This window comes from Achromobacter sp. UBA4530 (genome assembly GCF_002388205.1).
Classification (GTDB): domain Bacteria; phylum Pseudomonadota; class Gammaproteobacteria; order Burkholderiales; family Burkholderiaceae_B; genus Achromobacter; species Achromobacter animicus.
The window spans coordinates 1-57,331 of sequence record NZ_DGMA01000009.1; the positions used below are offsets into that span (position 1 = coordinate 1).

The window sequence follows — 57,331 nt, forward strand, 5'->3', positions numbered from 1 at the left end:
GCCCCAGGCCGACGCCGCACCCGGCTGCGATGAAATCAGCTTGGCGGTCCGTGGGGCGGGTTGGGTTCTTGAGGTTTTTGTCCGCGTCGGCGCGGGTTTGAAGCGGCTTGCGGTGCCCGCCCCACAGCGGCCGCGCGGGCGGCCTGGTGGGGCTTACGCGGCGTCTTGCGTCGTCGTGATGACGCTTCGCGTGTGGCTGCGATTACTCAGGTGTCTGCTCATCTAGGTGGCTGCTTTCGTAGGCGTCTGCCGACGTAGGTGTCTGACACCCCAGCATTGACCTGCCGCACAGAGCCGATGCTTCCCAGGTGTCTGACACCGGCCTACGAAGCGCCGGCGTCACAAGGCATGATGCCGCGTCGTTTTCAAGCACCCGCCAAGGGTGCGTCCGTCGTCGTCAGCCGCTGGGCCGTAATCTGCTTCAAATAATCCACCAACCGCTGACAAGCCGGCGTCAACGGCCGATCGGCTCTGATCGAATACCCGACGTCGCCAAACGCGCCAAACACGTTGGTAGGCAGCCGGGCCAGGATGCCCATCGAAAGAAACTGCGCCGCAGCGTCATAAGGAATGAGCGCCAGCGCGTCGCTATGCATCAGCACGCCGATATTGGTCAAGAGAGACAGCGACTCAACATGCCGCGCAGGCAAACGCAATCCGGCGTCAAAGAACGTGCGCTCTATCGACGCACGCAGCGGCGACGTCGGTGCGGGCAGGATCCAGATGTGATCCATCAAATCCGCCAAGGCCACATCCGGGGCGCCAGCCATCGGATGACGGGCGCCGACGACCAGGCACAGGTCTTCGTGGTAGAGCTTGTGATGATCGACAGCAACGCCGGAGATCGAAGCCATATCCGCGCCAGGCAGGCGACCGACGACGATGTCCACGTCGCCGGTGGCAAGCGCGGGCAGCAATTGCGCGGAGGGGCCTTCGCGGACGGTGACCTGGATGCCGGGGTGGTCGGTCATGAGGCGGGCGATGGCTTCGGGTAGGAGCTTGGCGGAGGCGGCAATCAAAGTGCCGACGACGACGTGGCCGCTGGCGCCGCCAAGAACAGCGTCGATGTCGTCGGCCATGTAGCGCACTTCGGCCATCATGGCGTGCACGCGGCGGCCCAGCACGAGGGCGAGTTCGGTGGGGGTGACGCCGCGGTTGGAGCGTTCGAACAAGGTCGAGCCGAAGAACGCTTCGAGGTCGTGGATGGCCTTGGTGACGGTGGGTTGCGTCAGGTGCAGTTCGCTGGCGGCGCGCGATAGGGAGCGGCGCGCCAGGACGCGTTCGAAGATCTGAAGCTGGTGCAGCTTGAGCTTGTGGCTCAGCGCGTTGGGCGTTATGCGGAAGTTCGACATCCGTGCGGCCGCCCCGGCGCGTGGCCGCGGACGATGGTCCTGTTCCCTGGGTGAGTCCGACATGCCGCCGCCCATGGTGCGTTGTCCGGATCGCCGGGGATCGGCTAGCGGGCGGCGGGCTTGTAGGCGACGGCCTTTATTTCGATCAGCAAATGCGGGTGCGGCAACTGGTGCACCGCAACCGTGGTGCGCGCCGGACCGTCGGCGTCGAAGAACTCGCCGTAGGTCTGATTGTATCCACCGAAGTCGTTCATGTTGACCAGGAAAGTGCTGATCTCGACGACGTCGGCAAGCGTGGCGCCAGCAGTGGCGAGGATGTCGCGGATGTTCTCGATGACGGCGCGGGTCTGCTCGCGGATGTCTAGCGTGGTGGTGCCCATGGCGTCGACCTCGGCGCCGGCGATGCGGTTGTCGGGCAGGCGCGAGCTGGTGCCGGAGACGTACAGGAAGTCGCCGGCGCGTTTGATGTGGGGATACTTGCCGCGGGGCGTGGCCTTGCCGGGGACGACGGTGGCGGTGGGGGTAGGCTGGTTCATCTTGCGGTCCTTTGTGTCGAGGTGGCAGCGCTTGATGCTGGCGTTGCCGGTGCGGGGTAGTGCTGTCGGAGCTTGATGCAGAGGTTTGAGGGGCGTTCTCGCGATATCAGAGCTTGATGCAGACGTTGGTCGGTTCGGTGTAGAAGTGCAGCGAGTGGCGTCCGCCTTCGCGGCCGATGCCGGAAAGGCCGCTGCCGCCGAATGGCGTACGCAAGTCGCGGAGGAACCAGCAATTGACCCACGCAAGGCCGACCCGCATGGCCTGGGCGACACGGTGGCCGCGCGTGAGGTTCTGGGTCCAGACGGCGGCGGCCAAGCCGTAGCGGGTGTCGTTGGCCAGGCGGATGGCTTCGTCCTCGGTGTCGAAGGGGGCGATGTGGCAGACGGGGCCGAAGACTTCTTCCTTGATGCAGCGGGCGTCTTCGGACAGGCCGGTCCAGATGGTGGGTTGTACGTAGGCGCCTTCATCGCGGGCGTCGCCGAAGGCGGGCACGCCGCCGCCGGTGACGACAGTTGCGCCTTCTTCACGGGCGAGGGCGAAGTAGGACAGCACTTTTTCGCGATGCTCGCGCGAGACGAGCGGTCCCATTTCGGTGTCTGGGTCCAGCGGCCAGCCTATGCGCATGGCGCGCGCGCGGTCCGCGAGCGCGGCGACGAAGCGGTCGTAGATCGGGCGCTCGACGTAGACACGCTCGGTGCACAGGCAGACCTGGCCGCAGTTGGCAAAGACCGAGCGCGTGACGCCGTCGACGGCCGCGTCGAAGTCGGCGTCGGCGAAGACCAGTGCGGCGTTCTTGCCGCCGAGCTCAAACGACACGGGTTTCACGCCGGGCGCCACGGCGCGCATGATGGCGGCGCCGGTGGAGGATTCGCCGGTGAAGGTGATGCCGTCGATGTCGGGATGCGTGGTCATGAACTCGCCGGCCGAGTTCGGGCCAAAGCCATGCGTCAGGTTCAGGACGCCGGGCGGCAGGCCGGCGTCGTGCGCGACTTCGGCGAGCAGGGTGGCGGTGGACGGCGTGACTTCGGACGGCTTCATGATGACGGTGTTGCCGAACGCCAGCGCGGGCGCGACTTTCCACGTCAGCAACAAGAGGGGCAGGTTCCAGGGCGAAATCACGCCGACCACGCCGAGCGGCTTGCGGTAGGCGTAGTTCAACGCCTGGCGGCCGTCGGGCGTGTCGGTCATGTAGCTTTCCATGTCCAGCGTGCGGGCCAGTTCCGCAAAGGTGCGGAAATTGGCCGCGCCGCGCGGGATGTCGATCTTGCCGGCCCAGCCGATGGGCTTGCCGGTGTCGCCGATCTCGGCTTGCAGGAAGTCGTCGAACCGGCGCTCGATGCCGTCGGCCAGCGCCAATAGGTAGTCGGTGCGCGCCGCCACGGGTAGCGCGGCCCACGCGGGCAAGGCGCGCCGCGCCGCGATGACGGCGCGGTCGACCTGTTCGCGGCTGGCTTCATGCACCTGCGCGATCAGTTGCCCGTTTACCGGACTGTGTTTGTCGAAGGTGGACGCGCCGTTTTCGAAGCGGCCGTCCAGGAAGTTGCGCAGTTGGCGAGTCGGCATCGGCGTGTTCCCAAGAAGTCTGATAGGGCGGTTCAGATAAATACGTATACGTACTATATTGGCGGATATTAGGCAGTGGTCGAATCCAAGTCAATGCGCATTTGCGAGGACGGCTGCGCCTACAATCGCCAGGCACATTCCATGGATGCCAGATGACCGCCGCTTCCCGATCCGCCCGACCGGCTTCCGCCCGGACCCTGAAGGAATTCGACCTGACGCATGTGGCGTCGCACTTGCTGCGCCGTGCGCATTTCCGGGCCGAGGCGCTTTTCACGCAGGCGTTTCCGGACGAGGACCTGACCCCGCGCCAGAAGGCGTTGCTGGTCACGGTCTATCAAAATCCCGGCGCGACGCAGAATCGCATCGCCGAGCTGATCGCGCTGGATCGGAATTCCTTTGCGGAAATGATCGCGCGGATGACGAAGAAGGGGTACGTGCGCCGGACGCGGTCGGCGGAAGACGGACGCGCTTATGCGCTGGAGATTACGCCGGAAGGGGCGGCGCTGCTCGCGCGTGTCCTGCCCCGAGACGCGGAGGTGGAGGCGCAGGTGCTGGCGCCAATCCCAGAGGAATTGCGGCCGGTGTTCCTGCAGTGTTTGCGTCTGATGGCAGGTTTGGAAACCGCGCCCGCGCCTTGATGCGGACGCCGCAGGTATCGCGGCGAGTCAGCTCTCGCTTTTGGGAACTGGCGCAGGCGGGGGCGTTTGAGAAGACGCTTGCGAGGGCGCTTGTGGATAGGTCGGCGCAGGCGCTTGAGGATGCGCCTGCGGAGTCATGTGCGAAGACGCTGGAGGGACCGGGTGTGCGCTTGCCGGTGCAGGCGTCGGCGACGACGTGCGCGGCGGCATCTGCGCGGCCGCCTGCCGCGGCCGTTCCACTTTCCCAAACCGCAACGCAAACTGGCGCGTGAACACGGCGCCAAAGAAGAAGATTTGCGCGGAATACCAGATCCACAGCAGCAGCGCGATCAGCGAACCCGCCGCGCCGTACGCGGAAACGGCGGCGCCGCGGCTCAAGTACAGCCCGATACCCCACTTGCCCAGCAGGAACAGGGCGGCCGTCACGACGGCGCCCGGGATGACGTCCGGCCACGAAATCCTGGCGCTGGGCAGCAGCTTGAAGATCACGGCAAACAGCGCCGCCACGACCGAAAACGAAAACAGGTTTGACGCCCACTCCGCCACGATCGAGAAGGTCGAATTGGCCCAGAGCGAGCCATAGATGCCGCGCGCAGCAGCAAGCGCGGCGTTCACGGTCAACGACACCAGCAAGAACAGCGCCAGCACCAGCACCAGACCGAACGACAGCAGGCGGCTTCGCACCAGCCCTTTAATGCCGCTCTTCTGGTTGGCCTGCACTTCCCACAACTCATCCAGGCTGGCCTGCAATTCCGCAAAGGCGGTGGTGGCGCTGAAGATCAGCACGCCGATCGACACCATGGCCGCAATCCAGCCGCTGCCGGATTCGTGCGCACTGGCAAGTACCGTCTGGATCACCTCGGCGCCGCGCTCGCCGATGAGGTCGCGCAACTGCGCAAACAGTTCGGAACGCACGGCTTCTTCGCCAAAGAAAGCGCCCGCCACCGCAATCACCAGCAGCAGCATCGGGGCCAGCGAAAACACCATGTACAGCGCCAGCGCGGCGCCCTTGCTGGACGCGCGATGGCTGGACCATTGCCTGGCTGAGTCCATCAGCAAACCGCCGATCTGTGAGGGTCGCAGTACTTGCAGAACGGTTCTGGGCAGTCGCATGGCGCAATGTCTCGGTAGGGCGAGCCTTCATTGTAGGGACGCGTACAAGCCCCAGATACGGTCAGATTGTTGGCAAACGTTTTCAAACGCCGGGATATTTGCCGCTACTGAAACAACACGCAAAGTATCGGGCGCCATTTCGGTGCGCAAAAAAGAAAAACCCCCGGGGCGAAGGACCGGGGGTTTTTCGGATACTGCATTCCCCGGCCGAAGCCGGGGAGGCCTTGCAAGAACAGCGGGACTTAGAAGTCCATGCCGCCCATGCCGCCCATGCCACCGGGCATGGCCGGAGCAGCGGGCTTGTCTTCAGCCAGTTCAACAACGGCGGCTTCGGCCGTCAGCAGCAGGCTGGCGACGGAGGCAGCGTTTTGCAGGGCGGTGCGGGTCACCTTGGTGGGATCCAGCACGCCTTGCTCGACCAGGTCGGTGTACTCGCCGGTCGCGGCGTTGTAGCCGTAGTTGCCCTTGCCACCCAGCACGTTGCTGACCACGACGCTGGCTTCTTCGCCGGCGTTCGTGACGATGGTGCGCAGGGGCTCTTCCACAGCGCGCAGGATCAGCTTGATGCCGGCGTTCTGGTCAGGCGTGTCGCCCTTCAGGTCAGCGATGGCTTGCTTGGCGCGCAGCAGCGCAACGCCGCCACCAGCCACAACGCCTTCTTCCACTGCAGCGCGGGTGGCGTGCAGGGCGTCTTCGACGCGAGCCTTCTTTTCCTTCATTTCGACTTCGGTGGCAGCGCCAACGCGAATCACGGCAACGCCGCCGGCCAGCTTGGCCACGCGTTCTTGCAGCTTTTCACGGTCGTAGTCGGACGTGGCTTCTTCGATCTGCACGCGCACTTGCTTGACGCGGGCTTCGATGGACTTGCTGTCGCCAGCGCCGTCGATGATCGTGGTGTTTTCCTTGCCCACTTCGATGCGCTTGGCTTGGCCCAGTTCAGCCAGACCGGCCTTTTCCAGCGACATGCCGGTTTCTTCGGAGATCACCGTGCCGCCCGTCAGGATGGCGATGTCTTCCAGCATGGCCTTGCGGCGGTCGCCGAAGCCCGGGGCCTTGACGGCGGTGGTCTTCAGGATGCCACGGATGTTGTTCACAACCAGGGTGGCCAGCGCTTCGCCTTCGACGTCTTCCGCGATGATCAGCAGGGGACGGCTCGACTTGGCAACTTGTTCCAGCACGGGCAGCAGGTCGCGGATGTTGCTGATCTTCTTGTCGAAGATCAGGACGAACGGGTCGTCCAGGACGGCAACTTGCTTGTCCGGGTTGTTGATGAAGTAGGGCGACAGGTAGCCGCGGTCGAATTGCATGCCTTCGACGACGTCCAGCTCGTTTTCCAGCGACTTGCCGTCTTCGACGGTGATGACGCCTTCCTTGCCGACCTTGTCCATCGCGTCAGCGATGATCTGGCCGATGGAGGTGTCGCTGTTGGCCGAGATGGAACCGACTTGGGCGATTTCCTTGCTGGTCGTGACCGGCTTGGATTGCTTTTGCAGTTCGGCGACGGCGGCGGCGACAGCCTTGTCGATGCCGCGCTTCAGGTCGATGGGGTTGAAACCGGCGGCAACGTACTTCAGGCCTTCCTGAACGATGGCCTGGGCCAGCACGGTGGCGGTCGTGGTGCCGTCACCGGCGTTGTCGGAGGTCTTGGACGCGACGTCCTTAACGAGTTGGGCGCCGATGTTTTCGAACTTGTCCTTCAGTTCGATTTCCTTGGCGACGGACACGCCGTCCTTGGTCACGGTCGGGGCGCCGAACGAGCGCTCCAGCACGACGTTGCGACCCTTGGGGCCCAGGGTGGTCTTGACAGCGTTGGCGAGAACGTTCACGCCACGGACGATGCGCACGCGAGCGTCATCACCGAACAATACTTGCTTGGCAGCCATTTCTTAGCTTCCTTCGAAAATTCGTTTGAGGCGGGAGATTTACTGAACCACGGCGAGGATTTCGTCCTCGCGGATGACGAGCAGTTCTTCGCCATCAACCTTCACGGACTGGCCGGCGTACTTGCCGAACAGAACCTTGTCACCAGCCTTCAGGTCGACCGGCAGGATCTTGCCGTCTTCGGTCTTCTTGCCGGGGCCGACGGCCACGACTTCACCCTGGTCGGGCTTTTCAGCGGCGCTGTCGGGGATGACGATGCCCGAGGCAGTCTTGCGCTCGTTTTCGAGGCGTTTGACGATCACGCGATCGCCCAGGGGACGCAAGGCCATGAGGAACTCCTGTTAACTAAATGAAAGAGGTGGTCGGTTGCCCGGGAGGCGTTAGCACTCACCGGAGTCGAGTGCTAATTATAGGGATGATGTTCTGAGGTTCAAGGGGGGGCGGGGCGCTGTTACATATTTGGAGGCCCGGGCAGGGATCACGGTGTCTTGATCAACGGACTCGAGGTCAGTTGTTCTTCTCTGCCACCTGCCTCCCGCCTGATGACAAGTTTCGAACCTGTCTGATTCGAATGCGCAATCGATCTCTATATCGTATCGCCGCATCGCGGATGTGGCAGGCGAGTGGGCTTTCTCGGGTGAGTTGGCGGTCTCCGATATTTGCCAAGGCGAATACTGCAACTGACGCTCAAACCCGGAGGCTAATCTATCGTGTTGTTTGCACCCAGTATTAAAACCGTGAGGTTGACGAGTCGCGTTGCTGTCGCCGGAGCTATGCTGACCGTCGTCGCCAACCTGGCGGGATTTTATAACGTCACATACCGGCCTTGGAGCGATAACGAGATTCCGCCATGGCTGAACTGGTTTGGAATCCAGCTGGCATTCGGAGGCTGGCTCATCATGTTGCTTGGTGGCAAAAGGTGGCTCGGTTGGGGCGCGGTGGTGCTCTCTGTCGTACTGCTAAATGTATTTTGGCCCTCGCGAATGCACATTTACCTATTCGATGCGAGCAATGAATCCGTATACGGGCCACCTTATCGCATCAGCTACGAGCCTTTTCGCAACTGGAGATGGCGAGTCACTCAAGACGAGGGACTGACGCCCGGAAGTAGTACGTTTTCCGGCCAGAGATTCACGTACAAGAAAGTGACTGCCGCGGTGGCTGATGACGCTGGTGATATCTCGATTCAAGATTTCAGATGCGAGGCCCGCAGGGAGGTCTATTGGGGGCCCATATCGGTTACGTATGCGCGAGCTTTTCCCGACAATCCTCTGAGCCCCTATTTCAACTTGCCTGAAGACCCTGCAAGTCTCAATCTCAAGGGATGTTCCATCGTCGAGGAGAAAGGTAGGTAGTGCTGTGACGCGGCCACGAGGACCGTACATTCGGTATTCTGGACCTTCAAAAGTCGTAAAGCCGCGCCGCGTTATCGACCAGGATCGCCTGCCTCTCCGCTTCGCTCACCCACGCGCAGAAGGCCGACAGCTGTTCACCATCGTCAATCGGATGAAGCGGTTCACTGCGATCGCGCGTGCGGGCCACGCCCGGCCAAGCCCCCGAATGCGGCCAGTCGGTGCCCCACAGCATGCGATCAAGCCGGGTATTGATGAGGGCGCGTGCGATCTCTCGCGCCTCGATGGGCGGGCGGCCATCCTGCCAGACCGTCAGGCGGTACGGCGCTGAGAGCTTCACGTACACATTGCCTGATGCCACGATCTCCAGCAGCGCATCGAAGCCGGGCTGGCCCGTGCCGGCCACGGCGCTTGCCAGTGCGAAATGATCGATCACGACGGGCACGGGGCAGTCGCGCAGTGCGGGTGCGAGCGCGCTCACGACCGGCAGCGTGGTGTAGATCTGCACGTGCCAACCGAGATCGGCAACCTGTTCGGCGGTGCGCGCCAGCGCATCGCGCGCGATGGCCGGATCCTGCTGGCCGAATGATTGCAGGTTGACGCGTGCGCCCCTCACGCCCGCCGCATGCAGCGCGCGCAGGCCGTCGCGCGAGATATCGGGCGCCAGGACCGCGACGCCGCGCGATGCATGGCCTGCCGCATTCAGGGTGGCAAGAGCATCGGTCATGCACCGATTGTCGGTGCCTTGCGGGCTGGCCTGCACGACGACAGCGCGGTCGATCCCAAGCGCCGCGTGCAGCGCAAGCAGATCATCGGTCGACGCAAGCCCCGGCATGAACACGCGGCTTTCGGCCAGCTGATAGCGGTCGAACGGGCCGAAGATGTGCACATGGCAATCGCAGGCGCCAGGCGGAATTGTGCCGGTGACCGGGCTGTGACGGACGCCCAGCACGGTACGCGGGTCGTCGGGAGTAGCGGCAAGCTGGGTACGGCTCATGGGATGCTCGGGAAGATGATGGGGAAAGGGCGTACACGCGGCCGCGCTCAAGGGTTCTGCTTGATGCCGGCGGTCTGGATCAGCCGCACCCATTTGTCGCGATCGGCCTGGTAATAGCGGGTGAAGGCCGCCGGGCTGTCATCGGACAGTGCGTAACCCTGCGCCTCCAGCTTCTCGCGCACATCCGGCAGGCGAAGCACGCGGCGCACCTCCGCGTTCAGCGCGTTGACCACGTCGGGCGGCGTGGCGGCGGGTGCAAGCAGGCCAAGCCAGGTCGCGACCTCGTAGTCCTTCAGGCCCGCCTCTGCCGTGGTCGGCAACTGCGGCGCGAAGTTGACGCGCGCTTTGCTGGTCACGGCCAGCGCGCGCAGGCGCTGATCCTTCATGTAGGGCAGGGCCGTCGAGGCGTTCGCGAACATGAACGGCAACCGGCCCGCCAGCATTTCGGTGATGCAGGCTTGTTCGCCCGCAAACGGGATGCTGTGCAATTCGATGCCCGCCGTCTGGGCGAACAAGACGGCCGCCATATAGGGCGAGGTGCCGATGCCTCCCGAGCAGAAATCGATCTCGCCCGGCGCGGTCTTGGCCTGGGCAATGAGCTCCTGGACGGAGGTGGCGCGCAGCTTCGGCCCGGCCAGCAGCACTTGCGGCGCACTGCCCACCAGCGCCACGCCAGTGAAGTCCTTCATGGGATCGAACGTTGTCACGTTCTGCAGCGTGGGCGCGACGGCGACGGTCGTCTGGCTGGCGAGCAGCAGGGTGTTGCCATCGGGCCTCGCGCGAGCCACGTAGGCCGCCGCGATCATGGAGGCGGCGCCGTTCTTGTTCTCCACCATCACGGCGCGGCCGCCCACCTGCATGTGCTGCGCCACGATGCGGGCCACGGTGTCGGGCGCGCCTCCCGGCGGCGCACCGACCACGATCCGGATCGTGCCGCCCGCCGGGGTCTCGGACAGCGCGGGCGCGCCCGAAGCCAGCAATACGGTGCCGAGCAGCGGAGTAAGCAGTCTGGCCAGCAGCCTGCGTGGGTATACGCCAGGGGTCGTGCGCATCGGTGTCTCCTCGCGATGTCGCCGTGCGCCGCATGCAAGCCGCGCCGGCTGTTGTGATGTGGAGTCAGTGTCCGGCAGGCAGATTGATATAGTCAAATATATAAATTGAGTCATTTCATACATAGATATGTATGAACAACGAGGTTCACATGAATAAACGCGAGATGGCGCTGTTCGAAGCCGTGGGGCGCACCGGCTCCGTCACCTTGGCGGCTGCATCCACCGGGATGTCGCAGCCCGCGGCAAGCGCGATGCTGAAGTCGTTGGAAGACAAGCTGGGCTTCGCGCTGTTCAGCCGCGAAAAGCGCCGGCTGGCGCTGACCGCCGAGGCTCGCTTGCTGCTGCCGGAGATCGTCCATGCCTTGGCGGCGATGGACAACGCCGAACGTATGGCGGCCAGCATGCGGGGCGGGGCGCAGGCGCGACTGGACGTGGGGGCCGTTGCGGCCGTGGGCGCGAGCATCCTGCCCGGCGCGATGGCCTGGTTGCAGGCCCGGGAGCCCGGTGTGCGGGTCAGCGTGCGCACGGACATGACGCTAGGGGTGACGGGGCTGGCGGCCGATCAACGCATCGATATCGGCGTGGTGATCGGCTCGGCCGCGCTGCCAAACGTAGGCCAGCGCACGCTGGCGCGGCTGAGCCTGCAGGCCGTGATGCCGGCGGGCCACGCGCTGGCGAATCGACACCGTCTGGCATTGGCCGACCTGGCGGACACCCCCTACATCTCGCTCAGTCGTCACTTGCAGGTGGGGGCACTGACGGCGCGGCGGTTCGAGCAGGAGCGCTTGCCGTTTCTACCGGTGATCGAGGTGAATCAGTATTCGGCCGCCTGCGCCTTTGCGGAACGCGGCCTGGGCGTGGCCATCCTTGACAGCATGAGCGGCCTGTATGCGCGCCGTCACGGGCTCAGCGTCGTGCCCGTCGATGTGGAAGGCGGTCTCGATCTGGCCATCGTGTGGCCGTTGAATCGGGGGCTGGGACGCGTGGCGCGGCAGCTCGAGGCTGGGCTGGTGCATGAGATGTCGCACGCCACAGAGTAGGCGGGCGCCAGCCTTTTGAGCCTGAACTTGCCGGGAACCATGTCGAGCGCGCCCGGTGCAGGCGAGGTGCGCATCGCGGTCCCGCCTGGTACTGACCGCGGCTGCGGACAGTTGAATCGAATCGCCTGGTCGCTACGTCATTTGAAGAACGGACATCGACGAGACGCTCATGATGATTCCAGTTGCGGCAAGCAGTGTGCGCACAAGCAACCGCAGCACTACTGGCGAGAACGGAGGCGGCCTGCGTGCGGTCAGTATCGTGACCAAGAGCACGATCGGCACGGCCATTATCGTCAATTCGAATGACAGCCCGGTGAAGCCGATCGTCGGCATCATGACGGCGAATCGAATCAGTCCGGCGGCGCCGTTGAGGAACATCAGGGATTCCCGTGTTCTAGCCAGATCCCAAGGCTGCCGGTACAACAGGAATACAAGCGGCGGCCCGCCTGCGGCGAATAGACCGTTCATCAGACCGGAAAGGAATCCCACCGCAAGAAAAGCGCCTGGCGCAGACTCAGCGGCCCGCGGTTGGTTGCTCCGTCCCAACATCCAGGCGCAATAAATGATGCTCAGGCCGAGCAGAAGACGCAGTAGCTCATAAGCGTTACCCATGATCCACGCCAGGGCCGCTATCCCCAACATCGTGCCTAGCATGCTGGCAATCAGGAGCGGCCACAATTTCCGGTCCAGCCGTAATGCTCGCCGCCTGTAAAGAAACACGGCCGCGTTGACCACTGCAATGATCGAAACGGCATTGACGACATCCGGCAGCGGCAAGATTCCGGCGGCGCCGGTGAGGCCGAGCAGGACCAGAGCGAGCGCGAAGCCCGTCAGGTTCTGCGCGTACACCGCTACCGCAACGAAGACGAGGAACAGCATGCTGTTCAGCATGGCTCAAGCTCCTCGTCGCGACGGATTGACGTCATGTCGGCGCGCGCCGGTCAAGCGTGAATCTTTTGTGGATGCGCGGCTTCATCGGCTCTGTGCGACGGCCTTTCTACGCATGGCAACGCCAAGGGCGGCGACGGACAGCGCCAGCGGAATGAAGGACACCCACAGCACGGTGTTCCAGCCGAAAGCCGACAGCAGGCCCCCGGATGAAAAGGAGCCGATTGCCATCAGGCCGAAGACGATGAAGTCGTTCAGGGACTGGACGCGTGTCTTCTCCTCGGGCCGATGGCATTCCAGCACCAGCGCGGATGCGCCCAGAAACCCGAAGTTCCACCCCACGCCGAGCAGGACCAGTGACCACCAGAAGTGCATGACGTCGATACCTCCCAGGCCCACCGCAGCCGCCACGCCAATCAACACGAGGCCCATGGTGGCGACCCGTCCTGCACCGAAGCGGGAGATCAGTCTGCCGGTGAAGAAACTTGGCGCGTACATGGCAATGACGTGCCACTGCAGTCCCAGGTTGGCGGACTCCTGGGAGTGGCCGCAGATGTGCATTGCCAGCGGTGCGGCCGTCATGAGGAAGTTCATGAGCATGTATGAGACCGCGCCGGCGATCACTGCGGCGATGAACCGCGGTTGCAGCGCAATCTCGGAAAGCGGGCGTCCGCCCGCGACCTCAGCGGCAGTGGGGGCGGGCAATCTGACGCCGAGAAGAATGAACGCGGAAATCGCTGCAACCGCCGCTTGCGCCAGAAACGTGGCGGCAAACATGTGCGGCGGCCACAGATTCATCGTCCAGGTGACGAGTTGTGGCCCGACGACCCCGGCGGCGACGCCACCCGCCATGACCAGGGATAGCGCGCGCGCCCGTCGCTTGGGCTCCACGCCGTCCGCGGCGGCGAAGCGGAAGGACAGGACCACTGCCGCATAGACACCGCCGAAGAACGTGGCCAGGCTGAACAGCCAGAAACTTCCGATCATGACCGCCAGCATCGCCAGCAGGCCGGTGAGCACCCCAGCGCCGGTGCCCAGCAGAAATGCCGCACGCCGCCCGTGGCGCCTGGCGACGGCGCCCATCGGCAGCGTGCATGTCGCCATGCCGACGACAAAAATGGAAATCGGCAGGGTCGCGAGCATGGGCGTCGGGGCAAGCATGTTGCCAACGATGGAGCCGGTTGCATAAACGACCACCGAATTCGCGCCCGCCAGGGCCTGGGCGGTGGTCAGTCGCCAGATATTGCCTTGTTGAACGCCCTCGGGCAGAACGGCGGGGCGATCGTGCCCTGGGGAGGCGCTACGTTGTGTCATTGCGGTGAAAGGCGTGGGACGGGATAGGTGAGCTGGCATTACAACGCAAAGTTACGTAGGCGATCTATCGACAGATTGCCAAGTTATATAGAATCGGCGACATATGAATGCGCTCATGCAGTGGAAAGCCATTACGGCCCCCGCGGACGTCCGGCCGCCGGCGCCTATGACCATGCGGGTGCAGTCCATTGGCGCGCGGGATTACTTCGCCGCGCATACGCATGAATGGCACCAGGTCGTATATGCCGTCTCTGGCGTCCTCATGGTCACGGCAGACGACCGTTCTTTCGCCATCTCCCCAAACCAGGCCGCCTGGATTCCGTCTGGGACAGTTCATAGCGTCGGTTCTTTTCTCGGCGCCGAGTACCGCAGCCTGTGGCTTGCCGACCATCCCGGGGGCACGCTTTCCGAGGGCGGGGTGGCGGTCTTTGGCGTGTCTGCGTTGTTGAAAGCGTTGATCGTTGAGGCGGCGGCAATTCAAGGGCGCTCGGACGAAGACGAATACTTCGGTCGGGTGTATCGGTTGGTGCTTGACCAACTGTGCCGTGCCATCCCGATTTCATTGGTGCTGGCGTGGCCGACGAGCGGCCCGCTATTGACCATTTGCGAAGCCTTGTACAACCGGCCGGCCGATCAAAGGAGCCCGGACGATTGGGGCAGGGAGTTGGGGATGTCCGGGCGGACGCTGGCCAGAAAATTCCTTGCGGAAACCGGGTTGACGCTGCGCGACTGGCGGCGCCGGCTGAAGTTGTTCAGAGCCATCGAGCTATTGGAAAGTGGTCTCGACGTAACGGGGACTGCTTTGGAACTCGGCTATGGTTCCACGTCGTCGTTCATCTTTGCGTTCCGCACGGAGATGAAGTGCAGCCCGATGGCGTACATGCGAGCGCGGGCGCCATACCGTGAAGTTGCGCCCACATCCGCTCAGAAGGTGGAAGTCAGTGAGCAGCGCGACAACGAGGCGCCTCGCTCGTAGCCGGGGAATTAGGGTTATTCCGGGATTCTTTATGCTTAAACTTTTGTGAAGAATGGGCGGCGGATGCAGGGCCGCCGCTGCGATGAGGCATGAGGGCGGCTCACCGTGGTGCGGCACGAGACGCACCGTGCTCGACATTGCGGGGTGACGCCCCATCTGGAGAATCGCATGCTGCTGCGTAGACGTTGTCTGGCCGTGATGATGCTGGCGCTGACTGGCTGGACGACGGGTAGCCATGCGCAGACGCCGTCTCAGGCCTGGCCCACCAAACCCGTGCGCCTGGTCGTGGGACTGGCGCCGGGCGGGCTGGTCGATGTGCTGGCGCGCACCGTGCAGCCGCACTTGGCCGAGGCCTTCAAGCAGACCGTCATCGTGGAGAACCGTGGCGGTGCGGGCGGCAACGTGGCGGGCGCCGAGGTGGCGCGCAACGGAAAGGACAACCATACCTTCCTGCTCAATCCCTCGACGACCGAGTCGGTCAACCCGCTGATGTTCGCCAACATGCCGTTCGATCCGCAGCAGGATTTGCGGCCGGTTGGCTTGCTGGCCAACAGCCAATTGTTCCTGTTTGTCCGGTCCTCGCTCGGCGTCAATACGCTCGAGGAGTTCGTGGAATACGCGCGCAAGCGGCCCGATCCGCTCAATTACGGTTCGGCCGGCAACGGCACGACGCCGCATCTGGCCGGCGAACTGCTCAAGCAGGCGACGGGCATGCAAGCTACCCATGCGCCGTATCGCGGCGTGGCGCCGGCGATACAAGACCTGGCAGCGGGCCAGATCGACTTCGCGTTTGGCCCTGCGACGGTCTTTCCCATGGTGCAAGCGGGCAAGCTGAAAGTGCTGGCGGTGGCAAGCCGGCAGCGCGCTGCCGTGGCGCCCGACATTCGAACGTTCTCCGAGGTCGGCATCGACGGTGTGTTCGCGGACAGCCTGTTCGGCGTGTATGCCGCCTCGGGCACCCGAGATGATGTGGTCGAGCGCATGAACGCCGAACTCAACAAAGTGCTTGCGCGGCCGGACATCCAGAAGCGCTTTCTGGATGCGGGCGCCGAAGCAATACCGCTGAGCGCGGCCGATTATGCCGCGCGCGTGCAGGAAGAGAAGAAGCTGTTCGCGCCGTTGATGAAATCGTTGGGGTTGAAGGAACAGTAGATCGCACTGGCCCAACCGATCCGTGAGTCACAGCGTTGCGCGGATTTTCGCCAAGCGGGTTGCGGCCATCGCCGACATACCGGGTCAGTAGGCGGCACGGTAGATGTCGAGCGCCTGGGCCTTATCGATAGGCACCGGATTATTCATCAGCAGGCGCTGTTGCGCCATCGCGGCACTCGCCAGCGTGGGCAGGTCGGATTCCACGATGCCGACGGCGCGAAGACCCCGCGGCAGCTCGGCCTGGCGGATGAGGTCTTCCAGAAAGGAGATAAAGGTGGTCGCGCCGCGCGCGGCATCCGCGGCCGGCGGCAGGCCCACCGCTGTACCCAGTTCGGCGTATAGGGGCGCTGCGGCCAGCGCATTGAAACGCAGCACGGCGGGAAGGACCAACGCGTTCGACAGGCCGTGTGGCACATGGAATATGCCGCCGACCGGGTAGGCGAGCGCGTGCACGCCTCCGACGGGGGCGTTGGCGAATGCCTGGCCGGCCAGCATGGCGCCCAGCAGCATGTTGGAGCGCGCCTGCAGGTTGGCACCGTCGCGGCAAACCGTAATTAGGTTGGCAGTGAGCAGCTGCAACGCCAGGATGGCGAGGTGATCGGACAGCGGATTTTTCAGGCGTTTGCTGGTGTAGGCTTCGATGGCATGCACCATGGCGTCGACGCCTGTGGCGGCCGTGGCCGCCGGCGGCAAGCCGACCGTCAGTTCGGCGTCCAGAAAAGCCGCGTCGGCATAGAGCTGCGGCGCGACCACGCCGCTCTTGGTGGTGGCGCCGGTGGTCACGATCGAGATGGGCGTGACCTCCGAGCCCGTGCCGGCCGTGGTCGGCACCTGAATCAGCGGCAATCGCTGGCCTTGCACCTGGTTGACGCCATACATGGCATGCAGCGGCTGATCGCTATTGCACAACAAGGCCACCAGCTTGGCCACGTCCATGGACGAACCGCCGCCAAAACCGATGACCACATCCGCGTCGAACGCGCGGGCGCGTTCGGCTGCTGCTTGGACCACGGCTTCGGGCGGGTCGGCGACCACGTCGTCGATAACCAACGTCTGCCAGCCGCTGGCCGCCAGACTGGTCAGCGCCGGTTGCAGCGCGCCGCTGCGATTGAGAAAGTTGTCGGAGACCAACACCGCACGTGCGCCCGCATGGCGCTCGCGCAGCAGGGCGCCCAGGCGGCGAGCCAGGCCGGGTTCGACGAGAATGTGGGGGACGGTCTGGAAGGAGAAGGCGGACATGGGATCAGGAGAACTCGTTGATGATGGTTTGCGCTACGTCTTCCAGCGATGATCGCGTCGCCATGGCGCGGCTCTGGATACGACGGTGCGCTTCGTTTTCGGTAATGCCTTCACGCGCGATCAATAGCGTCTTGGCCGTGGCAACCTTGCTGACGGCGGCATAACGCCCTTCGAGTTTGCGCATATGGGCCATTGTGGCGGCCTGCTGGCGCCAGGCGGTGCGCGCCAGCAGTAGCTGGGTCAACAGGCCAAAGGGGCGGATCGGCCGTTCGATGACACCGGTGCAGCCGCTATGCAGAACCAGTTGCAGCGTGGCCGGATTCTCGTATTCGACGATGCCGACCAGCGGCGGGCTCAGCGCGTTCAGGCCGTCGGCCAGCTTCTGAATGGCTTCGCGATAGTCTTCTTCGATGGGTAGAACGACTACGTCGGCATCGGAGCAGAGCGTATCGGGCAGCGGCCATTGCTGGGTCGGCACACAGCCGATGCGCTTCAGATGCGACATCAACAGGCGAGATTCGGCGTCCTGCGGGTGCAGGACCAGCACGCGCAGGCCGTTGAGTTCGCGGAGCGCCGTGGTGCTGCGACCCGGCCGGTTCAGGTAGGCAGTCACGGCAGGGTCAGGGCCTGGGGATCCAGCGCATGGTCCACGAGGTACGGCACCGGCCGCACCGCGGCACGCGCGGCGTAGATAATCTGGAACTGCCGTTGGGCATCAATGCGGGCGATGCGCGGCCAGAGCGAAGTGTGTTGCGTGTCGCCGTCGATGGTGACGAGACCTTGGGGCGCCTGGAATTGGGCACCGTCCAGAGCCCTTACCAGATCGGGCACGGCAAGACCGCCCGCGCGGCGCGCGGCGTCGGCGACGAGATGGACCTGGGAATAGGCGGCTTCGGCGCCCGCCGTGATCGGGCTGTCTTCGCCGAAGCGCGCATGGTAGGCCTGGGCGAACCGGCGGCTGGGCGCGGTGTCCAGCGAAGCGAAGTACGGCGCGGCCGTGATGTGGCCTTCGGCCTGTTCGGCAGTGAGCGCCGCCACGTCGGTCTCGTTGGTGGCGAGGCTGACGATGGGCATGCGCGCCGGATCCAACTCCAGCTCGCGGTAGGCCCGATACAGCTTGACGATGTCCCGTCCGACCATGGTCGAGTAGATCGCGTCCGGACGCAACGCCACGGCGCGCTTGAGGACTTCGGCAAGGTGTTCCTGCGGTGCGTTCAGCGGCAGGTAGACCTCGTCGACCACTTCGCCGCCCGCCTGCTCGTATAGCTCGCGCATGATGCGATTCGACTCGCGCGGGTAGACGTACTGGCCGCCGATGAACAGGACCCGATTGCCAAAGTGACGGATCACGTAGCTGGCCAGCTGCACTGAGTTCTGATTGGGAACGGAGCCGCCATAGAAGCAATAGGGCGAATACTCGAATCCCTCGTAGAGCGTGGCGTAGAACAGCAGGGCGCGGCGGCTTTCCACGACCGGCAGCACGGCCTTGCGGGTGCTGGACATATGGGTGCCGAAGATCAGCGGCACGCGTTCGCGATCGCAGAGCCGTTCGGCGGCCTCGCGATAGTCGGCCGGCTGGGCGCCCACGCGGGCGCTGACTGGGACGAGCGGCGCGCCATCAATGCCGCCGGCGGCATTGACCTCGTCGATAGCCAGCAGCGTGGCGTTTTCCTGGGTGATCTCGGTCGCCGCTGTCAGGCTCTCGTGCGAGAACAGCAGGCCGACGCGATGGCCGGTGGTGGTCGTCACAGCGACGTCCAGTCGAGCGAGCGCTCGAAAGCATGGGCCGCACGATACAGCGTCGCTTCGTCGAAATGACGGCCCACCAGCATCATGCCGACCGCCAAGCCGTCTCGCAGGGCGCAGGGCACGGAAATGGCCGGATGGCCGGTGACGTCAAAGGGCGCGGTGTTGGCGTTCATTTCAAGGGCGCGGGTCACAAAGAGGTCCGGCGCCGCGCCGGCATCGATGAGGCGCGGTGCGCGCATGGGCACCGTCGGCATCAACAGCATGTCGACACGATCCAGAGCCTGATCATAGGCCTGGCGCAGGCGGCGCGCGAGGTTTTGCGCCTTGCCATAGTACTGGCCACCGTAGCGTGCGTAGAAGTATTCGCCGGCCAGGAGGCAGGTCTTGACGTCATGCGGGAAGTCGTCGGCATGATCTTGCCAGTGGCGTTGCGCCTGCATCAGGCCGGTGACATACAGGCCTTTCCAGTTGCTACCGTAGTTGAAACCCTTCATTTGTTGGGTCGTGCCTTCGACCGCGATGGGGGTCCAGATGGCATGGCCCTTGCGGTGTAGCGGCACCGACAGCTCGATCACTTCAGCCCCAAGCGCGGCCAGCTTGGCGGCGGCTTGGCGCACTGCATCGTCAACCACGGTTTCGCTGTTGTGCCACCCAAAGCCTTCGGGCACCACGCCGACGCGCAAGCCCTTGAGGGCGAGCCCCAACGCCTCGCAATACGACCCGCGCTCGGCCGGCAGGTTCTGCTGGCGCGGATCCAGCCCGTCGCTGCCGGCGATGGCGTCGAGCAGCAGGGCATTGTCGGCCACCGTTGCCGTCATGATGCCGGCGTGATCCAGCGTCATTTCGATCGGCATGATGCCGGTATAGGGAATGAGGCCATGTGTGGGCTTCATCCCATAGATGCCGGAGTAGGCGGCTGGAATACGCACCGAACCGCCCTGGTCCGTGCCGATGGCCATGTCGGCTTCGCCGGCGCCGACCAGCGCCGCCGCGCCGGACGACGATCCGCCCGCCGAATGCTCGGGCATGCGCGGGTTGCGCACCGGGCCGGTTGCATTGGTATGGCTGCTGCCCGATACGCAGAAATATTCGCAATGGGCTTTGCCGACGATGCGGCCGCCAGCGTCCAGAATGCGGGTGGCAACCGTGGCGTCCTGGTCGGGCACATAACCGCGCAAGGTAGCCGCGCCATTCATCATGGGCACGCCGGCCAGGCAGACATTGTCTTTGAGCACCACCCGCTTGCCGGCCAGCGGACCGCCGGGGCGGCCGTCGATCTCGGTACGCACATACCAGGCATTGAGCGGATTGTCCTCGGGCTGGACGCCCGGTGTGCGCGGATAGCGCACCACCGGCGGCTGATCGATCAGGGCATCCACCTGGTCGTACTCGGCGAAGGTGGCCTCCAGGATGCGTTCGTAGGCACGCAACGTGGCATCGTCCAGATTCAGGCCAATGCGACGCGCGGCCTGGTCCAGTGCTTCCAGAGTGGGACGGGGAAGGGACATCTCGGATTCCGGTTCAGGATTGCAGACCGCCGTAACGCCGGGCGATCTCTTGGGGAGTAGTGGTGGCGGTGGGAATGTCGGCGATCAGCTCGCCCTTTTCCAGCACCAGGATGCGGTCGGAAAGCGCGCACAGGAAATCGATGTCCTGTTCGACCAGCAGGATGGCGATGCCATGCGAGGCGCGCAGGGTCTGCAACGCCTCGACGATTTCGTCGCAGATCGAAGGCTGGATGCCTTCGGTGGGTTCGTCCAGCAGCATCAGCCTGGGTTCGCCGCACAGGCAGCGGGCCAGCGCCAGCAATTGCTGTTCGCCGCCCGACAGGCTGCCACCGGGACGATCAAGCAGACGTTGCAGACGCGGAAACACCTTCAGCACCGTGGCGATCATGGCTTCGGCGCCGCGCAGGTTTTTCACGCAACCCATGCGCAAATTTTCGGCGACGCTCAGTGCCGGGAAGATCTGCCTCCCCTGCGGCACGAACCCGAGGCCCTGGCGGGCGCGGGCATGCGGAGCAAGCGTGCCGATCTTTCGGTCGGCCAGCGTCAGGTCGCCGCCGGTAAGGGGCAGCTCGCCCATCAACGTGCGCAACAACGTTGTCTTGCCCATGCCGTTGCGGCCCAGAATGCCGGTGAATTCGCCGGCGGCCATGCCGAAGCTCACGCCATGCAACACCGGGATGCGGCCGTAGCCGGCTTTCAGGTCATGCGCCTGGAGCATGTTTTTCTCCTTGCTTGCCCAGATAGGCGGCACGCACTTCGGCATGCGCCATGATGTCGTCGAAGCTGCCTTCGGCCAGCACTTCGCCTTGGTTGAAGACGGTGATGCGGCCCGCGATCAGGCGGATGAAGGCCATGTCGTGCTCGACCACGACCACGGTGCTGTGGCGGTTGATGGCGGCTATCAGGTCGGCGGTCTTGCGTGTCTCTTGGTGCGTCATGCCGGCTGCCGGTTCATCCAGCAGCACCAGCTCGGGCCGCGACGCCAGGATCATGCCCAGTTCCACCCATTGGCGTTGGCCGTGAGCGAGCGCATTGACTGGCGTGCGGGCCAGCGCATCCAGGCCGATTTCGGCCAGCACTTGCGCCGCAATGGCGTCCGGCTCGCCGTCGGCGCGCCGCGCCGCGGCCAGCCGCAGGTTCTCGCGCACGTCCAGCCCTTCGAAGACGCTGGGCACCTGAGTCTTGATGCCGATGCCCAGGCGCGCCACCTCGTGCGTGGCCAGACCGCGCAGGGGTTGGCCCTTGAAGCGGATGTCGCCGCGGCTCGGCTGCAACTGGCCGGATAGCATCTTGAAGAAGGTGCTTTTGCCGGCGCCGTTCGGGCCGATCAGGCAGCGCACTTCGCCGCGCTCCAGTCGGAAATCGACATTTCGCACAGCGTGCACGCCGCCAAAACTCACACCCAGGGCCTGGGTTTCCAACAGCGGTGTGCTCATGCTTGCTCCTTGGCCGGGCGCACTGCGCGGCGGCAAGCGTCGAGCACCGTCGGGGCCAGGCCGCGCGGGATCAACAGAACGAAGAAAATCAGGATGAGGCCAAGAACCAGGCCGGTGTCCACGGTGTGCTGCGCACCCAGTTCCGTGACCATGGCTTGCAGCGCCACGCAGGCGATGATGGGGCCGATCAGCGTGCCGCGGCCCCCGACGATCACCCAAATGATGATTTGCGCCGACTGCGACAGACCGAACACGCCGGGGCTGACGAAGGCGCCCCAGTTGGCGTACAGCATGCCGGCCAGGCCGGCCAGCGCGCCGCCCAGCGTGAACGCGGCCAACTTGTACAGGCTGGCGTTGTAGCCCAGCAGCAGGGCGCGCTGTTCGTTTTCACGTACCGCGGCAACCACGCGACCAAAGCGCGAGGCCATGATTGCGCGCAGGCCAAAGTATGCCCCGATGAGGGTAAGGGCGGCCAGTGTGAACGTGCCTTCGGGCGAAAGGGGCTCTGTCGCGCCCGGGAGCGTCAGCGGCGGGATCGACGGAATGCCATTGAATCCGCCCAGCAGCGCTTCGCCGATGCGATAGCTGTCGCCTGAGGTCGAATTCATCAGGTTGAACAGGATCAAGGTCACGGCCAGCGTGATGACGCCAAGATAAACGTCGCTGATCTTGCCGTAGAACATGAAGTAGCCGAGCAGGGCGGCAAAAGCCGCCGGCACGGCGACGGCCAAGGCCATCGCGACCAGGTCCGGTCCGAAGTTGAAGGCGCCGATCGCCCAGGCATAAGCGCCCAGACCAAAGAAGGCGGCCTGCCCGAAACACAGGATGCCGCCGTGACCCCAGACAAAGGCCAGGCTCAGCGCAAGCAAGGCCATGACGAGGTAGACCGTCATGGACAAGAGGCTGAACATGTCGACGACGGTGGGCAACATGATCGCGGCCGCGACGGCCACCACGCCCAGCGCCAGAGAAATCACAGGTACACGCATCAGATCGCTCGCTTGAAAAATCGCCCGGTAATGCCTTGCGGCAAAAGACGGATCAGCACGATGGCGGCCAGCAGCAAGGCCACCTGGCCGTAAACCGGCGTGGCAAGAAATGTCACTCCTTGGCTGATGGCGCCGAAGAAGCCCGACGCGCTGACCGTGCCGGCGATGACGGCGCCCCCGCCGCTGATGACCGTGATGAAGGCCTTGGCGATGTAGGCCGCGCCGATGGTCGGGATGACGCCCGTGAGCGGGGCGAGCACGGCGCCGGCCAGACCGGACAAGGCGGCGCCCAGACCGAAGGTCATCTTGTAGACGCCATTGGGGTTCATGCCCAGCGCGTTGGCCATCGCGGCGTTCTGCATGCAGGCCCGGGCCCGCAGGCCGAAATCGGTAAAACGCAGCAGGCACCACAACGCGAGCATCACGCCGGCGGCCAGCGCGATCAGAAACAAGGTATACCCGCTGGCTTGGCGCGCGCCGATGGCAATGCCGCCCAGAGGCGACGAAATGCCGACGGTGGTGTTTCCGAAGACCATGGTGGCCAGCCCGATGACGGCAAGGGACAAGCCCCAGGTCGCGAGCATGGTGTCGATCATGCGGCCATACAGATGACGCACCAGCAGGTGTTCCACAAGCACGCCGAAGATGCCAACGATCAACGGCGCGAGCACCAGCATGGAGATCCAGATCGGCACGCCCCATTGATTGGTGGCAAGGATGGCGACATAGCCGCCCAACATCATGAATTCGCCGTGGGCGAGATTGATGATCTTCATCATCCCGAACACCACCGCCAACCCGACGCTCAACAGCGCCAGGATGGCGATCGCACCCAGGATATCGATGGCATAAATGGCAACGAGATCCATGGAACGCTCAGAACTTGATGGCGTATTGACGGTTGTCCGCCGGGTTCTTGATCAGGTCGCAGACCGCGGCGGTGTCGCCGGGCTTCTGCTGCGGGAAGCTCTCGATCAGATTGAGCTTGCGGTCACGGACTTCCGCGATGTGCACGTCCAGCGTGCAGTGGTGCGTGGCGGGGTCCAGCGACACGCGGCCGCTCGGCGCATCGATGGCGATGCCCGATTCCAGCGCTTCGATGACCTTGATGCGGTCGATCGAGCCGGCCTTGCGCACGCCTTCGGCCCACAGCATGAAGCCCTGATAAGCACCCATGGCCAGTTCGGTGATGTAGGGATAGTCGGCGCCGTAACGGGCATGGAAGCGCTTGACGAAGTCGGCGTTGGCGGCGCCAGGCAGCTCCTGCAGGTAGTTCTGGCAAACGAGGAAGCCGTTGCATTCTTCGGGCGACAGCACGATGTGTTCATTGCCACCGGCAAAGGTGGTCGAGGCGAGCGGGATTTTTCCTGTCATGCCGGTGGCCTTCCATTGGCGATAGAAGGACATGTGCGCGCCGCCCACCAGACCCGACCAGACGAAGTCCGGCGAGGCAGCCTGGATCTTGGAAATGGCAGCGCCGAAATCGGTCACGTCCAGCGGGAAGAATTCCGTGGCGACGGTCTGGCCGCCGACATCGGCTGCGTACTTGCGCACCCAGTTGGACACGATCTGGCCGTAGTTGTAGTCGGCCGCCACGATGTACACCTTCTTGCCCCATTGCTTGACGGCGTACGGTGCGAGCTTCTGCACTGTCTGCGCTGGCGTCACGCCGGCCGCGAAGTAATTGCGGTCGCAGACGCCGCCTTCATACTGATTGTTGTAGAAGTACAGCGTGCGATAGCGGTTGAGCACCGGCCGCACGACCTCACGCGAAGCCGAGGTAATACCGGCGTGGACCACGGCGGCCTTGTCGCGCAGCGCGGCCTGCTGCGCGAATTGCGCATAAAGTTGCATATTCGATTGCGCGTCGTAGGCGATGAAGTTGATCTGCTTGTCCAGCAGACCGCCCTTGGCGTTGATTTCCTCGGCCGCGAACCGCAGCGCGTCCATCACCGGCTTGCCGTAGATGTCCAGGCCTCCCGACAGATCGTAAATGGCGGCGACATTGATTTTCTCCTCGCCAGCCGCAAAGGCGCGCGAGCCGGTGAGTCCCATCAGGGTGGCGGAGGCGGCGGTGGCAGCGGTGGACGAGAGGAACTGACGGCGGTTCATGCTCATGTTGATGGCCCCTTGAGCGCTTGCGGCGCGTGCGGTCTGGCGCCCCGCGCGAAGTGCAGGGACGTGCAGAGGCCGACGCCGAAAGTCGCGTAGACGTGTGTAGGTGTGTGGGTATGCCGAGAACCCGGCAGGATGTCGACGCCGTTGTCGACGAGAAATACTGAGCGGCCTTGCTGGCAGTTGCGCCTTTGGAACTAACCGGACCGACCTTCAATGCTTGAAGGCAGGGCAAATTCTAGGGGAAGGGCAAGGGCCAGGCTAGCCCCGGGATTTCCCTAGGGCTGGCGCCGAGAACGCCCCGGGCCGCGTCACCACCCTCGACATTGGCGATACCGGCCCGCAATGTCGCTGTCCTTAAAAGTCCCGCACCTCATCCACCGCACGATCCAGCGCATCGCGATCCAGCACGGCCGCGTCTTCACCCGCGTCCTCGATGAGCTTGGCCTGGACGGCGTCCAGGATGCCCATCAGCGCCACGTAGATCTGATCGCGTTCCACCGTTTCGATGAAGCCGGTGCGCCGGTCGAGCGCGTTGAAGCCTTCGGTATATGTCCGAACGATCTCGGACAGAGCCGCCATCAGCGCTTGCGCATCCGCGGCGTGGGTCGCAGCGGCCTTCAGGGCGTCGGCGCGGGTCTTGCGGTACAACGCCGCGGCTTTCTTGGCCTGGGCGGCGGTGATGTGCTCGCTGCCGTCCCATTCGCGAAACGGATTGTCCAGGTTCGCGGCCAGCCATTCGGGCTTGCGGGGCTTGCTGACTTCCAGATCCAGACCCGCCGCTGCGGCTTTCTTGTAGTCCTTCTTGGCCTGCGCCAGGATCTCAGCGGGCATGCTCGTGAGCCAGAGCGATTGCAGCTTGGGCCAGGCGTCCGGCCCGGGCAGGCGCCTCTCGGCAGGCGGGAACACGTCGTTGATCAGGATCATCGCCAGCTCGCGCAGGGCCGCCAGATGCTCGATGCCGGTGGCCACGCCGGGGGCGCCCCACACATACAGCGAGTGCAGGTGCGGAAAGAGACGCGCGACCTCGGCGCAGTCCAGCGTCTTCATGCCGCGCAGCGAGATCGCGCCAAGGCGCGTCAATCCGGCGCCGGACCAGATGGCGTTTTCGCGTTCCAGCCGCAACCACATGCCGTCGTCTTCGGCGTGCACGACCAGGTCGGGATGCACCTCACCGCGCAGCGACAGCGTGTTCAGCCCGTCATTCAAATAGAGTTCGCGCACGCCGGTCACGTCAATCGCGACCCGCCCGAACGAGGTGCCGCGCAGGTCGACGACCGGCTCGCCGAAACTGGCGTATTCCAGTTCGCTGAGAATCGGCTTCGTGCGGGCCCATTCGATCAGCCCGGGCACGGGCGCATCCACGTGCAGCTTGATCAGCAAGGGCATGTCGTCGAACGTCGCGAGCGACGGCGCGGCGAGCAGCGCCGCGCTGTCCAGGCCGCGCATGGCGCGCGTGATCGTGCGGCCCGGTTGCTCCAGCACTACGGTGTTATCGGGCGTATCCGCGTGGGCGGCCGCTTTGAATCGCGCACGGACGCCGGCGTCGATCGCGTTCCAGCGGCGCTGGTTGTAGAGCATGTCGCCACTGGACCAGCCGCCTGAATACGAGCGTGACTCCTCGGTCACGAGCGGATCGCGCCAGCCCACGTGCTTGGCATGCGCGGGCACCGGCCCGCTGATCCACGTATGGTCCACGCGGTCGCGCCAGAAGTAGAAATCGAAGTGCGCCGGCCGCATCGCGGCGATGTCGGCGTCGCCGGGCAACGCGCTGCCCACCCAGTCCAGGCTCAGCACCGCGATCTCGGCGTCCGCGCCGTCACCCTTCACGTGCGTGATCTGCGAGGCGGTGTAGGCCTGCAGGCGGCGGTTGAACGTGACGTAGATATCGCCGGGCGTGTAAGACATGCAGGGGGCTTCCGATAGGCATTCAAAGAATGCGCAGTATACGGTTGCGATCTGTCCCCGTGGATCGCGCACCTTGGCCCCTGTCGCGCAGGTGCCGCCATCGCAGGCTCGGGGGAACACCTGCCTTTCGCCGCAGGTTAAAAGCATATGTCTGAATCGTATTTGGACGCCTGAGGCCGGGGTGTCCATACTGAGCGGTTTTGGCCGCCGCCGTCGGCCAGCCTTCCTTCATTGCATCGGACGCATCATGAGCACCCTGTCACCCGAAGTACAAGCCGCCCAGGCCTTGGGCCGTGAAGCCGGTGTCGGCACCCCCAACGTGCTGACCACCCCGCTGGATCAAGTGCGCCGGCAGGCGCGCGGTTATCAGATCTGGTTGGCTGGGGACGTGCCCGAGGTCGGGCGGGTGGTGGAGCATCGGCTGGATCATCTGACGGTGCCGGCGACGTTGCGGCTTTACTATCCCGCGGGCTCGGAGGGCAAGGCGCTGCCGCTGTATCTGCATCTGCACGGCGGCGGGTTCGCGCACGGGGATCTGGAAACATTGGATCGCTGGAAACGCGAGATTGCCAATGAGGCCGGCATCGTGACGGGCGGGTTGGAGTATGCGCTGGCGCCCGAAGCACGATACCCGGTGGCGGTGGAGCAGGTGTTGGGGGCGGTGCGCTGGCTGCATGGCAATGCGGCATCGCTGGGCCTGGATGCCGGACGCTTGAGTCTGGGCGGAGAGTCCGCTGGCGGCAATCTGACGCTGGCGGCGGCGCAACGGCTGCGGGATGCGGGCGAGCCGCTGTTGCGCGGGATTGCGCTGATCTACGGCATGCTGTCGGCGCGCCGTGATACGCCTGCGCAGCAGGAACTGGGCGATGGCCGCTTTGGGTTGTCGACCGACAAGCTGGATTGGTTCTGGCGCCAGTATGTGGCCGATGAAGCGCAATTGCAGGACCCTGGCGTTGCGCCGCTCTTGGGCAGCGTGCAGGGTCTGCCTCCTGCCATTCTGCAAGCCGCCGAACTCGATCCCTTGCTGGACGACACCAAGGACCTGGCGCAGGCGTTGCGCGAGGCGGGCGCGCAGCCGTGGCAGAAAATCTACCCCGGCGTGCCGCATAGCTTCATCAGCATGACCCGCATCCTGCCTCAAGCGCAGGAGGCCCGTTCGGATCTGGTGCGGCAGTTGCGTCTGTTGCTGGCCTGAGCGCCTTGGTTGACCGATCCTGATGCCACGACCACGGCGTCGCGGCATCAGGCCGGTGAGGGCGGCATCTGAATCGGGGCGAGGTCCCGCTTAACTCCGAACCGGCTTGTTCCCGTGAGACACGCTGGGTGTATCGCGGAACAGCGACATGTGCGTGTGCGTCGCCACCCACGGATCGCCGACATTCTCGCGCGCGAACGACACGGTGGCGCGGCCCAGGCGGTCGAAGGTCTTGCCGTCCGGGTGATAGCCGATCGAGTCCCACACCGCCGCACCGACGGCAAACAGGCGGTCCGGCGACACAAAGGTCTGCACGTCGTCCAGACGCCACAGGAACTTGTCGATGCTGAACCACACGTTGCGCCACTGGTTTTTCTCGGCATGATCGCGGCCATGCACGAAGTTGGTGTACGTGCCGAACGCGACAAAGTCTTCCGCGAACAAATGGCGCGCCGCCGCGTAATCCACGGCCTGGACATGGTCGGACAGTTCCTTGAACCAGGCGCGCACCGCGTCGGCGTCAGCCGGATCGACAGGGGTCAGAGCTTTAACAGACATGGTTTCTCCATGAAAAATTACGAGGAAATCGGGGCGGCGCCGGGAAACCAGCAAGCCACTTTGTGTTCGCCCGCCATGGTCATCAGCGGCGGCGCTTCCTGCCGGCAACGTTCAACCGCCAGGGGACAACGCGGGTGATACCGGCAGCCTGATGGCGGGGACATCGGGCTGGGCGGTTCACCTAGCGCCACCGGAAACGTCCGACGGCCATCGCGATGGCGTTCCGGTTCGGGTACGGCAGCCAGCAAACCGCGCGTATAGGGATGTAGCGGCCGGTCATAGACATCGTCTCGCCGACCGGTCTCGACGATCTGGCCGGCATACATGATGGCGATGCGATGCGAGATATGCCGCACCACGGCCAGGTCGTGCGCGATCAACAGGAAGGATAGTCCCAGCTCCTGCTGCAAGTCCTGGAACAGATTGATGATCTGCGCCCGCACCGACACGTCCAGCGCCGACACGGGTTCATCGGCCACGATCAGCTCGGGCTGGATCGCCAGCGCGCGGGCAATGCCGACGCGCTGACGTTGACCGCCGGAGAACGCATGGGGATAGCGCTTGGCCGTATCGGCCGGCAGACCGACCTGCGTGATCAACTGGGCTACGCGCGCTTCGAGCGCACGCCGTCCGGCTGACCAGCCATGCACGATCAAGGGTTCGGCGATCGCATCAAACACGGTGTGACGAGGATTCAGGCTGGTGGTCGGGTCCTGGAACACGAGCTGCATGTGCCGCCGCAGCTCGCGCAATTGCGCGGCGCCAGCGGTGCTGATGTCTTTCCCCTGAAACCGGATGGACCCCGACGTCAACGGCGTGCGGCGCAGGACCGCGCGGCCCAAGGTGGTCTTGCCCGAACCGGATTCGCCTACCAGGCCCAAGGTTTCACCGCGCGCCAGTTCCAGCGACACCCCATCGACCGCGCGCGCGGTCATGGGCCGGCTGAACCAGCCCGCCGAGCGCACCGGGTAATGCACTCGCAAATCCTCTACCTGCAACAGGGGCGCCGTCATGCCAGCTCCTTCCAGACCGGTGCAAACGGCCGCACACAGGCAGCCAGACGTCCTGGCGACAGCGTTTGCAAAGGCGGCCGCGCGGCGCAGGCCGCATCGGCGCCCGGGCAACGGGGCGCGAAGTCGCAATAGCTGCGGCGCACGCGCGGATCGGGCGGCACGCCGTCGATCGCCGTCATGCGGGGCTGGTTATCCGACAGCCGCGGCGTCGCGCGCAGCAGACCCGCCGTATAGGGATGGGCGGGCTGCTCGAACAAGGCATCGGCATCGCCCACCTCCACCAGACGGCCGGCATACATTACGGCTACGCGGTCGGCTACTTGCGCCACCACGCCCAGATCGTGCGTCACCAGCAGCACCGCCAGTTTCAGGCGGGCTTTCAGCTCGGCCAACAGCTCCAGGATCTGCGCCTGGATCGTGACATCCAACGCGGTGGTCGGCTCGTCGGCAATCAGGATCTGCGGATCGCAGGCCAGCGCCATGGCGATCAGGATGCGTTGCCGCTGGCCGCCAGAAAACTCGTGGGGCAGGCGCCCCAGGCGCTCGGCCGGTTTGGGGATGCCGACCTGCTCCAGCAGACCGATGATGCGCGCACGGCGCGCTGCGGCATTCAGCGCAGTGTGGCGCTCCAGCACTTCATCGATCTGTGTGCCGATGGTCAGGAGCGGATTCAGCGCGCTCATGGGATCTTGAAACACCATGGCGATGCGCCGGCCGCGGATGTCTTCCAGCGCGCGCTCCGGCAGGGTCAGGAGATCCTGGCCGTCAAACACCACGCTGCCGCCGGCCACCCGGCCCGGCAAGGTGGTCAGGCCCATCAACGCCAAGGCGCAGGCGCTTTTGCCGGATCCGCTTTCGCCGACCAAGGCCAGCGTTTCGCCGGCATGCAGTTCAAAGGACACGCGATCGACCGCATTCACACTGCCCTGGCGGGTCAGAAATTCAACGCTCAGGTCACGCACGCTCAACAGAGGCTGCGTTGTCATCGCCCCTCCTTGGCCAGCAGTTTGCGGGCAAAGTCTTTTTCGCGTTCCCGCGGGTCCAGCGCCAGGCGCAGGCGGCTGGCCGCCAGGTTGACGCCCAACACGGTCAGCGCGATGGATAGACCCGGAAAGGTCGCCAGCCACCACGCGCTGGTCAGATAGTTGCGGCCGTTGGCCACGTCCAGGCCCCACGATACGCCCGGCGGTTGCACGCCGACACCCAGAAACGACAGGGCAGCCTCGGCCAGCACGACACGCGCGAACTCCAGCACCATCAAGGTGATCAGCGGCGCGGCCAGATTGGGCAGGACATGGCGCAGCAGGATGCGCGCCGGCCGCGCGCCAGCCATTTCGGCGCTTTCGATATAGGGCAGCTGGCGCACCGACAGGACCACGCTGCGGATCTGGCGCGCGTAGACCATCCAGCCGTTCAGGGCCAGGGCCAGAATCACCGTTCCCGGGCCGGGACCCAGAATCACGAGGATCACCAAAGACAGCAGCAAGCCGGGGAAGGCCACGTGGATATCGACCCAGCGCATCAGCACGGCGTCCACCCGCCCGCCGGCAAAACCGGCAATCAGCCCCACCAGCACGCCCACGCCGGCCGAGATCGCCACCACGGCGGCGCCGATGAATATCGACAGCCGCGCGCCGTGCAGCACCCGGCTCAGCACATCGCGGCCCAGATTGTCCGTGCCCAGCAGATTCGCCAGGCTGCCGCGTTCTTCCCAGGCCGGCGGACGCAGGCGTGCCGACAGCTTGATCGTGGCGGGGTCATAAGGCGCCAGCCACGGCAGGATGATGGCAACGGCCGCCAGTGCCAGCAACAGCACCACGGCCAGAATCCAGCCGCGCTGGCGATCCGACAAGGCACGCCAGCCACGTGCCGCCGGTGCGGACACCGGCACTTCCCACACAGGCGCGCTCATACCGCGATTCTCCGGTCCAGCACCCGGTACACGATGTCCAGGCAGAAATTCAGAATCACGATCAGGAAGGCGATGAAGAAGACCACGGCCTGCAGCAGCACCAGATCCTGGCGCTCGATGGCCTGCACCGCCGTCTGGCCCAGCCCTGGCCAGGCGAACACGGTTTCGACCACGACGGTATGGCCGGCCAGCATGGCGGCAAATTCCCAGCCCAGCAGCGCGACCGTCGGCACGGCGGCATTGCGCAAGGCATGCACCAGCACGACGCGCCGCGAGCGCAATCCCTTGGCGCGCGCCGTGCGCACGTATTGCGAATTGAGTTCATCGATCAGCGCCGAGCGCAACATCATGGCGATGCGGCCCAAGGCCGGCAGCGCCAGCGTCACGATCGGCAGCACGGCGCTGGCCGCGGTGTCCGAACCGGATGAGGGCAGCCAGTTCAAGGTCACGGCAAACAGCAGGATCAGCAGCAAGCCCAGCCAGAACTGCGGCAGGGACAGACCGCTCAGGCTCAGGAATACCGAAATGCGGTCCGCCCATTGCCCGGGCTTCAGGGCGGCGGCAATGGCCAGCGGCACGCCCAGCAGCACGGCGACGGTCAGCGCGCCCAGGCACAAGGTGAGGGTGCCCGACAGGCGTTCCAGCACGATGTCCACGGCCGGCCGGTGTTGCCACAGCGAGTCGCCGAACTGAAAGCTGGCGATGTCGCGCAGATAGTGCAGGTACTGCAGCCAGATCGGCCCATCCATGCCCAAGGCGCGCGCCAGCACGGCGCGGTCTTCGGCCGAGGCATCGACCGGCAGCATGGCCTGCACCGGGTCGCCGATAAGCCGCGTGACGACGAACACGATCGTCGTCACGCCCAACACGACCAGCAAGCCTTGCAGAAAGCGGCCCAGCAAAAAGCGCGGCAAGCCGCGCCCGCCCTGATCAGTCGGTGACACGGAAGTCCTTGAGCGGAATCAGGCCATCGACGCGCGGCGAGAAATCCACGCGCTTGGACAAACCGAAAATCTCGCCGCCATCGAGCAGGAAGACGAGATAGGCCTGATCGCGGCCGATCTGCAGCGCCTTGGAATACAAAGCCTGTCGCTTGGCGGGATCGGCTTCCTGGCGCGCGTCTTCGATCAGCTTTTTCAGCTCGGCGTTGTCGTTGGCGGCTGCGACGCCGCCTTCGGCGTAATAGGCGCTGAGCGTGCGATCCGCGTCCAGCAGCTGGTTCGAATGGCTGCTGCTGATCTGCGCTTCGGTCGGCACGCGGTTCTTGTTCAGCGCGTCCAGGTATTCGGCCCAGGCCAGCACCCGGAAGTTGACCTTCAGGCCCGCGGCCTCCCAGTAGGCGGCAATGGTTTCCGCCAGTTCCTTGTCTTTCAGCCAACGGCCCGAGGGGGCATAGAGGTCGATGCTTTTGCCATGGGCGCCGGCGGCTTTCAGCAGCTCGGTCGCGCGCTTGGGATCGTACGGATAGGGCTTGATGGAGGCGTCATAGCCAAACCAGCCCGGCGCCAGCAATTGGCCGTGCGACACAGACGCGTAGCCGCCATAGAGGTCGTTGGCCAGCGCTTCCTTGTCCACTGCGTAGTTCAAGGCCTGGCGCACGCGCACGTCGGCCGTCAGGCCTTTCAGGGCGTTGAGCGACACAAACGGCAGGTCGGTGCCCTTGAGCGTCACGGCCTTGGCCACGCGCTTGGTGTCTTCCGGCAGCAGATTGGTGATGAAGTCGAAATCGCCGGCGCGCAGGCCAGACAGGCGCGTGCCGGGTTCGGCGACGAAGCGATAGGTGGCGCGGTCGACATTGCCGACGGCCTTGGGGTTCCAGTAATTCGGGTTCTTGGTGAGGACGATGCGATTGCCCTTGGACCATTCCGTCAGCACATAGGGGCCGCTGCCCACCGGCTTCTGGCTCAGGCTGCCATCGGCGGCCGCGGCTGGCGACACGATGGTCAGCCAGGACAGACGCGCGGGCAGCGCCGGATCGGCGCCGTTGGTGTGCACCTTGACGGTTACGGCGTCCACGGCCTCGGCCTGCTTGATGCCAAGAAAGAACGGACGCTGGCGCGAGGCGGTCTTGGGGTCGACGATGCGGTTGATGCTGGCGGCCACGGCAGCGGCATCCAGGGGCTTGCCGTCGCTGAACTTGAGGTCCGGACGCAGCGTGACTTCCCAGGTCGTCGCGTCGATCTGACGCGGCAGGGCTGTCGCCAATTGCGGCACCAGCTCGCCGGCGGGCGTTCGGGTCAGCAGGGTTTCGAAGATGTTGCGCGACACGGCGCGCTCGGAGCCGTCCTGCGCCGTCTGCGGATCCAGCGTCGAGGGCTCGGTGCCCAGCGCCAACGTGATATCAGCCGCCTGGGCGGCGCTCAGCACCGACGCAGACAGCAGCAAACCCAATAACTGGTTAAGGCGCATGGCGCACTCCGGATCCATCGTAAATAAGGAAAACGAAGTTTGCCGTCAGAAAATCAAACGTGCCGTTCTAAGGATATGTCGCGGAATTACTTGACTGCCGCGGGGCGGGTTGCGGTACTACGCCGCCCCGGACAGCAACACGGGCAGTTCCCACGCCCGATGCTGCACCGGCTCGCCCAGATACTTTTCCACCTGCACCAGGGCGGTCTGGGCGCTGGGGCCCTGCGTCAGCCGCGAGGTTCCGATGTCCGCGGTCAGTGCGTTCGGATTGCCATGCCTGTCCAGTGGGCCGTCGGGATCCGACCAGGCGCCCGTCGCCATGATCACCACGCCGCGCGACAGCCCGTCGTCCAGCACCGCACCCGCCAGACAGGCGCCACGGTCGTTGAACACCCGCAGCACATCGCCTTCGCTGATGCCGCGCTCGGCCGCATCCAGCGGGTTGATCGCAATGGGCTCATGGCCGGACACCTTGTCGGCGCGCGACAGGCTGGCGGGATCCAGTTGGCTGTGCAGCCGCGTGCGCGGTTGATTGGTCAGCAGATGCAGCGGCCATTGCTCGGCGGCCGGCGCGCCCAGCCATTCGGTCGGCGGCAGCCAGGCCGGATACCCGGGGCAATCGTCATAGCCATAACCGGCCACCGCTTCGGAATACAGCTCGATCCGCCCGGACTTTGTGTACAGCGGGTTGGCGGCTGGGTCCTGCCGAAAGCGCTCAAACAGCACGTAGGGCGTTTCGGGCGGCGGCACTTCGGCATGCCCGCGCGCCCAGAAGGTGTCAAAGTCAGGCAGTTCCACGCCCCGCGCCTGGCATCCCGCCCGCATACCGTCATAGACATGCCGGCACCAGCCGGGCACATCGCGCCCCGCGGTGAATGCCTCGCCAAAGCCGGCGCGGCGCGCCAGCTCGGCAAAGATGTCGAAATCGTTTCGTGCCTCGCCTTGCGGCTCCACGGCGCGATGCATGGCGAACACGTAAGGATCGCGTGACGACCCGCCCACATCTTCGCGCTCGAGCGCCGTCGTGGCGGGCAGCACGATATCGGCGCGCCGTGCCAACGGTGTCCAGAGGGACTCGTGCACGATCACCGTCTCGGGCTTGTTCCAGGCCTGCCGCAAGCGATTCTGGTCCTGATGGTGATGGAAGGGATTGCCGCCGGCCCAGTAGATCAGCTTCACGTCCGGATACACATGGCGCCCACCATTGAATTCGTATTCCGTGCCCGGCGCCAGCAGCATGTCCGCGATGCGCGCGACCGGAATCGCCAGGCCCGACGGGTTCTTGGGCACGGGAATCTCCGGCCCCGGCACCTGGCGGCGCGGCTGGCCGACGCCGTTCAACGAGGCATGCCCAAAGGCAAAGCCGCCGCCGGGCAGGCCGATCTGGCCGAGCATGGCCGCCAGTCCGATCAATGCCCAATACGGCTGCTCGCCATGCTGCGCACGCTGCAAGGCCCACGCAGCCGTCAACAGGCTGCGCTGCTGTGCGGCCTCGCGTGCCAGCGCTGCAATGCGGGTCGCCGGAATGCCGGTAATCGCCGCGGCCCACGCCGCATCCTTGGGCTGGCCATCGGTATCGCCGCGCAAATACGCAGCCCAGCGCTCGAACCCGGTGCAATGGCTGGCTAGAAATGCCGCGTCGTGAAGGTCCTGGGTCAGCAGGGTATGCGCCATGCCTAGCATCAACGCCGTGTCGGTGTTGGGCCGTATCGGCAGCCACTCGGCCGCCATTTCGGCGGGAATGTCGGCCCGGGTGGGGCTGACCACCACCAGCTTGATGCCGCGCCGCTGGGCCTCGCCCAACCATCCCGGCAGGTTGTGCAGACCTGCGCCGCCTGACGTCACCTGGCTGTTCTTGACCGGAATGCCGCCAAACGCGATCAGCACCCGGGTGTGTTCCAGCACGCTGTCCCAATCGGTCACATCGCCGCTGACGGGAGAGGTGGTGCCGATGACATACGGCAGCAGAAACTGCGCAGCGCCCCAGCTGTAATTACCGATCTGATCGACGCAGCCGCCGCCCAGGAACAGGAACCGCCGGATCAGGCTGCGCGCATGATGGACCCGCCCGGCCGAGGACCAGCCATACGAGCCGCCAAATATTCCGGCAGCGCCATGCTTGGCGCGCACGCGCGTCAGCTCGCCCGACACGAGATCCAGCGCGCGGTCCCAGGAAATTTCGATGTAGTCGTCGCCCTCGCGGTCGCGGCGGCCTTCAAGCCAGCCGCGCCGCACCGCGGGACGGCGCACGCGCAGTGGCGAATGCACTATCTCTGGTATGGAATCCAGCATGGGCGAGGGCGCCGGATCCGGCTCAAAAGGCTCGCAGCCGACCAGGCGGCCGGCTTCGGTGATTGCCGTGAAGGCGCCCCAATGCGCGAGCGAGGGGTGACGCGTACGTGCCATGCGGAAAACTCAGAGTGCGGTTCGATCCTGGATCAGCCTGACCCGGAATCCGGCGCCATGGCTGATGGCTTGATCGTCGAAATCATACTGCGGCGGGTGCAGGCCCGATGCATCACCTTCGCGGGCATCGCCCGGCAGTGACTTAGAATGGCCGGTCAGGACCGGCCATTTCCGTGCCGATAAGCAGACCGTTCAACAACCGTATGGCAACGACATTCCAGCTGGATACGCTCAAGATTCAAATGAACGAGGCGGCGCTCCAGCGGTTGGATCTGCATCAGCGCATCCAGCGGGCGCTGCGCGCGCTGATCCTGGACGGCGCGCTGGGACCGCGGGTCAAGCTGCCCGCGACGCGCAGCTTGGCCAAGTCGCTGGGCGTATCGCGCGACACCGTCGAAAACGCCTACGTGCAATTGCATCGCGATGGCTACATCGTGCGTCGCGAGGGCTCGGGCAGCTATGTGTCCGAGACGGTGGGAATCGAACTGCGGGGCGCGACGCGCAAGCGGGCAAGGCTGGAGCGCAAGCCCGGCGCGGCGCAGCCGGGTGCGGGTCTGAGCCGGCGCGGGCGGGCGATCCTGGATAGCGGCGGCGTGTCAGACCAGCAGGTCATCAAGGCGTTCGCCACCGGCCTGCCCGAGACGCGCACGTTTCCCACTGGCGTCTGGGAACGCCTGCAGCGCCAAGTCATGAAGGACAGCCGCAACCACGTGCTGCTGCATGGCGAACCGCAAGGCGCTGAACCGCTGCGCCGCGCCATCGCTGCCTATCTGAATCTGGAGCGTGGCGCCAAGGTCGTGCCCGAGCAGGTCCTGGTGCTCAGCAGCACCCGGCAAGCGCTCTTCCTGTGCGCGCACCTGCTGGCCGACGCCGACAAGCCCATCCTGATGGAGAACCCCGGTTACTTCGGCGCCCGCAAGTCGTTCGAGGCCGCCGAAACGCGGGTCGTGCCGATAGACGTCGACGCGCAGGGCATACGCATGGACCTCCTGCGCGCGGACCGCAGTGGCGCCAGTTGCGTGTATGTGACGCCGTCGCACCAGTATCCGACGGGCGTGACGTTGTCGCTGGAACGCAGGCTGGAGCTGATCGGTTGGGCCGCGGACCATGGCAAGTGGATCATCGAGGACGACTACGACAGCGAATTCCATTACGACGGTTTGCCGACTGCTTGCGTGCAGGGTCTGGACCGGCATCAGCGCACCTTGTACCTGGGTACGTTCAGCAAGACGCTGTTTCCCGGCCTGAGGATGGGATACATGGCGCTGCCGCCGGAACTGGTCGACGCCTTTTCACGGGCGCGCAGCATCATGGACGGACACACGCCGCAGATACTGCAGTTGACACTGGCCCGCTTCATGGAAGACGGTCATTACCATTCGCACGTGCGGGCAATGCGCAAGCTGTACGCGGGGCGCCGCGAGGTTCTGCTGGCGTCGCTGGTCAAGCGGCTGGGCCACGTCGTGCAGGCCGTGCGTCCCCCCGGCGGCCTGCAGATCCCGTGCCTGCTCGAGCCGGGCTGGTCCGAGGAAAGGACCCTGCTTCTGGCGGAGCGCGCCGGCCTGCGCCTGCCCGGCCTCAGCCGGCTGTATGCCGGCCCGTACAAGCAGCCGGGCTGGCTGTTGGGCTATGCGTCGTTGACGGCCTACGAGATCGAGGACGCCGTGCTGCGTCTGGAGAACGCGCTGTCAAGGGCTTGACCGGCCTTGATTGGGCAGCATGGAGTGCCGTCCCTGAGGGCCGCCGTGCATCAGCAGATGCGCGGTCAAGCCGGCCACCAGGCCCCAGAATGCGCCGCCCACGCCTAGCATCGTGACGTTCGCGGCGGTGGCCAGAAAGGTGATGAGCGCCGTCTCACGCGTGCGCGCGTCGGCCATGGCGTTGGCCAGGCTGCCGCCAATCGCGCCAAGCAAGGCAAGGCCGGCCAGCGTGGTGATGAATGCCTTGGGCAGCACCATGAACAGTGTCGCCAACGTAACGCCGAAGGTGCCGACCAGAATGTAGAACGCACCGCAGGCCAGACCCGCGATGTAACGCTTGGCGGGATCTTCATGGGCGTCCTTGCCGGTGCAGATGGCGGCGGTGATCGCCGCGACATTGAATGCGTGCGCGCCGAAAGGCGCCATGACGAGCGAGCCCAGTCCCGTCACGGTCAGGATCGGATTCGCGCTGGTCCGGTAGCCATCGTTGCGCAGCACCAGCATGCCGGGCATGTATTGACCCGTGAGCGTGATGATGAAAAGGGGCAGCGCAACGCCCAGCGCGGCCTGCAGCGAGAAGCCGGGCGTTTCGAACACGGGCGCCGCCAGGCGCAGATGGACCGCCGAGAAGTCGATCCGGCCCTGCGCGATGAGCAATGCGAGGCCGATGGCCAGGATGCCGATCACGGCGAAGCGCGAGGAGAAGCGCTTGAGCAGCGCGTAGGACACCACCAGCACGATCACCAGCAGGGGGTCGGCGCTGGCGCCGCCAAAGGCATTGACGCCAAACTGCAGCAGGATGCCCGCCAGCAGTCCGGCGGCAATGCCAGCCGGGATCCTGCGCACAAGCTTTTCGAATGCACCCGACAGTCCCAGCACGATGAAACCCAGCGCCGACAACATGTACGCGCCGATGACTTCCTGATAAGGCGTGAAAGGCATGACCGTGGCAAGGAACGCGGCGCCGGGCGTGGACCACGCCGTAATGATGGGCGCCTTGTAGCGCCAGCTGAGCAGCACGCCGGTCACGCCCACCCCGATGGATACCGCCCATACCCAGGAGGTGGTCTGCGCCGGCGTCAAGCGGGCCAGCTCTGCCGCCTGAAACACCAGGACAAAGGTGCCGCCATAGTTCACCAACACCGATATCAGGGCCGCGACGGTCGGGGATAGGAAGTCGGCGAGTCGGATACCCGCCCGAGGTGCTGTCATGAATCACTCCGCATTCAAGGGGCGCCCGGCCGCGGGCCGGACTTGAACGGGGAGTCTATGGGGGGCGCGGCAGGTTGATACCTGCCACATCCCGCCGGGCGGGCAGACCGCTTCTGAAGTGGAACCTGTCTTAAAGCTCGTCCAGGCGTGTCAACGTCAACGCCGCGTGCTCACGCAACGCCGTCTGCGCGTCCTCGGGCATGTCCCGCCAGCGTTGGTACACCATGGCCAGGCGCCGGTTGTCCTTGAGCTGCGGTTGATGGCGAGCAAAGAAATCCCAGTACAGCGCGTTGAACGGACAGGCGCGATCGCCTGTCTTCTGTTTCCTGTCGTACGAGCATCCACGGCAGTAATCGCTCATTCGGTCGATGTACGACGCACTGCCGGCATAGGGTTTCGTGCCCAGCAGACCACCGTCGGCAAACTGGCTCATGCCAACCGTGTTGGGCAGTTCGACCCATTCGAACGCATCGATGTACACGCCCAGATACCAACGGTGCACTTCGGCAGGGTCCAGACCGGCCAACAGCGCGAAGTTGCCGATGACCATCAGGCGTTGGATATGGTGCGCGTAGGCGTTGTCCAGCGAGTTGCCGATGGCGTCGCGCATGCAGCGCATGGTGGTTTTTCCGGTCCAGAACCACGTCGGCAGCGGGCGTGTGTGCGCCAAGGCGTTGCGCGTCTCGTAACCCGGCATGTGCGCCCAGTACACGCCACGCACATATTCGCGCCATCCCAGGATCTGCCGGATGAAGCCCTCGACCGCTGCCAAGGGCGCGCGCCCCGTTTCGTAGGCGGCCTGCGCCTGCCGCACCAGCTCGTCTGGGTGCAGCATCTTGGTGTTCAAGGCGAACGACAACTGCGAGTGAAACAGGCGCGGATTGCCCGCGCTCATGGCGTCTTCGTAAGCCCCGAAGTTGGGCAAGGTGTGCTGGATGAAATGATCCAGCCACGCTAACGCCTGCGTGCGATTCAACGGCCAGCGGAACTGATCGGCTTGCGGATTTCCAAAGCTTCGCACGCCTGCCTGACACACCGTTTCCCACAACGCGCGATGGTCATGCTTCGGCCGCGCGTCCGGCGGCAGCGGCGGCGTGCCAGGCCAGGACTTGCGGTTGTCGTGGTCAAAGTTCCATCGGCCGCCCGCGGGCGCGCCCGATTCGTCCACCAGCACGCCATGGCGCTGGCGCATATGACGGTAGAACGTCTCCATGAGCCAGTTCTTGCGTGGGCCGAAGAACTTGGCCACCTCGTCACGCGTCGTGTAGAAATGCTCGCTGTCGGCTTCCCGGACAGAGAATGCTTGCGATGCACTCCAGGCGCCAAGGACTTCGCTGACGCGCCACTCATCCGGCTGCTGGTAGTCCAGTTCTCGGGCGCCATAGTGGGCCATCAACGCTGCCAGATTCTGGGTGATGTTCTGCCGGTTGCTGGGATTGTCGATGGCGACATACCGCACGCGATGTCCCGCCTCGCGCAGATGCCGCGCGAAATCCCGCATGGCGGCGAATATCGCCAGGATTTTTTGCGCGTGGTGCAGCACGTAGTCGGTCTCTTGACGCACTTCCATCAGCACATACACGACGTCCGGGTCGGTGCGGGCGAACCAGCTGTGCAACGGGTTCAGCTGGTCGCCGAGGATCAGGCGCAGGGTGTGTGCGCTTGCGCGCTCGGATGTCATGGCGCGCGGCCCCGGATCAGGAGGCCGGTTCCAGTGGCGGCTGTTCGCGTTCCTGGCTGACCCAGATGAATGCGTCGGTGTCCAGGCCCAACGCCTTGGCGCGGCGCAGGATGTCGTCGCGCGTATCGCGGCCAAGCGTCTTGTCACGCGCGAGAATCCAGGCGTAGCTGCGATCCGGGCCGACGACCAGGGCCCAGCGATAATCCGGATCCAATGCGGCCACATGGTAGCCGCCATAGAAGGGGCCGAAGAACGACACTTTCAGCGATGCCACCGATGGGTCACCCGTGAAGCGGGCTCGCCCCTGCGCCGAACGCCAATCGCCTTGCGAACCCTTGCCCGGGTCGAACCCGCGGTTGACGACGCGCACGGTGCCGTCGTCCTGCAGCGTGTAGTGGGCGGTGACATCCGTCATGCCGCGTTCGAAGCTGTGGTCCAGCCGCGCGATTTCGAACCAGCGTCCTTCATAACGATGCACGTCGAAGGAGCCTACGGGTGTCACGCCTTTGGGCGGCGTCGTCGCGGCACAGCCATACAACGTCAAACCCAACAGTCCCAAGGCCAGCCACGGGGCGACGCGCCGCAACGGGTGGATGAAACGACGACCGGCTTCTGCATGGCGCATGAAAAACCTCCGCTGAATTTGAGTCTCGGAAATTATATTTGCGGGGGTCTGCGCCCTTGGTTCCAGTTCGGAAAGAAAGGAAACAATTCATGGGCTTCAGGCCGGCTTCAGGTCCCGAGCTTGGGCCGGCGCCGATTCAGGCGGGCCGGCGCTACATCACCTTTACCGCGCGGCCGATGAACTGGATCGGCCCGGTCGGCTTGCCGGTGGGCGACCCGGTGGCCGGTTCCAGCGTCAGCTCAAACAACTGATTCGGTTCCAGCGGCGGCAGCTTGTCCAGCGGGATGCGCACCGGCTCGCCCGGTTTGATCAGGCCCAGCGAGACCGGACCGGCCCAGCCGTCGGCCTTGGTCCAGAATTCCAGCGCACGATCAGCCGGCACCTGCATGGCCGCGATCGGCACCAGTTGCACTTCGCGCTGACCGGCACTGGCCTGCACGACCCAGCCCGGCGTCTGTGATTGGGGCGCGACCAGCACCACCATGTACTGCACGGGACCCGGCGCGGGCGCGGGCCGCAGCGCCAGCGTGCCGGCCAGCACCAGGGCGGCAGCCAGGCCGCTGGCGGCCGCACCGCGCCAGAAGAACAGGCTGTCCCACCAACCCGGGCGCGCCGGCTGCGCGGCTTGCGGGGCCGCGCGTTGGCGATCCAGCGTATCCGCAATGCGAGGCCACAGCCCCGGCGACGGCTCGATCGGCTCGGCCAGGCTGCTGAGCGGCAGCAGGCGTTCTTCCCAGCGGTCGACGGCGGCGCGCAGCGCGGCATCGTGCGGCAGGCGGGCGTTGACGTCGCGCCGGCGTGCGGCGGACAAGGTGCCCAGCACGTATTCGCCGGCCAGTTCATCCAGGTTGTCGGGGGAAGGGGACGGGGCGCTCATGCCAGGCATTCCTTCAGCGCTTTCAGGCTGCGCTTGATCCAGGCTTTGACGGTGCCCAGCGGCGCGCCCAGGCGCTGCGCGATTTCACTGTGCGACAGGCCTTCCACGTAGGCATGCAGCACGCAGTTGCGCCGCACGGGTTCCAATTGTTCGAGGCACGGGCCGATGCGGCCGGCGCTGTCGCGCCAGTCGAAGGCGTCGCGTGTGTCGTGCCAGGCGTCCATTGCGTCGCGAGCATCCAGCGCGGCGGCGGTGTCGTCGTCGACGGCGGTTTCGTGGCGGCCGTCGCGCACGGCGTTCAGCGCCAGGTTGCGCGCGACGCTGTAGATCCAGCCGCGGGCCGAACCGCGCGTGGCGTCGAAGCTGCCAGCCCGGTTCCAGATATTGACGAAGGCGTCGTGCACGATGTCTTCGGCCCGGGCGCGGTCACGCACGATGCGCTGCGCGACGCCCAGCAGACGGGGGCCTTCTTGGCGGTACAGGGCCTCCAGCGCCGAGCGGCGTCCCGCGGCGCACTGCTCGAGGGCCGCGGTGTAATCGAAGTCCGGATCAGGTCGGTTCGGCATGCGCGCAGAGCAGGAGGGGGTGGGCACGGACCGGGCTGACAAGCCCCGGGCGGCGGCGGATCCAGGCATGTTACCGGAGTCCCGTTGCCGCCAGGGGCCTGCCTGCCCGATGTCAGTTGGCCTTCCAGAAGATGTAGTCGGCCTGGTAAGACACCTGGCTGCGTTCGCCGGCCTTCGTGCAAGGCGTCTGCGGCGCCACGCCGCCCTTGAGCGCCGTGCGCTGGATATACGTGACGCCGGTCAGGGCGCCGGCGCCCATGGCGGGATTGGCCTTGACCAGTTGATAGGGCAGGTTGCCCGCGCCGGCCGGCGCCACGGCGACCTGCGTGCCGGTCAGCTTGGAGCCGTCTGCGGCTTCCCAGGTGGCGGGCGGGCCATAGTAGGTGCCGACCTGTTTGCCCTGGCGGTCTTTCAGCACCGCCTTCGGACCGGCGAACACCCATTCCATCTGGTCCTTGGCGTCGGCCTTGGCGCGGCATTCATAGGTGATGTCGCCCGTGCCCACGGTTTCCCATGCCACTTTGTGGCCGGCGGGCACCTGAACAGAAGCGGGCAGGGCGTCTTGCGAGGCGGCCAGCGCCGGGGAGGTGTGCAGCATGCCGCAAGCGGCCAGCATTGCGGCCGCGAAAAGGCCGTTGGCGGGGGTGTGGCGAGTCATCATGAGCGGTCTCCTGCGCAGTAAAACGCTGCGGATACGGCGCACGGAATGCGCGCCGTTGCAGGTACTACACGCGGGAGCCGCAGTTGGATGCAGGCCGCGGAAAATATTTCGCGGCCTGGACTTGCCTGTATCATCCGCTGCAAGACATCCGTCCCCCGAGCGCCGTTTTGTCGTCGCGCGGCCTGAATGCCACTGACCCCGGATAGCCGCCATGCCCGATCCGCTTCGTCTGCAGGCTTTGATACAGGAGTGCGCTCGCGGCCAGGAGTCCGCGCTGGCGGAACTCTATCGTCAGACTTCCCCGCATCTGTTCGCGCTCGCGGTACGTATATTGCGGCGAAGCGACTGGGCAGAGGAAGTCCTCCAGGACAGCTTCATCAATATCTGGCGCAATGCCGCCCGCTATTCATCGGAGCAGAGCCAAGTCATGACCTGGATGACGCGCATCGTGCGCAACCGTTGCATCGACATGCTCCGCCGGCCGGACCTGGAACGCCCCGATGCCGACGGCGCATTGACGCAGGCCTGGGCCGATGACGCGCCCGGCCCGTTCGAACGTTTGCAACGCGACCAGGACGGCCAGCGTCTGGCGGACTGCCTGAAACAGCTCGAAGGTCAGCAACGCGCGGCCATCGCGCTGTCCTTTTTCGACGACCTCAGCCACAGCGAGATCGCCCGCCGCCTCGAGGCCCCGCTGGGCACGATCAAGAGCTGGGTGCGGCGCGGCATGGACCGGCTCAAGAGGTGTCTGTCATGAACTACACCAATCCTCAACTGCGCGAGCGGCTTGCCGCAGACTACGTGGCCGGCGCCATGCGCGGGGGCGCACGCCGCCGTTTCGAGGGCTTGATGGCCGCCGACGCCAACCTGCGCCGCCAGGTGCGCGAATGGGAAAACGACATCTACCCCCTGTTGTGGTCGCTGCCGGCCCGGGTGCCGCCACGCCGCGTGTGGCGCGCCATCGAATCGCGCCTGAAGCCGGGTGGCGGCCGCGGCTGGCAGGGCCTGGCATTCTGGCGCGTGGTCAGCGGCGCGCTGGCGGCCCTGCTGGTGGCAGGGGTGGCGATCTACCCCATGCAGGTTGACCGCGCCGCGCGCACGCAGCTGATGGCGGTGCTGCAAAGCCCCGAGGCGCAGGCCATGCTGGTGGTGCGCGCCGACGAGCGCGGCGGCCTGCACGTGCATGCCTTGCAGGATCTGGCCTCGCGCGCCGACGGCAAGGCCCTGGAGCTCTGGGTGATTCCGCCGGGACAGGCGCCGATATCCGTCGGGGTGGTGGCCCCCGATGGCCAGACGGCGCTGCCGCGCGCCCAAGGCCTGGAAGGCGGGCAGACCCTGGCCATCACGCTCGAACCGCCGGGCGGGTCGCCGTCGGGCAAGCCCACCGGCCCGGTCATCATGAAGGGCGACGTGCTCAAGATCTGAGCCGCTTCTTGAGCGGGGCCGCGCGCTTGCCGCGGCTCGCTTCGCACCAGGGTTTTCACCTACGCATCCGATGCTGTGCCGGGACCGTATATCCCCCTACGTTTCCCACAGGACAGCATGATGCGCTCCATTCTTACCGGCTGGACCGCTTCGATGCGGCGCTGGGTCGATACGCAGGCGCAGGACGCGCCAGGCGGCGATCCCGATCGCATCGACTGGACCCGCGCCTTGCCTTTCGCCTTGCTGCACGCCGGCTGCCTGGGTGTGCTGTGGACCGGCGTCTCGCCGGTTGCGCTGGTGGTGGCGGGGGCGCTCTACGCGGTGCGGATGTTCGCTCTGACCGGCTTCTATCACCGCTATTTTTCGCATCGCACATTCCGCACGTCGCGGGGCATGCAGTGGGTGTTCGCCGTGCTGGGAGCATCGTGCGCGCAGCGCGGTCCGCTGTGGTGGGCGGCCCATCATCGGCACCACCATCGCCATGCCGACGATGCGCATGACCTGCATTCTCCGCGCCATCACGGCTTCTGGTGGAGCCACATGGGCTGGTTCCTGACGCGCCGCGCCTTCGCCACCGACCTTGCGCGCGTGCCGGATCTGCGCGGCTTCCCCGAACTGCGCTGGCTCGACCGCTTTGACGCCGCGGTGCCGCTGGCGCTGGCGGTGGGGTGCTACGGATTGGGGGCGCTGCTGGCGCGAGTGGCGCCCGGCCTGGGCACGGACGGGCCGCAGATGCTGGTGTGGGGCTTTTTCATTTCCACCGTGGCCCTGTTCCACGCCACCGTCACCATCAACTCGCTGGCGCACCGCTACGGCAAGCGGCGCTATGACACCACCGATGACAGCCGCAACAACGTGTGGCTTGCGCTGCTGACGTTCGGTGAGGGCTGGCACAACAACCATCACTTCTATCCGGGATCGGCGCGCCAGGGTTTTCGTCCGCGCGAGATCGACATCACCTGGTACGGCCTGCGCCTGCTGGCCGCCACCGGCCTCATCTGGGATCTGAAGGCCGTGCCGGATTGGGCGCTGGCCGCCGCCAAGGAGTGAGCATGCGCATCGCCATCATCGGTTCGGGCATCGCGGGACTGGTCTGCGCCTGGAAGCTGGGCCGCGACCACGATGTCACGCTGTACGAGGCCAACGACTATCTGGGCGGGCATACGCATACGCACAGGGTCGAACAGGGCGGCCGGCGCTATGCGGTCGACAGCGGATTCATCGTCCACAACCCGCTCAATTACCCGAATTTCACGGCGCTGCTGGAGGAATTGGGCGTGGCGTCGCAGCCCACCAGCATGAGCTTTTCGGTGCACAAGGAAGCGGCCGGTCTTGCCTATAACGCCGCCTCGCTGGACACGCTGTTCTGCCAGCGGCGCAACCTGCTGTCGCCGCGATTTCTGGGCATGGTGCGCGACCTGATCCGCTTCTACCGCGAGGCGCCTGCACTGCTGCGCGCGCCGGAGCCGGGCCCTACGCTGGGCGAATACCTGGCGCAACACCGTTACGGTGAGGCGTTCCGCACCGACCACCTGATTCCGATGGCGTCGGCGCTGTGGTCATCGCCGGCCTCGCGCATCCTGGCGTTTCCGGCGCGATACCTGGTGCGGTTCATGGCGAACCACCAGATGCTGCGCCTGAACGGCCGGCCGCAGTGGCGCGTGGTGCAGGGCGGATCGCGCCGCTATATCGACGCCATGCGCCGGCAATGGGCGGTGCGCGAGCGGCTGAACTGCGCCGTGCGCGCCGTCCGGCGCCTGCCGGGCGGCGTGCAGGTGATGACGCCCGATGGCCAGGACCACCATGACGAGGTGATCTTCGCCTGCCACAGCGACCAGGCGCTGGCGCTGCTGGCCGACCCGACGCCGCAGGAACGCGAGGTCCTCGGCGCCATCGCCTACCAGGACAACGACGTGGTATTGCATACCGACGCGCGCCTGTTGCCGCATCAGCGCAAGGCCTGGGCCGCCTGGAACGCCTACGTGCCGGCCGATCCGGACGCGCCGTGTTCGGTCAGCTATTGCATGAACCTGCTGCAGGGCATCAGGTCGCCGCAGCCCTTCATCGTGACGTTGAATCGCAGCGATGCCATCGATCCGGACGCGGTGCTGGCGCGCATGCGCTATCACCACCCCGTGTACACCCACGAAGCCGTGGCCGCGCAGTCGCGCCGCGCGGAGATATCGGGGCGCCGGCGCAGTTGGTACGCCGGCGCCTATTGGGGCTGGGGCTTTCATGAAGACGGCGTGGCGAGCGCGCTGGACGTGGTGCGCGGCATCCTGGAACAGCCGCGGGTGCGGGAGAGGGAGGCGGCATGATCCAGCAGAGCGCCGTCTACGAGGGCCGGGTGATTCACCGGCGCCACCATCCGCACGCGCATGGCTTCGGCTACCGCATGGCGCAGCTTTACCTGGACCTGGATGAGATCGACCGCGTGTTTCAGGATCGCTGGCTGTGGTCGGTAGAGCGCCCGAATCTGGCGCAGTGGCGCAGGGCCGATTATCTCGACGCCGGCGAAGGCCTGCCGCTGGCGCAGGCGGTTCGGCAGCGCCTGCGGGAGCATCTGGGAGACGTGCCGGACGGACCCATCCGACTGCTGGCGCACCCGCGCTACGCCGGCTACGTCTTCAATCCGGTGAGCTTCTATTACTGCTTTGACGCGGATGGCCAGACGCTGGCGGCCATCGTGGCCGAGATCACCAATACGCCGTGGAAGCAGCGCCATTGCGTGGTGCTGCCGGCCACCGCCGCCGAGCGCGAGGGCGACGCGCTGGCCTGGCGCTTCGACAAGCGCTTCCACGTATCGCCATTCCTGCCGATGGATTGCGCTTATGACTGGCGATTCAACCTGCCCGCCGACGACCTGCGGGTGCACATGCGGGTCAGCCGGGCAGGCGTGGCGCAGTTTGACGCGCGTCTGGATCTGCAACGCCGCATGCTGGACGGCGCCGCGCTGGCGCGCCTGCTGTGGCGCTACCCGTTGATGACGCTGCAAGTCGTCGGCGCCATTCATTGGCAGGCGCTGCGTCTGTGGCTCAAGCGCAATCCCGTCTACGACCATCCCCGCACGCCCAACGGAGAACCGCGATGAAACCCATGACGCCCTCGGAACATGCCTCGGTCGCGGCCAGCCGCCGTGCCAGTCCGCTGGAGCGGCTGTTGCGCCAGCGCCTGTTTGCCAGTCTGTCGGCACTGGACCATGGCCGGCTGCTGATCGAAGACGGGCTGGGCAGCGTCACGCTGGGCCGCGGCGAGCCGTGCGTGCGCCTGACGGTCAGTGACCTGGGCTTTTACCGGCTGGTGGCCGCGCAAGGCAGCGTCGGCGCGGGCGAGGCCTACGGCGACGGCCTGTGGCGCTGCGACGATCTGGTCGGATTGGTGCGCCTGTTGGTGCGCAACCGCGACACGCTGGACGCCATGGAGTCGGGGCTGGCGCGGCTGGCGGGATGGGCGCTGCGGCGCTGGCATGCCGGCAACCGCAATACCCGCGACGGCAGCCGCCGCAACATCGCCGCCCACTACGACCTGGGCAATCCGTTCTTTGCGTTGTTCTTGTCCGACGACCTGATGTATTCGTCCGCGCTGTGGGCTGACGGCGATGACACGCTGGAGGCGGCGTCCCATCGCAAGCTGGCGACGATCTGCCGCAAGCTGGCGCTGCGTCCCACGGACCGCGTGGTGGAGATCGGCAGCGGCTGGGGCGGCTTGGCCATCCACGCGGCGCGTCACTACGGCTGCCACGTCACCACCGCCACGCTCTCGCGCGAGCAGCATGACCTGGCGGTCGAGCGCGTGCGCGCCGCCGGCCTGCAGGATCGGGTCAGCGTCGTGCTGTGGGACTATCGCGATCTGCAAGGCCAGTACGACAAGGTGGTGTCGGTGGAGATGATCGAAGCCGTTGGCGCGAATTTCCTGGAAGCCTATTTCGCCAAGGTCGCCAGCCTGCTCAGCCCGCATGGCCGCGCGCTGATTCAAGCCATCACCATCGAGGACCACCGCTATGCGCAGGCGCTGGCCTCGGTGGACTTCATCAAGCGCCACATATTCCCGGGCAGCTTCATTCCGTCCATCGATGCCATGCTGCGCGCCAAGACCCGCGCCTGCGATCTGGCGTTGGTGCACCTGGAGGATTTCGGTCTGTCGTACGCGCGCACGCTGCAGGTCTGGCGCGAACGCTTCCTGGCGCGGCAGCCCGAGGTGCGGGCGCAAGGCTTCGACGCGCGCTTCAGCCGCTTGTGGGAGTTCTACCTGGCGTACTGCGAAGGCGGCTTTCGCGAACGTTCCATCGGCGTTGCGCACCTGCTGCTGACGCATCCGCAGGCGCGCCCTGAGGGCGAGCGCTGGGTGCGGGAGGCGCCATGACGGTCTGGCAACAATGGTTCTGCATTGCGCTGGGCATGATTGGTGCCATGACGTTGGCTTGGCGCTGGCAGCGCCGCCGCGCCAACGCCGGCATCGTCGACGTGGTGTGGGCGCTGGGCATGGGCGCGGCGGCATTGCTGATCGCCGCCACTGGCGCGGGCAGTCTTGCCGCCAGGCTCGCGCTGGCATTGATGGCTGGGGTGTGGTCGTTGCGGTTGGCTTGGCATCTGTGGCGGCGCGTGCGCGCAGGCGAGGACGGCCGCTATCGTGCGCTGCGCGAGCATTGGCAAGGTCACCAGGGCAAGTTCTTCGGCTTGTTCATGTTCCAGGCCGGGCTGGTGATGCTGTTCTGCCTGCCCTTCCTGGCGGCAGGCGCCAGCCCGGCGCAGGGCTGGCCCGTGGCGCTGGCCCTGCTGATCTGGCTGGCGGCCCTGTCGGGCGAGGTAATTGCCGACCGCCAGCTCGACCACTTCCGCGACAACCCCACCCACCGCGGCCTGACCTGCCGGGTCGGCCTGTGGCGCTATTCGCGCCACCCCAACTATTTCTTCGAGTGGTGCCATTGGTTCGCCTACGTCGCCCTGGGGTGGGGATCACCGCTGGCGTGGCTGTCCTGGCTGGGGCCGGTGCTGATGTATGTGTTCCTGCGCTGGATCAGCGGCATTCCGTTCACCGAGCAACAGGCGCTGCGCACGCGCGGCGACGACTATCGCGACTACCAACGCCGCACGCCGGCGTTCTTTCCCTGGTTCCCGAAATCCTGACGAGGCATGCCATGACGACCGCGACGCTGCACGACACTCCGTTGCCCACCGACCGCCCCGCGCCCGGTCTGCTCGGCCTGGCCGAGCTCGGCCTGTTGCCCGATGGGTTGCTGCGCCTGGGCATGCGGCGCCTCTGCGCCGAGCGTCTGTCGCAGGAATACGCCGGCGGCATCGAGGCCTGGAGCGAGCGCGACCGCCAGCTTATCGCCGGCCTGCGCACCAGCGCCGTCGCCATCCACACCGATGCCGCGAACGCCCAGCACTACGAATTGCCGACCGCGTTCTTTCAGCTTTGCCTGGGCGCGCGCATGAAATATTCAAGTTGCCTTTACCCGACGGGCAGCGAAACGCTGGACCAGGCCGAAACCGCCATGCTGCGCCTGTATGGCGAGCGCGCCGAGCTGGCTGACGGCCAGGACATCCTGGAGCTAGGTTGCGGCTGGGGGTCGCTGACGCTGTGGATGGCCGAGCGCTTTCCCAACGCACGCATCACCGCGGTGTCGAACTCGGCCACCCAGCGCCAGCACATCGAGGCGCGTTGCCGGGAGCGCGGCTGGTCGCACGTGCGCGTCGTGACCTGCGATGTCAACGTGCTGGCGCTGCCTGCCGCCGCCTTCGACCGCTGCGTTTCGGTGGAAATGTTCGAGCACATGCGCAACTACCAGGACCTGATGGCACGCATTGCGCAGTGGCTGCGGCCCGGCGGCAAGCTGTTCGTGCACATCTTCGCGCACCGCGAGCGCGCCTACCCGTTCGAGACCGACGGCGCCGGCAACTGGATGGGACGGCACTTTTTCACTGGCGGCATCATGCCGTCGGCGCAGACGTTGCTGCACTTCCAGCAAGACCTGCGACTTGAGGAGCGCTGGTTTCTCGACGGCACGCATTACGCCCGCACCGCCAACCACTGGCTGGCCAACCAGGACGCGCGCCGGGAAACGGCGCGGGCGGCGTTGGCAGACGCTTACGGCCCGTCCTTGGCCCGCTTGTGGCACCAGCGCTGGCGCATGTTCTGGATGGCCTGCGCCGAACTCTTTGGCTATGACGACGGCCAGCAGTGGGGCGTGGCGCACTACCGCTACACGCGGCCTTGAGGAGAACCATCATGTTGCGAAACCTGTGTATTGGCGTCACGGCCCTGCTGGCCGGCTGCGCATCGCCGCCGCCCATGCCGCCGGTGGCTCACGTGGACCTGAACCGTTTCATGGGCGACTGGTATGTAATCGCCCACATTCCGAGTTGGCCCGAGCGCAACGCGTACGACGCCGTGGAAAGCTATCGGCTGCTGCCGGACGGCCGGGTGCAGACGGACTTCCGCTACCGCGATGGCAGCTTCGAGGCGCCCATCGACACCATGCACCCGGTGGCCACCGTGCGGCCCGGCACCGGCAATGCTGTGTGGGGCATGCAGTTCATCTGGCCCATCAAGGCCGAGTACGTCATCGCCTATCTCGACGAGTCGTACCAGATCACCATCGTTGGCCGCTCCAAGCGCGATTACGTCTGGATCATGGCCCGGGTGCCGTGCCTGGACGATGCGGTCTATGCCGATCTGCTGAGCAGGGTGACGGCGTTGGGTTACACGGAAGCGCCGCGCAAGGTGCCGCAGCGTTGCGAGCGGTGATGGCGGACGGGCAGGCGCGGCGGCCATCCCGCCTGCGCTATCCTTCGCTCCATTGCCCATGTCGTGGCGAATAGGAACGAAGACAATGAGACGCGTGGCGCTGATCTGCATGCTGTCTGCCTCGGTGGCAAGCCAGGCGCAGGAAGTCCGGACCTGGCATTTTTCCGGCGCCGACCTGATCGCCGCCATGGAAGGAAAAATGCCGTCGGAGATTCGCGATGCCTCGCTGGGCCGCCAGTTCTCGTCGGCGTATGCGCAGGCCTATGTGAGCGGGATTGCCGATCAGACGCAAGGAACGGTCTGGTGCACCCGAACGGGTGTCCTGCCGCATGAGTTGAAGGACAGGGTGCACAGCTATCTGACTGCGCTGCCAGACAGCCGCCTGAAAACGAACGCCGGACCGCTGGTTGGCGAGGCGCTGGCGCGTTCGTTTCCTTGCCGTTAAGGCCACCGTTGTTGGCGCGCACCAATGCGTTGGCGCCGCCCCGGCAGCATCCTGACCGAAGTGCAACATTGCTGTGCAAAGGCAGGCGTCCCTGGTAAAAATCCCGAAGCCGAAAAAATCAGAAAACTTATGCGGCCCGTTGTTACGGGTTTGCGCCGAGGGGATGACGATGGGCAAGCCGACTGCAAAGCGACCTTTGCGAGCCAGAGCCGCTGCATTGGGGGGCCTCGAACCGCGCCGTTCGCTGCTGCGTCCGCCAGATTGGCGCGAGATGCTCTCCGTCACGGCCGTGGGACTTGTCATGGTGCAACCGGCGGCCGCGGCGCTGAGTTGCCCATCGGTCGACACCAACCCCTCCAATTCCACCACCTGCACCATTTCGTCCAGCCAGGGCGGGGCCGGCGCGCAGGTCAGCGTGGTCAATACCGCCAGCGCCGGCACCGGCGACAACGTCGGCGGCTATGGCGGCAACTACACGGTGATCAATAACGGCGCGGTGTTGCAGCCCAGCGCCCCGCAGGGTGGCATCTTTGTTCGCCTGACGGGCGGCGAGGGATCCAGCGATACCAGCAACAATGCGACGAATGGCGGTAACGGCGGCACCATCACCGTCAACAACAACGGCGGGACGATCACGGTGCAGAACTCGCCGACGTCCAGCGCCCAGGGCAGCGGGCCTGGCATCTGGGCGGATTCCGGCGCGCAGTTCGGGATCTATGGCGTCTCGGTCGGCGGCATCGGCGCCAATGCCAACGACACCGTGATTGGCGGGGGCAACGGGGGGCGGGGAGGCGATGGCTCTGCCGTCACCATCACGAATAGCGGCAACGTCAGCGTCGTGAATCTGCCTTATGGCGGCGTGGGCCTTTACGGCGCCACGATCGGCGGGACGGGCGGGAACCAGGACAATGCGGCCACCGGCGACCAGGTCGGCGGCACCGGCGGCGGTAGCAATATCGTCAACATCGCGAATTCCGGGGTGGTTTCGGTTATCGGTTCCACGTCGCGTTACGCATGGGGCATCGGCGCGGAATCCATCAGCGGCAATGGCGGGCAATACAACGGCAATGGCTCCAGCGGCGGCTCCGTCAACTACTCGAATCCGACGATCATCACCAATACGGGCTCGGTCACCGTGAATGTCAGCGGGACGGCCCTGAGCAGCGTGCGCGGCCTGTATGTCCTGAGCCAGGGCGGCAACGGCATGACCTCCGAGGACGGCAGCGACAACGGCGGCACCGGCGGCCAGTTTGGCGCGATGAGCGTGGTGAACTCGGGCCAGGTGTCCGTGTCCAGCACCTCGACTGTGCAGCCCGCAAGCCTGTCAAAAGTGTCCGGCGGGATCGTCGTCATCGGGCTGGGCGGCAACGGAGGCATGGGACCGCAGACGATCACCAACACCAGCGGCGAGATCGGTGGATACGGCGGCGGTAATGGCGGCACCACCACGGCCGTCACGCTGAACAGCGGATCGTCGGTCACGACCTCCGGCAATTACGTGCCCGGTGTCAACGTGATCACGCAGGGCGGCAACGGCGGCGCGGGCCGGGAAGACAGCAACGGCGCGGTTGGCGGCAATGGCGGCACGGTCAATATCGTCATGAACGGCAGTGCCAGCATCAGCACCAATGGGCTGCAATCCACCGGCATCTCGGCGAGCAGCCTGGGTGGCACGGGCGGCGGTGTCGAAACCAGCAGCGGGATCATTGACTTCACGCCGGAGAATGCAGGCGCGGGCGGCGCGGGCGGCGCGGTCACGGTCACGACCAGCGGCGGCTCGATAAAGACGTTGAACGATTACTCCATTGGCATTCTCGGCCAGTCGATGGGCGGCATCGGTGGCGCCACCACGGCCAACTTCGAACTGTTCGGCAATGCGGGCGCGAATGCCGGCATCGGCGGAGCCAGCGGCTCGGTCACGATCAACAGCCAGTCGTCCATCTCGACGACCGGGCAGTCATCGCACGGGATTTCGGCGCAGGCCATCGGCGGCGGCGGCGGAACGGCGGGCGTCAGCAGCGGCATCGTCGCGTTGGGCGGCGCGGGCGGCACCGCGGTGTCCGGCGGCACGGTCAACGTCAGCCAGTCAGGTGCGCTGAGCACCAGCGGGGCGGGCTCGATCGGGATGCTGGGTCAGTCCATCGGTGGCGGCGGTGGGGACGGCGGTGCGGCAAGCGGGGTCGCCGTCATCGGCGGCCAGGGCGGCGGCGGCGGTAACGGCGGCGCGTCCACCATTGGCGTGAACGGCTACACCCTGACCACAAGCGGCGACCATGCGTACGGCATCGTGTCGCAATCGGTGGGCGGTGGTGGCGGAACGGGCGGCGCCGCGTCTTCCTATGACGCCAGCGTCGGATTTGCCATGTCGGTCGCGGTTGGAGGCACCGGCGGCAACGGCGGCATGGGTGGTACTGCCGCGGGCAATGTCTCCAACGCAAGCCTGACGACCGGATCACAGGGCACCACCAATGGCGATGCGCACGGCGTGGTCGTGCAGTCCATCGGCGGGGGCGGCGGCGCCGGCGGGGCTTCGGTCGCAAAGGCGCTGGCGATCGCCGTGCCGGACGAAGACGCGTCCTTTGGCGTGGCGGTGACGTTCTCGATGGGCGGCTCCGGGGCAAGCGGCGGCGCGGGCGGCACGGCGTCCTCGGCCATCAACAACTCAATTTTGACGACCTACGGCGCCAACTCGCAGGGCGTCCTGGTGCAATCCATCGGCGGCGGCGGTGGCCTGGGCGGCAGCGCCTCGGCGCTGTCGACGCTGGTCGGCACGGGTGACTCCGTGGGCGGCACCGTGCAATCGACGGTGGGCGGCAGCGGCGGGTCCGGCAGTTACGGCGGCAACGCCACGCTCAGTCTGGCGGGCAGCACCATCACCACGTGGGGCGACTCCGCGAATGCGCTGGTGGTGCAAAGCATCGGCGGCGGCGGGGGCGCGGGCGGCGTGGGCTCGGCCACAGGCCGCAGTCCCAATGTGGACGCCAACGTATCCATCACGGCGAACGTGGGCGGCAGCGGCGGCGCGGGCGGGCAGGGCGGCACGGCGGCGCTTGCCGTCGATCCGTCCAGCACGATCGTCACGCACGGCGACGGCGCGCGCGCGGTGCTGGTGCAGTCCATCGGTGGCGGTGGCGGCGCATCGCAGGGCGGTCAGGTGGGCCTTGCCGTCAATAGCGAAAGCGAAGACGGCTCGACCGATGTCAGAGGCACCGTGTCCGTCGGCCGCGGCGGTTCCGGCGGCGGCTACGGTGGCTCGATCAACCTGAACAGCGATGGCAACGTCACTACCCATGGGGCGGATGCGGACGGGCTGCTGGTGCAGAGCATTGGCGGCTCGGGAGGTCTGGGCGGTGCGGTGGGCGGAACCAGCGAGAACAATTCGTCGGATTCGCTGGGCGATTCCGGCACGACGTATCAGTTCAACGTGTCAGTGGGCGGCAACGGCGGCGCGGGGGGCAATGGCGGCGCGATTGGAACCACTTCCAACGCCGCGAGCATCGGCGCTTCCACGAACACGTTCGGCGACTACGCCGACGCTGCGGTGCTGCAATCCATCGGTGGCGGAGGCGGGGCGGGCGGCGCATCGACCGCGTCTTCAAGCATCTCTTCGTCCAACGTGTCGATTTCCGTGGGCGGTTCGGGCGGAAGCGGCGGGGCGGGCAACAGCATCGTGGCGTTCCTGAACGGCAACGGCACCAACAGCTTCAACACGGCCGGCTATGGCGCCATGGGCATCGTCATGCAGTCCATCGGCGGCGGCGGCGGCATGGGCGCCACCGGATCGCCGTTGGCGCACGGCTCGCTGCGCGTCGGGGCCACGGGTGGCGGTGGAGGATCGGGCGGCGGCATCACGGTGACCAGCGGCAGCTATGCCTCCATCCAGACTACCGGCGACAGCGCGCACGGACTGGTGTTGCAGTCGATCGGGGGCGGCGGCGGCATTGCGATGGCCGGCAGCACGGCATCGGCCGCCAATCCCGGCAGCCAGCAGTTCAGCCTGCACGCGGGCAGCAATGGCCTTGGCGGTGCGGGCGGTTCGATCAACGCGTCCACCGGCCTGAACCTGAACACCTATGGCGACCGGGCCATCGGCGTCATCGCGCAGTCGATCGGCGGCGGCGGCGGGATCGTGTCGTCCGGCACGGCGACCGGCGTGGGCGCGACGGTGCTGGGCGGCGGCAATGCCAACAGCGGCGCGGTAACCCTGGACCTGCAATACACCCTGAACACGCATGGCGCCGGCGCGCACGGCGTCGTGGCGCAGTCCATCGCAGATGGCGGCGGCATCCTGGGCGACACGACGAAACTCATCACCACGAACTCGGCCGGGTTCCTGCCCACCGCATTCAGTTCCGGTACCGCCGGCAACGTGTCGGTGTCCTACAACGGACGGCTTTCGACGTCGGGCGCCAATTCCTACGGCATCATCGCGCAGTCGATCGGTGGCGGCGGCGGGCTGGCCGGCGGACCGCAAGGCGGCTTTGCCGGGTCGGTGGGCGGCAGCACGGGCAATGCAGGCAGCGTGACCGTCAACCAGAGCGGGACACTGAGCGCGACGGGGCCGGACTCGACCGGCATCATGGCGCAGAGCCAGGGCGGTCAAAGCGAACAGAGCGTCACGGTCAATATCAACGGCAGCGTGGCGGGCGGCACGAACAGCGGCAAAGGCGTGTGGATACTTGGCGGGCGCAGCAACGTGGTGAACGTCAATGCGGGCGGTTCGCTCAGTGCGTTGTCCAACACGGCATTGACGTTCAACGGCGATTCCTCCACGGCGGCCGGATCCTTCCTCACCTTCAACGTCTACGGCACCGTCTCCGGCAACGTGTATTGCGGCAACACGGATTCCTATGACGCCTGCAACTACATCGTGCAGTCGGGCGGTGTGGTCGACGCGGCGGTGGCCTACCAGGCCAACGTCACCAACTCGGGGCTGGTCGTGATCGGCTCGCCGGGCCAGTTCCAGACCCTGACCGTCAGCGGCGATTTCAAGCAGTCGCAAAGCGGCGTCCTGCGCGCCGACGTGGATTTCGACCAGATGCGCGCGTCGCAGATGGTGGTGCAGGGCAACGGCGATCTGAACGGCAAGGTCGACGT

At 65.8% G+C, this 57,331-nt stretch carries 50 protein-coding genes and 1 pseudogene (1 of these 51 cut by a window edge); 18 read left to right on the top strand and 33 right to left on the bottom strand.

Going from position 1 to position 57,331, the window contains the following annotated elements; translation table 11 throughout:
* Positions 1-365: 365 nt before the first annotated feature.
* From B2W22_RS09500 to B2W22_RS09510, 3 genes are all read right to left on the bottom strand, one after another.
* Complete coding sequence (locus B2W22_RS09500) at positions 366-1,427, bottom strand: LysR substrate-binding domain-containing protein (RefSeq protein WP_286937363.1); 1,062 nt, start codon at positions 1,425-1,427, stop codon at positions 366-368.
* A gap of 29 nt (positions 1,428-1,456) precedes the next feature.
* Positions 1,457-1,888: a RidA family protein gene (locus B2W22_RS09505; RefSeq protein WP_175122587.1), complete on the bottom strand. Its 432-nt coding sequence runs from the start codon at positions 1,886-1,888 to the stop codon at positions 1,457-1,459.
* Positions 1,889-1,994: 106 nt separating this feature from the next.
* Positions 1,995-3,452, bottom strand: coding sequence for a 2-hydroxymuconic semialdehyde dehydrogenase (locus B2W22_RS09510; protein WP_286937366.1), 1,458 nt, complete (start codon positions 3,450-3,452; stop codon positions 1,995-1,997).
* Between the two features lie 152 nt (positions 3,453-3,604).
* Between B2W22_RS09510 and B2W22_RS09515 the strand changes: the two genes are divergently transcribed.
* Entirely contained in the window at positions 3,605-4,090 is a 486-nt protein-coding gene (locus B2W22_RS09515) for a MarR family winged helix-turn-helix transcriptional regulator (protein ID WP_175122589.1), read from the top strand.
* 219 nt (positions 4,091-4,309) lie between these two features.
* On the opposite strand, the pseudogene B2W22_RS09520 reads toward B2W22_RS09515, so the two are convergent.
* From B2W22_RS09520 to groES, 3 genes and pseudogenes are all read right to left on the bottom strand, one after another.
* Positions 4,310-5,203: pseudogene (locus B2W22_RS09520) on the bottom strand (YihY/virulence factor BrkB family protein); the annotation flags it as partial.
* A 242-nt stretch (positions 5,204-5,445) separates the two neighbouring features.
* The gene (groL, locus tag B2W22_RS09525) at positions 5,446-7,086 is read right to left on the bottom strand and encodes a chaperonin GroEL (RefSeq protein WP_175122591.1); all 1,641 of its coding nucleotides are present in this window, start codon (positions 7,084-7,086) and stop codon (positions 5,446-5,448) included.
* A gap of 39 nt (positions 7,087-7,125) precedes the next feature.
* The gene (gene groES, locus B2W22_RS09530; RefSeq protein ID WP_006221616.1) at positions 7,126-7,413 is read right to left on the bottom strand and encodes a co-chaperone GroES; all 288 of its coding nucleotides are present in this window, start codon (positions 7,411-7,413) and stop codon (positions 7,126-7,128) included.
* Positions 7,414-7,857: 444 nt separating this feature from the next.
* Between groES and B2W22_RS09535 the strand changes: the two genes are divergently transcribed.
* Positions 7,858-8,439, top strand: coding sequence for a hypothetical protein (locus B2W22_RS09535; RefSeq protein WP_175122592.1), 582 nt, complete (start codon positions 7,858-7,860; stop codon positions 8,437-8,439).
* 46 nt (positions 8,440-8,485) lie between these two features.
* Here the strand turns inward: B2W22_RS09535 and B2W22_RS09540 are convergent, their stop codons facing one another.
* Complete coding sequence (locus tag B2W22_RS09540) at positions 8,486-9,433, bottom strand: amidohydrolase family protein (RefSeq protein ID WP_175122593.1); 948 nt, start codon at positions 9,431-9,433, stop codon at positions 8,486-8,488.
* A gap of 47 nt (positions 9,434-9,480) precedes the next feature.
* Positions 9,481-10,485, bottom strand: a complete 1,005-nt coding sequence (locus B2W22_RS09545) for a tripartite tricarboxylate transporter substrate-binding protein (RefSeq protein ID WP_175122594.1) — start codon at positions 10,483-10,485, stop codon at positions 9,481-9,483.
* A gap of 149 nt (positions 10,486-10,634) precedes the next feature.
* On the opposite strand from B2W22_RS09545, the gene B2W22_RS09550 reads away from it, so the two are divergent.
* The gene (locus B2W22_RS09550) at positions 10,635-11,525 is read left to right on the top strand and encodes a LysR family transcriptional regulator (protein ID WP_175122595.1); all 891 of its coding nucleotides are present in this window, start codon (positions 10,635-10,637) and stop codon (positions 11,523-11,525) included.
* Positions 11,526-11,657: 132 nt separating this feature from the next.
* Here B2W22_RS09550 and B2W22_RS09555 read toward each other — a convergent pair whose 3' ends face one another.
* Positions 11,658-12,416, bottom strand: a complete 759-nt coding sequence (locus tag B2W22_RS09555; protein ID WP_175122596.1) for a TSUP family transporter — start codon at positions 12,414-12,416, stop codon at positions 11,658-11,660.
* Positions 12,417-12,497: 81 nt separating this feature from the next.
* The gene (locus B2W22_RS09560; RefSeq protein WP_175122597.1) at positions 12,498-13,727 is read right to left on the bottom strand and encodes an MFS transporter; all 1,230 of its coding nucleotides are present in this window, start codon (positions 13,725-13,727) and stop codon (positions 12,498-12,500) included.
* A gap of 115 nt (positions 13,728-13,842) precedes the next feature.
* Here B2W22_RS09560 and B2W22_RS09565 point away from each other — a divergent pair, with 115 nt between their 5' ends.
* Positions 13,843-14,703, top strand: a complete 861-nt coding sequence (locus tag B2W22_RS09565) for an AraC family transcriptional regulator (RefSeq protein WP_175122598.1) — start codon at positions 13,843-13,845, stop codon at positions 14,701-14,703.
* Positions 14,704-14,871: 168 nt separating this feature from the next.
* Positions 14,872-15,855 (top strand): Bug family tripartite tricarboxylate transporter substrate binding protein, encoded by a 984-nt coding sequence (locus tag B2W22_RS09570; protein WP_175122599.1) that lies wholly within the window; start codon positions 14,872-14,874, stop codon positions 15,853-15,855.
* 84 nt (positions 15,856-15,939) lie between these two features.
* Here the strand turns inward: B2W22_RS09570 and B2W22_RS09575 are convergent, their stop codons facing one another.
* The 10 genes from B2W22_RS09575 to B2W22_RS09620 all read right to left on the bottom strand — a co-directional run bounded on the left by B2W22_RS09575 (position 15,940) and on the right by B2W22_RS09620 (position 26,799).
* The gene (locus tag B2W22_RS09575) at positions 15,940-17,094 is read right to left on the bottom strand and encodes an iron-containing alcohol dehydrogenase (protein WP_175122600.1); all 1,155 of its coding nucleotides are present in this window, start codon (positions 17,092-17,094) and stop codon (positions 15,940-15,942) included.
* 4 nt (positions 17,095-17,098) lie between these two features.
* Positions 17,099-17,707, bottom strand: a complete 609-nt coding sequence (locus B2W22_RS09580) for an ANTAR domain-containing response regulator (protein ID WP_175122601.1) — start codon at positions 17,705-17,707, stop codon at positions 17,099-17,101.
* Positions 17,704-18,843 carry a transporter substrate-binding domain-containing protein gene (locus tag B2W22_RS09585; RefSeq protein WP_175122602.1) on the bottom strand — a complete coding sequence of 380 codons (1,140 nt, stop codon included), beginning with the start codon at positions 18,841-18,843 and terminating at the stop codon, positions 17,704-17,706. The genes B2W22_RS09580 and B2W22_RS09585 overlap by 4 nt, the downstream gene beginning before the upstream one ends.
* Positions 18,840-20,351: an amidase gene (locus tag B2W22_RS09590; protein WP_175122603.1), complete on the bottom strand. Its 1,512-nt coding sequence runs from the start codon at positions 20,349-20,351 to the stop codon at positions 18,840-18,842. Before B2W22_RS09590 ends, B2W22_RS09585 begins: the two co-directional genes overlap by 4 nt.
* Positions 20,352-20,364: 13 nt before the next feature.
* Entirely contained in the window at positions 20,365-21,069 is a 705-nt protein-coding gene (locus tag B2W22_RS09595) for an ABC transporter ATP-binding protein (RefSeq protein ID WP_175122604.1), read from the bottom strand.
* On the bottom strand, positions 21,053-21,787 hold the full coding sequence (locus B2W22_RS09600) for an ATP-binding cassette domain-containing protein (protein ID WP_175122605.1): 735 nt from the start codon (positions 21,785-21,787) through the stop codon (positions 21,053-21,055). The genes B2W22_RS09595 and B2W22_RS09600 overlap by 17 nt, the downstream gene beginning before the upstream one ends.
* On the bottom strand, positions 21,784-22,776 hold the full coding sequence (locus B2W22_RS09605) for an ABC transporter permease subunit (protein WP_175122606.1): 993 nt from the start codon (positions 22,774-22,776) through the stop codon (positions 21,784-21,786). Before B2W22_RS09605 ends, B2W22_RS09600 begins: the two co-directional genes overlap by 4 nt.
* Positions 22,776-23,645, bottom strand: coding sequence for an ABC transporter permease subunit (locus B2W22_RS09610; RefSeq protein WP_175122607.1), 870 nt, complete (start codon positions 23,643-23,645; stop codon positions 22,776-22,778). The genes B2W22_RS09605 and B2W22_RS09610 overlap by 1 nt, the downstream gene beginning before the upstream one ends.
* A gap of 7 nt (positions 23,646-23,652) precedes the next feature.
* Entirely contained in the window at positions 23,653-24,894 is a 1,242-nt protein-coding gene (locus B2W22_RS09615) for an ABC transporter substrate-binding protein (RefSeq protein ID WP_175122608.1), read from the bottom strand.
* A 354-nt stretch (positions 24,895-25,248) separates the two neighbouring features.
* Positions 25,249-26,799: a hypothetical protein gene (locus tag B2W22_RS09620; RefSeq protein ID WP_286937373.1), complete on the bottom strand. Its 1,551-nt coding sequence runs from the start codon at positions 26,797-26,799 to the stop codon at positions 25,249-25,251.
* A 247-nt stretch (positions 26,800-27,046) separates the two neighbouring features.
* Between B2W22_RS09620 and B2W22_RS09625 the strand changes: the two genes are divergently transcribed.
* Entirely contained in the window at positions 27,047-27,994 is a 948-nt protein-coding gene (locus B2W22_RS09625; protein WP_175184592.1) for an alpha/beta hydrolase, read from the top strand.
* 90 nt (positions 27,995-28,084) lie between these two features.
* On the opposite strand, the gene B2W22_RS09630 is transcribed toward B2W22_RS09625, so the two are convergent.
* The 7 genes from B2W22_RS09630 to B2W22_RS09660 all read right to left on the bottom strand — a co-directional run bounded on the left by B2W22_RS09630 (position 28,085) and on the right by B2W22_RS09660 (position 36,292).
* Positions 28,085-28,552, bottom strand: a complete 468-nt coding sequence (locus tag B2W22_RS09630; protein ID WP_175122611.1) for a YybH family protein — start codon at positions 28,550-28,552, stop codon at positions 28,085-28,087.
* Positions 28,553-28,569: 17 nt separating this feature from the next.
* Positions 28,570-29,565, bottom strand: a complete 996-nt coding sequence (locus tag B2W22_RS09635; RefSeq protein ID WP_175122612.1) for an ABC transporter ATP-binding protein — start codon at positions 29,563-29,565, stop codon at positions 28,570-28,572.
* Complete coding sequence (locus B2W22_RS09640; protein WP_175122613.1) at positions 29,562-30,551, bottom strand: ABC transporter ATP-binding protein; 990 nt, start codon at positions 30,549-30,551, stop codon at positions 29,562-29,564. The genes B2W22_RS09635 and B2W22_RS09640 overlap by 4 nt, the downstream gene beginning before the upstream one ends.
* The gene (locus tag B2W22_RS09645; RefSeq protein ID WP_175122614.1) at positions 30,548-31,477 is read right to left on the bottom strand and encodes an ABC transporter permease; all 930 of its coding nucleotides are present in this window, start codon (positions 31,475-31,477) and stop codon (positions 30,548-30,550) included. Before B2W22_RS09645 ends, B2W22_RS09640 begins: the two co-directional genes overlap by 4 nt.
* Entirely contained in the window at positions 31,474-32,421 is a 948-nt protein-coding gene (locus B2W22_RS09650) for an ABC transporter permease (protein ID WP_254594919.1), read from the bottom strand. The genes B2W22_RS09645 and B2W22_RS09650 overlap by 4 nt, the downstream gene beginning before the upstream one ends.
* Positions 32,408-33,886, bottom strand: coding sequence for an ABC transporter substrate-binding protein (locus B2W22_RS09655; protein ID WP_218342945.1), 1,479 nt, complete (start codon positions 33,884-33,886; stop codon positions 32,408-32,410). The genes B2W22_RS09650 and B2W22_RS09655 overlap by 14 nt, the downstream gene beginning before the upstream one ends.
* Before the next feature lie 117 nt (positions 33,887-34,003).
* Entirely contained in the window at positions 34,004-36,292 is a 2,289-nt protein-coding gene (locus B2W22_RS09660) for a molybdopterin-dependent oxidoreductase (protein ID WP_286937380.1), read from the bottom strand.
* Positions 36,293-36,495: 203 nt separating this feature from the next.
* On the opposite strand from B2W22_RS09660, the gene B2W22_RS09665 reads away from it, so the two are divergent.
* Positions 36,496-37,992 carry a PLP-dependent aminotransferase family protein gene (locus B2W22_RS09665; RefSeq protein ID WP_286937382.1) on the top strand — a complete coding sequence of 499 codons (1,497 nt, stop codon included), beginning with the start codon at positions 36,496-36,498 and terminating at the stop codon, positions 37,990-37,992.
* Here the strand turns inward: B2W22_RS09665 and B2W22_RS09670 are convergent.
* From B2W22_RS09670 to B2W22_RS09695, 6 genes are all read right to left on the bottom strand, one after another.
* The gene (locus tag B2W22_RS09670) at positions 37,981-39,204 is read right to left on the bottom strand and encodes a benzoate/H(+) symporter BenE family transporter (protein WP_175122617.1); all 1,224 of its coding nucleotides are present in this window, start codon (positions 39,202-39,204) and stop codon (positions 37,981-37,983) included. The genes B2W22_RS09665 and B2W22_RS09670 overlap by 12 nt on opposite strands.
* Positions 39,205-39,334: 130 nt before the next feature.
* Positions 39,335-40,885: a cryptochrome/photolyase family protein gene (locus B2W22_RS09675; protein WP_286937385.1), complete on the bottom strand. Its 1,551-nt coding sequence runs from the start codon at positions 40,883-40,885 to the stop codon at positions 39,335-39,337.
* Positions 40,886-40,901: 16 nt separating this feature from the next.
* Positions 40,902-41,510, bottom strand: a complete 609-nt coding sequence (locus B2W22_RS09680) for a lipocalin family protein (RefSeq protein WP_286937386.1) — start codon at positions 41,508-41,510, stop codon at positions 40,902-40,904.
* Between the two features lie 151 nt (positions 41,511-41,661).
* Positions 41,662-42,387, bottom strand: a complete 726-nt coding sequence (locus B2W22_RS09685; protein ID WP_286937388.1) for an anti-sigma factor — start codon at positions 42,385-42,387, stop codon at positions 41,662-41,664.
* Positions 42,384-42,953: a sigma-70 family RNA polymerase sigma factor gene (locus B2W22_RS09690; RefSeq protein ID WP_175122621.1), complete on the bottom strand. Its 570-nt coding sequence runs from the start codon at positions 42,951-42,953 to the stop codon at positions 42,384-42,386. The genes B2W22_RS09685 and B2W22_RS09690 overlap by 4 nt, the downstream gene beginning before the upstream one ends.
* A 112-nt stretch (positions 42,954-43,065) precedes the next feature.
* A complete protein-coding gene (locus B2W22_RS09695; RefSeq protein WP_370633012.1) occupies positions 43,066-43,611 on the bottom strand; it encodes a DUF3455 domain-containing protein in 546 nt (181 codons plus the stop codon).
* 214 nt (positions 43,612-43,825) lie between these two features.
* Here B2W22_RS09695 and B2W22_RS09700 point away from each other — a divergent pair, with 214 nt between their 5' ends.
* The 11 genes from B2W22_RS09700 to B2W22_RS09750 form a co-directional block, all read left to right on the top strand.
* On the top strand, positions 43,826-44,371 hold the full coding sequence (locus B2W22_RS09700; RefSeq protein ID WP_175122623.1) for an RNA polymerase sigma factor: 546 nt from the start codon (positions 43,826-43,828) through the stop codon (positions 44,369-44,371).
* On the top strand, positions 44,368-45,039 hold the full coding sequence (locus B2W22_RS09705) for an anti-sigma factor (protein ID WP_175122624.1): 672 nt from the start codon (positions 44,368-44,370) through the stop codon (positions 45,037-45,039). Before B2W22_RS09700 ends, B2W22_RS09705 begins: the two co-directional genes overlap by 4 nt.
* Positions 45,040-45,156: 117 nt before the next feature.
* Positions 45,157-46,089: an acyl-CoA desaturase gene (locus tag B2W22_RS09710; RefSeq protein ID WP_286937391.1), complete on the top strand. Its 933-nt coding sequence runs from the start codon at positions 45,157-45,159 to the stop codon at positions 46,087-46,089.
* Between the two features lie 2 nt (positions 46,090-46,091).
* Complete coding sequence (locus B2W22_RS09715) at positions 46,092-47,357, top strand: NAD(P)/FAD-dependent oxidoreductase (RefSeq protein WP_286937393.1); 1,266 nt, start codon at positions 46,092-46,094, stop codon at positions 47,355-47,357.
* Entirely contained in the window at positions 47,354-48,130 is a 777-nt protein-coding gene (locus B2W22_RS09720) for a DUF1365 domain-containing protein (RefSeq protein WP_217467833.1), read from the top strand. The genes B2W22_RS09715 and B2W22_RS09720 overlap by 4 nt, the downstream gene beginning before the upstream one ends.
* Positions 48,127-49,401, top strand: coding sequence for an SAM-dependent methyltransferase (locus B2W22_RS09725; protein WP_175122627.1), 1,275 nt, complete (start codon positions 48,127-48,129; stop codon positions 49,399-49,401). Before B2W22_RS09720 ends, B2W22_RS09725 begins: the two co-directional genes overlap by 4 nt.
* The gene (locus B2W22_RS09730) at positions 49,398-50,165 is read left to right on the top strand and encodes a DUF1295 domain-containing protein (RefSeq protein WP_175122628.1); all 768 of its coding nucleotides are present in this window, start codon (positions 49,398-49,400) and stop codon (positions 50,163-50,165) included. Before B2W22_RS09725 ends, B2W22_RS09730 begins: the two co-directional genes overlap by 4 nt.
* Before the next feature lie 11 nt (positions 50,166-50,176).
* Positions 50,177-51,259, top strand: coding sequence for an SAM-dependent methyltransferase (locus B2W22_RS09735; RefSeq protein WP_175122629.1), 1,083 nt, complete (start codon positions 50,177-50,179; stop codon positions 51,257-51,259).
* Positions 51,260-51,270: 11 nt separating this feature from the next.
* On the top strand, positions 51,271-51,789 hold the full coding sequence (locus B2W22_RS09740; protein ID WP_175122630.1) for a lipocalin family protein: 519 nt from the start codon (positions 51,271-51,273) through the stop codon (positions 51,787-51,789).
* Between the two features lie 85 nt (positions 51,790-51,874).
* Complete coding sequence (locus B2W22_RS09745) at positions 51,875-52,234, top strand: Rap1a/Tai family immunity protein (RefSeq protein WP_175122631.1); 360 nt, start codon at positions 51,875-51,877, stop codon at positions 52,232-52,234.
* 271 nt (positions 52,235-52,505) lie between these two features.
* Positions 52,506-57,331, top strand: the 5' portion of a protein-coding gene (locus B2W22_RS09750) for an autotransporter outer membrane beta-barrel domain-containing protein (protein ID WP_286937398.1). The gene runs 1,270 nt beyond the window's last position; only the first 4,826 of its 6,096 coding nucleotides appear in the window; its start codon is at positions 52,506-52,508; its stop codon lies off the right edge, out of view.

Coding starts and splice junctions, on each gene's coding strand:
- B2W22_RS09675 (WP_286937385.1), bottom strand. CDS start 40,885: ATGACATCCGAGCGCGCAAGCGCACACACCCTGCGCCTGATCCTCGGC.
- B2W22_RS09730 (WP_175122628.1), top strand. CDS start 49,398: ATGACGGTCTGGCAACAATGGTTCTGCATTGCGCTGGGCATGATTGGT.
- B2W22_RS09745 (WP_175122631.1), top strand. CDS start 51,875: ATGAGACGCGTGGCGCTGATCTGCATGCTGTCTGCCTCGGTGGCAAGC.
- B2W22_RS09590 (WP_175122603.1), bottom strand. CDS start 20,351: ATGTCCCTTCCCCGTCCCACTCTGGAAGCACTGGACCAGGCCGCGCGT.
- B2W22_RS09645 (WP_175122614.1), bottom strand. CDS start 31,477: ATGAGCGCGCCTGTGTGGGAAGTGCCGGTGTCCGCACCGGCGGCACGT.
- B2W22_RS09570 (WP_175122599.1), top strand. CDS start 14,872: ATGCTGCTGCGTAGACGTTGTCTGGCCGTGATGATGCTGGCGCTGACT.
- B2W22_RS09540 (WP_175122593.1), bottom strand. CDS start 9,433: ATGAGCCGTACCCAGCTTGCCGCTACTCCCGACGACCCGCGTACCGTG.
- B2W22_RS09700 (WP_175122623.1), top strand. CDS start 43,826: ATGCCCGATCCGCTTCGTCTGCAGGCTTTGATACAGGAGTGCGCTCGC.
- B2W22_RS09630 (WP_175122611.1), bottom strand. CDS start 28,552: ATGTCTGTTAAAGCTCTGACCCCTGTCGATCCGGCTGACGCCGACGCG.
- B2W22_RS09610 (WP_175122607.1), bottom strand. CDS start 23,645: ATGGATCTCGTTGCCATTTATGCCATCGATATCCTGGGTGCGATCGCC.
- B2W22_RS09685 (WP_286937388.1), bottom strand. CDS start 42,387: ATGAGCGCCCCGTCCCCTTCCCCCGACAACCTGGATGAACTGGCCGGC.
- B2W22_RS09605 (WP_175122606.1), bottom strand. CDS start 22,776: ATGCGTGTACCTGTGATTTCTCTGGCGCTGGGCGTGGTGGCCGTCGCG.
- B2W22_RS09620 (WP_286937373.1), bottom strand. CDS start 26,799: ATGTCTTACACGCCCGGCGATATCTACGTCACGTTCAACCGCCGCCTG.
- B2W22_RS09655 (WP_218342945.1), bottom strand. CDS start 33,886: ATGCGCCTTAACCAGTTATTGGGTTTGCTGCTGTCTGCGTCGGTGCTG.
- groL (WP_175122591.1), bottom strand. CDS start 7,086: ATGGCTGCCAAGCAAGTATTGTTCGGTGATGACGCTCGCGTGCGCATC.
- B2W22_RS09560 (WP_175122597.1), bottom strand. CDS start 13,727: ATGACACAACGTAGCGCCTCCCCAGGGCACGATCGCCCCGCCGTTCTG.
- B2W22_RS09635 (WP_175122612.1), bottom strand. CDS start 29,565: ATGACGGCGCCCCTGTTGCAGGTAGAGGATTTGCGAGTGCATTACCCG.
- B2W22_RS09600 (WP_175122605.1), bottom strand. CDS start 21,787: ATGAGCACACCGCTGTTGGAAACCCAGGCCCTGGGTGTGAGTTTTGGC.
- B2W22_RS09505 (WP_175122587.1), bottom strand. CDS start 1,888: ATGAACCAGCCTACCCCCACCGCCACCGTCGTCCCCGGCAAGGCCACG.
- B2W22_RS09595 (WP_175122604.1), bottom strand. CDS start 21,069: ATGCTCCAGGCGCATGACCTGAAAGCCGGCTACGGCCGCATCCCGGTG.
- B2W22_RS09625 (WP_175184592.1), top strand. CDS start 27,047: ATGAGCACCCTGTCACCCGAAGTACAAGCCGCCCAGGCCTTGGGCCGT.
- B2W22_RS09740 (WP_175122630.1), top strand. CDS start 51,271: ATGTTGCGAAACCTGTGTATTGGCGTCACGGCCCTGCTGGCCGGCTGC.
- B2W22_RS09550 (WP_175122595.1), top strand. CDS start 10,635: ATGAATAAACGCGAGATGGCGCTGTTCGAAGCCGTGGGGCGCACCGGC.
- B2W22_RS09535 (WP_175122592.1), top strand. CDS start 7,858: ATGCTGACCGTCGTCGCCAACCTGGCGGGATTTTATAACGTCACATAC.
- B2W22_RS09705 (WP_175122624.1), top strand. CDS start 44,368: ATGAACTACACCAATCCTCAACTGCGCGAGCGGCTTGCCGCAGACTAC.
- B2W22_RS09695 (WP_370633012.1), bottom strand. CDS start 43,611: ATGACTCGCCACACCCCCGCCAACGGCCTTTTCGCGGCCGCAATGCTG.
- B2W22_RS09670 (WP_175122617.1), bottom strand. CDS start 39,204: ATGACAGCACCTCGGGCGGGTATCCGACTCGCCGACTTCCTATCCCCG.
- B2W22_RS09615 (WP_175122608.1), bottom strand. CDS start 24,894: ATGAGCATGAACCGCCGTCAGTTCCTCTCGTCCACCGCTGCCACCGCC.
- groES (WP_006221616.1), bottom strand. CDS start 7,413: ATGGCCTTGCGTCCCCTGGGCGATCGCGTGATCGTCAAACGCCTCGAA.
- B2W22_RS09545 (WP_175122594.1), bottom strand. CDS start 10,485: ATGCGCACGACCCCTGGCGTATACCCACGCAGGCTGCTGGCCAGACTG.
- B2W22_RS09565 (WP_175122598.1), top strand. CDS start 13,843: ATGCAGTGGAAAGCCATTACGGCCCCCGCGGACGTCCGGCCGCCGGCG.
- B2W22_RS09710 (WP_286937391.1), top strand. CDS start 45,157: ATGATGCGCTCCATTCTTACCGGCTGGACCGCTTCGATGCGGCGCTGG.
- B2W22_RS09720 (WP_217467833.1), top strand. CDS start 47,354: ATGATCCAGCAGAGCGCCGTCTACGAGGGCCGGGTGATTCACCGGCGC.
- B2W22_RS09500 (WP_286937363.1), bottom strand. CDS start 1,427: ATGGGCGGCGGCATGTCGGACTCACCCAGGGAACAGGACCATCGTCCG.
- B2W22_RS09640 (WP_175122613.1), bottom strand. CDS start 30,551: ATGACAACGCAGCCTCTGTTGAGCGTGCGTGACCTGAGCGTTGAATTT.
- B2W22_RS09555 (WP_175122596.1), bottom strand. CDS start 12,416: ATGCTGAACAGCATGCTGTTCCTCGTCTTCGTTGCGGTAGCGGTGTAC.
- B2W22_RS09660 (WP_286937380.1), bottom strand. CDS start 36,292: ATGGCACGTACGCGTCACCCCTCGCTCGCGCATTGGGGCGCCTTCACG.
- B2W22_RS09680 (WP_286937386.1), bottom strand. CDS start 41,510: ATGCGCCATGCAGAAGCCGGTCGTCGTTTCATCCACCCGTTGCGGCGC.
- B2W22_RS09515 (WP_175122589.1), top strand. CDS start 3,605: ATGACCGCCGCTTCCCGATCCGCCCGACCGGCTTCCGCCCGGACCCTG.
- B2W22_RS09690 (WP_175122621.1), bottom strand. CDS start 42,953: ATGCCGAACCGACCTGATCCGGACTTCGATTACACCGCGGCCCTCGAG.
- B2W22_RS09665 (WP_286937382.1), top strand. CDS start 36,496: ATGGCAACGACATTCCAGCTGGATACGCTCAAGATTCAAATGAACGAG.
- B2W22_RS09725 (WP_175122627.1), top strand. CDS start 48,127: ATGAAACCCATGACGCCCTCGGAACATGCCTCGGTCGCGGCCAGCCGC.
- B2W22_RS09510 (WP_286937366.1), bottom strand. CDS start 3,452: ATGCCGACTCGCCAACTGCGCAACTTCCTGGACGGCCGCTTCGAAAAC.
- B2W22_RS09575 (WP_175122600.1), bottom strand. CDS start 17,094: ATGTCCGCCTTCTCCTTCCAGACCGTCCCCCACATTCTCGTCGAACCC.
- B2W22_RS09735 (WP_175122629.1), top strand. CDS start 50,177: ATGACGACCGCGACGCTGCACGACACTCCGTTGCCCACCGACCGCCCC.
- B2W22_RS09715 (WP_286937393.1), top strand. CDS start 46,092: ATGCGCATCGCCATCATCGGTTCGGGCATCGCGGGACTGGTCTGCGCC.